The sequence below is a fragment of the Micromonospora sp. CA-249363 genome, assembly GCF_050950185.1.
In the GTDB taxonomy this organism is placed as follows: domain Bacteria; phylum Actinomycetota; class Actinomycetes; order Mycobacteriales; family Micromonosporaceae; genus Micromonospora.
This window is the reverse complement of record NZ_CP192020.1, coordinates 6769729-6825380: the sequence shown is the minus strand read 5'-3', so window position 1 is coordinate 6825380 and position 55652 is coordinate 6769729. Positions and strand designations below refer to the sequence as shown.

The window sequence follows — 55652 nt, the reverse complement described above, 5'->3', positions numbered from 1 at the left end:
GGCGCTCCGGCAGGACCGACTGCAACGACACCAGCTCCGGCGAGCGGCCGTCCGCCCGGCGCAGCAGCAGCCACCACGGGTACTCCCAGTCGTCGTTCCGCTCGACCAGCCCGATCCGGCGCGCGCCGCTGTCGCGGACCGCCGCCGCGGCCCACCGGAACTCGTCGGCCCACTCGGGACGGCGCAGGAACCGGGTGTCCCAGTCCGAGGTCGTGAAGACCGAGCCCGAGCCGACGAGCCGACGCGGAAAGCCGTACGAGAGTGCGAGCACCCCGGCCAACGCCGAGGTGGCCAGCACGACGACGACCGCCACGGCGGCCACCGAGCGTCGCCCCCGACCCGGTCCGGCGGGGTTCGTCGCCTGGTCGTCGCCACGACGCAGGACCGCGTCCAGCCACCGGCCGGCGAGCGGGACGGCGAGCACCAGGGCGTAGAGGATCAGCCGGTTGCCCCACGGCTGCCACTTGATCATCGAGGTGTGCAGCAGCACGGCGGCCAGCACCACCACGGCGTACGCCCGCAGCGGCCCGGCCTGCGCCGGATCGATCCGGCGAGGGCGGACGAGGGCGACCAGCGCGCCGAGCAACGCCAGCGACCCGGCGATCGGGAACGCCACCCGATCCTCGTCCGGGTACCAGGCCGGCACCGGGAACACCTCCCGGCCGAAGGTGATGGCCCGGTCCTGTGGGTCGACGCCGATCGCCTCCGCGCCGCCGATGATCGCGTCCGCGCCGGCGGTCCGCAGCGGCGCGATCGGAGTGTCGAACGCCGTGTGCCCGATGCGCAGCGCGTTGACCAGGATCGAGGCCGGGTCGTGCCGTTCCATCGGGATCGACTCGCGCAGCCGGGGCGGGCCCAACGGGTGCCCGAACTCGGCCGTCACCCGGGCCAGGAACGGGCCGACGACCAGCGCCGCCACCGCCAGGATCAGCACCGAGCCGGTGACGACCCGGAACACCGGCCGCACCCGAGAGGCCGACGCCCCGACGCTCGGTGCCCGACCCGCCGGTCCGATATTCGCCGCCCGACCCGCCGGTTCAGCCGCTGATGACCGAGCTGTCAGGGCCAGCCGGAGCTGGGCCAGACCCCAGAGCACCAGCAGCGGACCCACCGCGATCAGGCCACTGGTCTTGGTCACGGCGGTCAACCCGGTGGCGGCTCCCAGGCCGAGCACGGTTCCCCAGCCGGTCCGCCGGCGCAGACCGTCAAACGCGAGGGTCGCCGCGCACGCCACCCACGCCGCGCAGACCAGGTCGGTCTGCGTGCTGGTCGCCTGTAGCGCGACCATCGGGGTGCTGGCCAGCACGAACGCGGTGATCAACTGGGCTCGGCGGCCGCCGCCGAGCTGCGCGGTGATCCGGGCGGCCACCAGTAGGCAGAGCACCCCGGCGGCCCACTGCACCAGGTTGTGCAGCGCGTCGCCGCCGGTCAGCAGGCGCAGGTGCAGCAGCAGGTACTCGGCGCCGGGCGGGATGGTCACCTGCCGGTGGATGGCCGTGGGCCAGAAGTCGAGGTCACCCTGGGCCACCCAGTGCTCGACCTTTGGCAGGTGGTACGTCTGCGAGTCGAAGTTGTTCGGCTCGGCCAGCAGTGCGATCAGCAGTTCCAGCAGCACCAGGCCGCCGATGCCGCCGGCGAGCAGCCGCTCGCCCCGACCCGCCGTACGCCAACTCTCGGTCGCCCGGGCGAGCAGTCTGGCGCGTACTCCATCTGGCTGGACCGGTGCGGCCGCGCGCCCGCCCACCGGGCCGTCCCCGACGGCCGGGGTGGGTGTGTCCGAGGTTGTGCCGGCGGTCACCGCCGCGCCCACCGGCACCGGCCTCGGCGTGGCGGTGGTCGGGCGGGCGGCCGGGGCGTCGCGCCGCCGGCGCAGAGCGACCGCCGTCGCGGCGGCGAGGAGAAAGAGCAGCCAGGCGACGGCGAACGCCGGCCGGGTCAGCGCGTGCAACGCGCCGAGCACTTCGACGACGAGCACCGCGTACGCGCCGGTGAGCAGCGCGGCGCGTACCGCGGCGAGCCGGGACGGGGCCAGCGCGGCCGTCCCGTGCGGCTTCGACGCGATCGTGAGCAGGAGCACCGAGGCGGCGGGGAGCACCGCGAGCAGGGAGCCGGCAGCCGACATGGCGGGAAGTAAACACCATTGGGCTGAAACCGCCACGCCGGCTGTCCGACGGTGGCGGCCACCGTTGGGCTGACCAGCCAGGCTAGGCTATGCCCGACGTGTTGTCGCCACCGTGGAGATTCCCGTGAAGCTCTCGATCCTCATGCCGGTCTACAACGAGGAAGAACGCATCGCGGATGCCCTCAAGCAGGCATTGGCGGTGGACTACCCCTGCGAGATCGAGCTGGTCGTGGTCGACGACGGCAGCCGTGACGGCACCGGCGAGGTCCTCGGTCGCGCCGACGACGCGCGCCTGCGGGTGATCACCCATCAGCGCAACGCGGGCAAGGGCGCGGCCATCAAGACGGCGGTGGACAGCGCCGAGGGCGACTACATGGTCATCCTGGACGCCGATCTGGAGTACGACCCGCAGGACATCCCAAAGCTGCTCGACCCGGTGCTCGACGGGCGGGCGACGGTCGTCTACGGCAATCGCACGTTCGGCAGCCACAGCGCGTACAGCTTCTGGTACGTGATGGGCAACAAGGGCGTCACGATGGCGGCGAATGTCCTCTTCAACTCGTACATCGGTGACCTGGAGACCTGCTTCAAGCTGATGCCGGTGGAGCTCTACCGGTCGTTGGAGGTGCGCTCGCGGGGCTTCGGCATGGAGGCCGAGGTGACCGGCAAGCTGCTGCGCCGCCGGATCCGCCCGTACGAGGTGCCGATCAGCTACCGGGCCCGTGGCCGCGAAGAGGGCAAGAAGATCACCTGGAAGGACGGCGTCGAGGCGATCTGGATCCTCGGTCGTGAGCGCGCCCGTCGCCGGCCGGCGGTCTCGTCCGCGCGCTGATCGCCGGTAACCTTGAGTTGAAGTCCACTTCAACTCAAGGATGCGGTGATGCAGGACGCGTTGACGATCGGTGAGCTGTCCGTACGCTCCGGCGTGGCGCCGTCCGCGCTGCGCTACTACGAGCGCCTCGGCCTGATCCGCGCCGACCGCACCGGCGGCAACCAGCGCCGCTACGCCCGCGCCGAACTCCGGCGGGTCGCCTTCATCCGGATCTCCCAGCAGGTCGGCGTCTCCCTCGACGAGATCCGCGAGGCGCTGGAATCGCTGCCCGGAGGCCGGACCCCCAGCCCGCAGGACTGGGAACGTCTCTCCGCGAGCTGGCGCGGCCGGCTGGACGAGAAGATCCGACTGCTCACCAAGCTCCGCGACGACCTCGACGGCTGCATCGGCTGCGGCTGCCTGTCGATGCAACGCTGCATGCTCTACAACCCGGGCGACACCCTCGCCGCACAGGGCCCCGGCGCCCGCCTCATGCTGCCGCCCGCCTCACCCGAGGGTGAGTAGTACCTTCCCGACGTGGTCGCTCGCCTCGACCAGCCGGTGCGCCTCGGCCGCCTCGGCCATCGGCAGCCGCCGGTCCACCACCGGGCGGACCGCGCCGGCCGCGACCAACGGCCACACCTCATCGCGTACGCCCCGGACGATCGCCGCCTTCTCCGCCAGCGGCCGGGAGCGCAGCGCGGTAGCCGACACGCTGGCCCGCTTGGCCAGCAACGCCCCGAGATCCAACTCGGCCTTGCGGCCACCCTGCATCCCGATCACCACGAGCCGGCCGCCGGTGGCGAGCGCTGCCACGTTCCGCCCCAGATAGGACGCGCCGATGATGTCGAGGATGACGTCCGCGCCGTGACCGTCGGTGGCCTTGTCGACCTCCTCGACGAAGTCCTGCTCCCCGTAGTCGATCGTGTGCGCAGCGCCCAACTCGCGCAGCCGGGCGTGCTTCGTCGTGCGGGCGGTCGCCAGGACCGTGGCGCCGAGCGCCGCCCCGAACTGGATTGCGAACGTGCCGATCCCACTGCCCCCGCCGTGCACCAGCAGCGTGTCGCCCGCTACGAGCCGGCCCACGCCCACCACGTTCGACCAGACCGTGCAGGCCACCTCGGGCAGCGCCGCGGCGTCGACCAGGTCGACGCCGGCCGGTACGGGCAGCAGCTGACCGGCGGGCACCGCGACGCGCTCCGCGTACCCGCCGCCCGCCAGCAGAGCACAGACCTCCTGGCCGACGGACCACCCGGTCACCTCCGGGCCGACCTCGTCGATCACCCCGGAACACTCCAGACCGAGGTACGGGGGCGCGCCCGGCGGCGGCGGATAGTGCCCCTGCCGTTGCAGCAGGTCGGCACGGTTGATCCCGCTGGCCCGCACCCGGACGATCACCTCGCCCGGGCCGGGCTCGGGATCGGGGACCTCGGCCCAGACCAGCGCGTCGGGTCCACCGGGCTGCGGAACGGTGATGGCTCGCATGCCCCCAGTCTCACCCGCCGCGCCCCGCGCCGCAGGCGCACCCCTCGCGGCGTGCGGTCTTGGTCAGGCCGTGGCCGGCTTGATCAACTCGGCTTCCAGCATCCCGGGCGGTCCGCGGGCGTGGTCAACTCGACTTCCGCGAAACCGGGGCATCCCGACGCGCGCGATGCCCCGGTTTCAGGGAAGCCGAGTCGATCAGCGCCACAGTGGACGCTCGGGCTGCCGCCTGGCCGGCGCTTTTCGGGGAGGGACGGCGAGCCCGCCGCCGGGAGCCGTGGCAGACTGTTCACGGCCGCGCACCCTCGGGTGCCGGTCCGGGAGGGTTCGCCTAGTGGCCGATGGCGCTGGTCTTGAAAACCGGTAAGGCAGCGATGTCTTCGTGGGTTCGAATCCCACACCCTCCGCAAGATGCCTTGCCGCCGTCAGGTCGCTGGCAGGTAACTGGCGATCCAGTCCCTCAGCCGCTTCAGCACCAACGGATGCACGTCAACCATCTCGATCCGCTCGGCGACCACTGCTGGATCGACGAGCCCGGCCCGGATCAGCGCATCGGCGAAGGCGTGGTCCTTATCCCTGCCGGCTACGAGCTTGGACACGACACAGTCGTGAGGTTCGAGCGTGTAGCCCCGCCCCGGGTGGGTGCTCTGAGACTCCACCAGGACCAGCCGATCCCGCCAGCCATCGGGCAGCCTCGCCGTCGACACGCTCACGCCCTGGGCGTAGTAGCCGTTCGTCTCGTGGAACAGCGACAGCTCGCCGATGGCACCGTCGACCTGGTCAGCCTTCCGGTCGTCGGGGTCGTCGAAGAATGCCACGTCGACCTCCATCGAGGCGGTGGCCTCGAGGGGGAGTCTGCTCTCCGGGATTGCCCCCAGCACCGACTGGCTGCCGATGACGAGAACGTCCCGGTCTCCGACGATCTGGCACGCGGACCGCAGGACATGCTCCAGTTGCTCGCGTCTCACGCCACTCGCCCCCAGCCGCTGCGCGTGAAGGAGTTGAGAACCTTCGCGCGCTGTGGCTGCGACAGGACCCCGGCGAAGGGCGAGTTCTGTCGCAGTTCCACAGCTTCCGGATCGTCGGAGGTCAGCGTCTTGAGGACGGCACCCACACCTTCGTTGATTTTGTCCTGCCAGCGCTTGAGCCAGACTTCGGCCATGGTCCCCCGGTGCTGCCGCAGGAGTCGATCGAGATTCTCCCTGGCTTTGTTCATCACCGCGTCCGGGTCGGTGACCAAACTCCCCGCTATCGCCTGGTGCAGCCACAGCGACTTGAGCTGATCACGAGTCAGTTCCGGCTTGGGGCGCAGCAGCGCCTCAACATGTTCTCGCCTGATCCTCCGATGCGCGCCGACCTTCACGAACGGTAGTTCGCCACGCTCGCACAGGTTGACCACCTGCTGGCGCGATGTTCCCAGCAGCTTGGCCACCTGACCTGTGGTCAGGAGGTCGTCACCCGTCGTCGCCATGTGTGGAGCATGCGCCACAAGCGCTAAAAACACAAATCATTTGATCGCATTCCGCTGGTCACGCCGGCTCGTTCGGCTGGTCCACGCCTCGTAGCCGAGTAGGGCGGCGAGGAACGCGGTCAGCAGGCCGAGGGCGGCCAGAGCCGGCAGGTGTCGGCCGACGGGGAGCAACAGCAGCGTGACGCCGGGCGCGAGGAACTGCTCGGGTCGTACGCACCGGATGCTGAGGGCGAGGAAGGTCGCCCGGCCCCCGAGGTACAGGGCGGTTCCACCGAACAGCGCGGTGGCCGGGATCCATCCCAGCGTGCCGTGCCCCAGCTCGGCCAGCACCTCTTCGACCCCCAGCGCCACGTAGATGGTCCCGGCGAGCAGGGGCAGGTGGGCGACGCTGTACGCGTTGCCGGCCACGAACCCGCGCCGCAGCCCGGACCGCGTCGTGAGTGCTCGGCCGGCGTTCCCGGCGCTCGCGAAGTACAGCCAGTACAGGCAGCCCGTCACGCTGAGGGTGAGCAGCCCGGCCAGGAGCGTCCGCCCCTGGATCATCTGGGTCCCGACTCCCGCGCCGACCGAGATGAGGGACTCGCCGAGCGCGATGATCAGGACCAGTCCGTGCCGCTCCACGAAGTGGCCGGGGCTACGGACCGGCCACCCGCTCAGCCGCAGGGCGAGCACTCCACCGCCCATGTCGACGACGAGCGCCGCCGCCCAGAGCAGGATCTGCGGAGTGCCCCCGAACAGCGCGCCGAGGACGAGCGGGATCCAGGACAGCGCGGTGGTGAGGGAGTAGAGCCGGACGGTCCGCAGCATCCGGGGATCGTCCGAGGCCACCCAGTGGAAGAGGATGAACTGGGTCGTCCGCACCACGATGTACGCCAGCACCAGGATCAGCCGCGGCATCGCCGTACCCGGGCCGGTCTCCCAGACCTCCGGGATGACCAGCGCGATGAGGAAGATGGCCCCCATCGCCGCGGTCACGCCGGCGCAGATCGGCCCGACGTCGATGCGGACGGAGTTGCCCAGCCAGGCGTAGACCAACCAGGAGTTCCACAGCAGCATGAGGACGAGCAGTCCCTGCACCAGGGTCACCGGCGCGGGCCGTTCGCTCATGAACGTGGTGACCCGGATGAGCCCGAACACGAGTACCAGGTCGAAGAAGACCTCGAACAAGGTCGGTCGGTGCGTCTCCGCCGTGACCACTGGCCGCGCCATCAGGTCATCTTCACGGCCCGCGCCAGCGGCGGTCCCGCGCCTGGCCCTCCGGTCACCCCCGCGGGTCTGCGGCTACGTGCCCTCGGGCTCGTCCCGCCGGGCCTCGCGGATCGTCGTGTCGGCGAGCCGTTCGACGGCACGTCGACGCTCCTCGGCGAGCGCCTGCTCGTCCGGTTTGCGCAGGACGCCGACGACGGCGACCACAAAGTCCCGCCAGATGCTGAGCAAGAAATTCCCCCCGTGGAACGCTTCAGGGGCCTCACCCTAGCCCGCGTCCGTGATCCGGCACACCCCTACCAATCGGTCGTTCCACGCCGTGGAAAGGGGTATGAAGAGGCAGGTATCTGCCCACTCCGGAAGGACGCGTCCCGATGACCCTGGAACGACCGATCGCCCCGGACCCGTACGAGCTACTGCCGACCGTCCCTTCGTTCACGCTGACCAGTGACGACGTGCAGAACGGCGAGCCGATGGACGTCCGGCACGCGCACGGCAGCACCGGCGGTGAGAACGTCTCGCCGCAGCTCACCTGGTCGGACTTCCCCGCCGAGACCAAGAGCTTCACCGTCACCTGCTACGACCCGGACGCGCCGACCGGCAGCGGCTTCTGGCACTGGCTGCTGGTGAACGTGCCGGTCGACGTCACGCAGCTGCCCACCGGCGCCGGGGGCGCGGCGGGCACCGATCTCGGCGGCGCGTTCTCCGTCCGCAACGACTACGGCGAGCAGGGGTACGGAGGCGCGGCGCCGCCTCCCGGTGACCGCCCCCACCGGTACGTCTTCGCAGTACACGCCCTGGACGTAGACCGCCTGGAGCTGACCCCTGACGCAAGCCCCGCCTACGTAGGCTTCAACCTGACCTTCCACACCCTGGCACGAGCGGTGATCCGCCCCACGTACCAGATCAAGGAGTAACCCCCGACCCTCCCCGTCCCCCGTCCCCGTCCTCCCCCCTCCGCGTCGATCTTGCACTTTCTGCGCTCACATATCCCCGCACAAGGGACGTGTCGGCAACAGAAAGTGCAAGATCGACGAAAATCAGGCCGGGACTCGGGCTACGGCGAAGACGGACTGGCCGAACGGGGGGTGGACGAGCTGTTCGGCGGCCTTGGTGGCGGGGAGGACCAGGGTGTCGTACACCTTGACCATGGGGCCCTCCTTCGGCATGAGCCGGAAGACCTTGGTGGCCATGAAGTAGCCGATCAACCCGAGCGCGTTCGCGTAGTGGATCTTCTCCACCGTCAGGCCGGCCTCGGTCATCGCCGCACCGAGCGTCTTCTTCGTGTAGCGCCGGACGTGGCCGGTGGCGATGTCGGCCGGGCTCATGGCGAACTGGAACGCCGGCACGATGATGATCACGGCGCCGCCGGGTCGGACCAGGTCGCGCATGCTCTGTAGCGCGCCCACGTGGTCCTCGATGTGCTCCAGCACGTTGTACGAGACCGCGGCGCTGTAGTTTCCCCGATCGTTGTGCGGCAGCAGCATCTGCCGGACGTCGACCCCCGGCTGCTCGGCGAGCCGCTCCTTGAGCTGCACGAGTCGGTCGGGATCGGCCTCCGTCGCGGTGAACCGGGGTAGGCGCTCCGACCATTCCAACGCGTAGTCGCCGAGGCCGCTACCGATCTCGATCGGGTCGTCACCGAGGTACGGCACCGCCAGCTCGACGAACCAGCGACGGTGGTTGACGGCCATCGCCAGGCCCTCAAGCACCTCGGACTGGACGCGCTGGTCCCCAGTGATTTCTGCCATGCGTCGATTCCTCACGATATGAACTCGACCCGTGCCTGGACCGACAGAGTGAATCATCCGCTTGGATGGCAGAGGAATCGGGGGAGCTGTCGGCCGAATTGCGGGGTCGGGGGGTGGGCACGTGATCGGCGGTCGGCGAACCCGGCACATAGTACGGCAGTACCTCGAAACATGTCACGGCACCGTCATAGGCTGACTACCCTATGAATTGTCATGACTACTCCCGAATCGGACGCTCCCGGCGACGGTCCGTCCACCGCCTCGCGGGTGGAGGAGCCCGGCGACGGCGATCGGTTGCGCCGCAACGGGAAGTGGACCGATCTGGCCGCCGTGCTGAGCTTCGTGGTGCTCGGCTTCTGGGTCACCGGGCGTCTGTGGTGGGACTCGGGCAGTGGCGTGCGGGACAACCGCTCGGACCAGTCGCAGTTCGAATGGATGATGGCGCACGGTGCGCGGGTGGTGACGCAATTCGCGTATCCGTTCCACTCGGACCAGATGAACGTGCCCGACGGCGTCAACCTCGTGGCAAATACGTCCGTATTATCCATTTCATTGCCAATGACGCCGATTACCCTGCTGTTTGGCCCACGTGCGTCATTCCTGCTCTTTCTTACTCTCGGAATGATCGCCACCGCCACGGCCTGGTACTTCCTGCTCTCCCGCGTCCTGGTCGGCAGCCGGGGGCCGGCCTGGCTGGGCGCCGCCTTCTGTGCGTTCGCGCCGGCCATGGTGTCGCACGCCAACGGGCACCCGAACATCGTGTCGCAGTTCGTCGTCCCACTGATCATCTGGCGTACGCTGCGACTCGCCGACCCCGGCCGCTGGCTGTGGAACGGTGTGCTGCTCGCCCTGGTGATCGTCTGGCAGGCGTTCCTCAACCTGGAGATCCTGCTGATGACCGCGATCGGGCTCGGCGTGGTCGTCGGCGCGCTGGCCCTCGCTCGCCCCGCCCTGCGGTCACGGACCCGAGGATTTCTAGCCGGCCTGGCGGTCGCCGCCGTGGTCGCCGGTGTGCTGCTCGCGTATCCGCTGTACGTGCAGTTCTTCGGACCGGGCGCCTACTCCGGGCTGTCCAGCCTGATCCGCGGTTACTCCAGTGACCTGGCCTCGTTCGTGGCGTACTCCCGGGAGTCGCTGGCCGGCAGCCCGCGTACCGCCGCCGGCCTGGCCAAGAACCCGACCGAGGAGAACAGCTTCTTCGGTTGGTCGCTGCTCGTGCTGGTGGTCGCTCTCGTCTGGTGGCTGCGGCGGTCGGCGGTGGTGCTCGCGCTGGCCGGGCTCGGGCTGCTCTTCGCGGTGCTCTCGCTCGGGCGGGAGATCCGCTTCAACAATCGTGGCACCGGAGTGCCGGGACCCTGGGCGGCACTGGAGAACCTGCCCATCCTGCATTCGGTGGTGCCGACCCGGTGGGCGCTGGCGATCACCCCCATCATCGGGGTGCTGCTCGCCTACGGCGCCGAGCGCGCCCGCGAGTTGGCCCGCGCGCGTCCGGCCGCCCGACCGCAGATCCGCTTCGCCACCGCGACCGTGCTGACGATGGCCCTGCTGCCGATCCTGCCCACCCCGCTGCCGGTGGTCCAGCTGGATCCGGTCCCCACCTTCGTGACCAGTGGGGCCTGGCGGCCGTACGTGGCCGGTGGGCGCAGTGTGGTCACCCTGCCCCTGCCGGACACCACCTACGCGGAGCCGCTGCGCTGGTCCGCCGTCACCCGGCTCGACATGCCGCTGGCCCGGGGCTACTTCCTCGGACCGGACACCCGCCCGAGCGCGGAGCCGCCGAAGGTCGCCCTGTTCACCGCGCCGCCCCGGCCCACCAGCAGCTTCTTCGCGACCATCCGCCGTACCGGCGCGGTGCCCCCGATCACCCCGCAGAGCCGGGTCAGGGCGGTCGACGACTTGCGCTACTGGCGGGCCGGCGTGGTGATCCTCGGACCGCACGAGCACGAGATGGAGCTGCGCCGCGGTATGACCGAGTTGACCGGTATCCAGCCGACCTTCGCCGGGGGCGTCTGGGTGTGGGACGTCCGACCGCTGACCGATTGAGGGCCCGGACGCGCCCGGATCAGCCCTGGCGGACGCAGCAGCCCTGGCAGACCTTGGGGCTGGGCAGCGTGAAGGCCAGGCAGCAGGTGCGGCGCTGAACTGTCGGCTCGCCGGCCGGGCCGGGGACCAGCTCGACCAGATCGGCCAGGTCGAGCGCGCCGAGCAGGGTGTCGATGCTCTGCACGGTCGAGCCGGGCAGCGCGTCCGCGGCGCGTAGGACGCCGTGCGCGATGCCGGAGGCGACCGAGCCGAGCAGCGTCCGGGTGCCCACCCGCACCTCCGCCTGGATCGCCGCGATCAGCGGCGCCAGGTGGGCGTCGAGCAGGGTGGCCCGAAGCTCGGCGAGCAACTCCGCCTCACCCGCGACGACGCGTACCTCGGGCAGGCCGGACAGCGCCAGCGGATCGCTCGGCAGCACCGCCACGGTGGCGCTGCGGCGCAGGCCCAGCGTGATCAGGGGCCGGTGGTCCTCGAAGTGGATCAGGACGTCGGACGGGTGGAGTAGCGGCACCCGGCGGGCCGAGGCCCAACCGAGTACGACCGGCAGTGCCGCCCAGTAGCTGTACGACTTCCAGGCCAGTGCGGCGCAGGCGTGCGGGGTGCCGCCCCAGCGGACGCTCGCCGCGCGCAGCAGCTCCGGCAGGCGGGTGCCGTCGATCAGGGTCGTGGCGGGCGCCCAGCCGATCTCGTCGTCGACCAGCAGGCCTCGGGCGAGCCCGGGGAGGTCGTCGGTGCCGAACATGGTCCGCAGCGCGACGGTGACGGGGGCGAGCGGCGTGGCGGTCACGTCCCGCCTCGGCATCACCGCAGTCACCTGAGCCGTCCCCCGTCCGAGTGGCCGAGGAGTGCACCCCGGCGGACGACCAGCTGCCGTCCTGAGCTAAGGCTAGCCTAACCAAGCTCACCGGTATACGCGAGCGTCTGTAATCCGAGCGACAGGCGCTGCCGGATCCGGACACCGGGAGAGGCCCCGGACCGCGTACCGCGATCCGGGGCCTCGTAAACGCGACCTAGTCGTTCAAGCCGCAGTCCTTGGCCGGGGTGGGCGTGCAGGGCAGCTTCCGGTAGTCGGCCGGCGGCGAGACGGTCACCTTCGCCAGGTTGTCCTTGCTGCGTGGCAACCACTCGTAGTCACTGGTGGTGGTGCCGGTGAACAACTTGTTGACCACCCGGACCGGCAGGTAGGACTCCGCGTCGACCCAGATCTGCATGGACTCCTCGGCGGTCTTCGCCGCGTCCAGGGCGCTGTCCGGGCCGCCCAGCCACTGCAGGTGCACGGTCTGCCTGCCGTTCAGCCGCTCCTTCCCGACGAGCGTCACCTTCCCGCTGTCCACCGCGCGCTTGAGGTCCCCGGGGTTGAGCGACGGCGGTAGGTGTTGGACCTGGTCGGTGTTGGCGGGCGCGAGCGAGGTGACCGGGTAGGTCCACCACTTCTTCTTGTCATGGTTCAACTCGACGACGGTGGAGCCGTCCAGCGCGAGGGTGTACGAGCGGACGTCGCCGTAGAAGATCTTGTTGTCCTGCCGCTCACGCTTGGTCGTGGGGTCGGCCCAGAGCTCGATCATGCTCGCCGGCTTGCCGTCGCGGCCCACGTGCTTGGCGGTCTCGTGCTGGACGTACCCGGGGAGTCCGCTCAGGGCGGTGGCCGTTCGCTCGGCGACGTAGCCGACGGTGAGCATCTCCGGCGTCTCCGCCGTGGCGCCACCGCCTCCGGTGCCTCCGGGAGCGAACGCCAGCGAGGCGCCCACGGCCACGGCGACGATCACCGGCAGGACGGCGGCGAAGCCCAACGCCCGGGTACGACTGCGGTTCCTACGGTGCAGGGTCTCGGTGAGATCCGCTGGTGCGGTCATCGTGTGCATCTCCTCGTGGAGCCGGTCGCCCAGCAGGCGGCCCAGCTGTTCGTCGTTCAGAGCGGTCATCGCAGGGTCCTTGCCTCTTCGGTTTCGTGAAGGTCGCCGAGTAGTTCGCGCAGCCGCGCCAGCGCGCGGGAGGTGTACGACTTGACCGTTCCGATCGAGCAGCCGATCAGCTCCGCCGTCTGCTCGATGGAGAGGTCTTCGAAGTAGCGGAGCACGATCACCTGTCGCTGCCGCACGGGAAGTTGGGCGAGCGCCCTGGCGACCGTCTGCCGCTCCCCGACGCCGTCGAACCCGGAGTCGGTGGAACGGAACGCGTCGGGGTTGTCCGGCAGCGCCGTCTCACGCGGGCGTCGCAACAGGTCCCTGATCCGGTCCCGGGACAGGTTGACCATGACCTGCCGGACGTACGGCTCGGGCGCCTCGCGGGCCTTCGACCAGCGACGCATCGTGCGCAGCAGCGCCGTCTGCAGCAGATCCTCGGCGTGGCCCCGGTCCCCGGTGAGGAGGTACGCGAGCCGCAGGAGCGCCGCCGACCGCTGTTCGACGAAGCTGTCGAAACTCGGATCAACTCTCACGGGGATAAGGACTCCGACCGTCCGGCGGGGGTTGCCACCGCCGGCCACCGTCACACCCGGTATCCACGGGTTCGCTGTCAAGCGGTGTGTCGGGAACATGCCAGTTGAGTGTGCGCTCAGCCACGGAACGTGAAACTGATATTCCCGGCCGCGAGGAAGCCGATGACGACCTCACCCCTCGAACGGGCTGCCGAGTCCTTCGCGGCCGAGCTTGCCCGCCAGCGCGCCGGGCGGGGCCTCTCCAAGAAACAGCTGGCTGTGCTGATGGGTTTCGACCCGTCCTACGTGAGCCACGTCGAAGGGCGTCGCCACCGCCCCACCGAGGACTTCGCCCGCCGCGCCGAGGCCGTCCTGGAGGCCAGTGGCGCGATCTGGCAGCGTTTCCGGGAGTACGACGACCTCCGGCACGCCCGCTCCAACCAACCGCAGCGCGAACCCCCGCTGTCCGGTCAGTGGCTTCCCCCCGGCACCGGCCTCGTGGTGGAGCGGGAACTGGCCACCCTCACCCACACCGACGACGGCTTCCGGTGCGTCATCCACCGCGAGCTCTACAACGCGGGCACCGAGCCGGTCACCCGCTACCTCGTCCGGGTCGCGGTGGACCGCTACCCGAACGACCCCGGTCGCTCCAACCGGCACCACCGGGAACACCCGCTCACCTTCGCCGAGCTGCAACTCCAGGCCCGACGCGACGACGGCCTCGGCGACCCGGAGCCGATGCACTGGCGGGCGAAACACGACCGGGACGCGTTCAAGGAGATCTGGCTGCTCTTCGAGAACGGAGAACGCCGCTTCCCGCTCTACCCCGGCGACCGGACCAGCATCGAGTACGCGTACAGCGTCGGACACGACAAGTGGGGTCCCTGGTTCCAGCGGGCCGTCCGGCTGCCCACCCGGCACCTCGCCGTACGCCTGGATCTGCCGGCGGCGCTCGACCCGCAGGTCTGGGGCGTGGAGACCTCGCTCTCGGCGGAGGAGGGCCCGCTGCGGACGGCCCCGCAGCGGCGCGACGAGGGCGACCGGGCGATCGTCGACTGGCAGACCGACGAACCGCCGCTGAACGCCCGCTACCGGATGCAGTGGCGCTTCCGGGCCCGGCCGGACACCGAACCGGACCTCGGCACCGGCAGCACCCGGGTCCGGCCCAGCGACCGGATGCGCGGGATCGGCATCGTGCAGCGCGGCGACGACCTGCTGCGTCAGCCGGTGCGACAGTTCGACCTGCCGAGCGAGGAGCCGGCGGCCCGCGACCTCGTGGACCGCCTCACCATGGCGTTGGCCCGGCTCGACGAGCTGCACCCGTTCAGCAAGGGAGTGGGCATCGCCGCCCCGCAGCTCGGCATCGGCCGTGCCGCCGCCGTCGTACGACCCCCCGACCGCTCGGCGGAACCGGTCGTCCTGCTCAACCCCCGCGTGGTCGACGCCGACCCGGAGACCGACGAGCAGTACGAGGGGTGCCTGTCCTTCTTCGACCACCGTGGTCTGGTGCCCCGACCGCTGCGACTCGACGTCGAACACGCCCAGTGGGACGGCAGTCGGATCATCACGTCGTTCGAGTTCGGCATGGCCCGGCTGGTCGCGCACGAGATCGACCATCTTCAGGGCCGGCTCTACGTGGACCGGATGGCGCCCGGCGTACCGCTGGTGCCGGTCGAGGAGTACCGGGAGAGCGGGCGACCCTGGCGTTACTGATGCAGGGAGGGACCGGGGCGCGCGCCCCAGGGGGCAGGGGCACGCGCCCCGGTGTGGGGGGAGGAACGTCTAGAGATCGCCGAACGTGTCGTAGCGGATGTTCGGCGGTGGCACCTCGTCGGCGGCCAGCACCCGCAGCGTCGACCGGACCATCTGCGCCGACCCGGAGACGTAACAGTCGTGCGTGGTCCACGGGCCGTACCGGGCCACCACGTCCGCGATGTCGCCCAGCTCGCCGTCGAAGTCGGGGTCGTCGCTGCACGCCGCGGTGACCGACAACCACGGGTGTGCGGCCACCAGATCCTGCAAGCCGGCCAGTCCGTACAGGTCCGTCGCCTGCCGGGCGCCGTAGAAGACGTGCACCCACCGCGTCCGGTTGTAGGTGGCCAACTCCTCCACCAGCGCCTTGATCGGCGCGAGCCCGACGCCGCCGGCCACGCAGAGGATGTCCCGCTCGGAGGAGCGGTCCAGGGTCATCGACCCCATCGGCGCCGCCAGGCGCAGCAGATGCCCGGGCTGCACCCGGCGGACCAGCGCCCCGGAGACCCACCCCGCGCCGGGGCTGCGGACGTGGAACTCCAGCACGTTGTCGTCGTTCGGGGCGTTCGCCACCGAGTAGTTCCGCCACACCCTCGGGTGGAAGCGGGGCAGCTCCAGGCTGACGTACTGGCCGGCCCGCCACGGCAGCGGGTGTTGCAGGGCCCGGCAGGTCAGTACGGCGATGTCGGGGCCGTGGCGCTCGTGGGTCAGCACCTCGGCGTGCCAGAACGGCGGGTTGTCGTCGTCGGCGGCCCCGGCCACCATCTTCGCGCAGATGGCCGCGTACGCGTCCCGCCACGCCTGGTCGTACTCCAGGTTCCAGCCGTCGCCGGCCGTGCTGCGCAGCGCGTCGAGCAGCGCGACGCCCATCGTGGCGTAGTGCCGTTCGTCGACGTGGTACTTGCGGTGGTCGCGACCCAGCGCGCGCAGGAACTCGTCGAAGCTCTCCGGGTCGTCCACCGTGTGGATCGCCGTGATGATCGCCTCCAGCAGGCGGTCACCCTGGCCGGCCATCTGCACCGGGAAGAGCTGGCGCAGGGCGGGGTCGAGCAGGAACACCCGAGCGTAGAAGTGCCCGGTCAGCCGCTCCCGGTCCTCCTCGACCAGGGTCCAGCTCTCCTTCAGCAACCGTGCGACGTTGTCCACCGGTGCTCCTTCTCCAGACGACAGCGGATCGGGCACCCATAGAATCTCCACGGAGCGTGCACACCGGTCGCACAGAATGTGCGATCGGTTCATGCCGGCCGGTCGGCCCTGCCCGCTGACCTGTCCGTCGGGCAGAGTGGTGCGGTGACCGTTGAGCTGACCCGTCCGGTGTCCCGCCGGCTGCTGGGGACCGAAACGTTGCTGGTCCTGGGCCTGTCCCTCGGCCAGTCCGCCGTCTACGCGGTGGTCTCGATCATCGCGAAGCTGACCGCCGAGGGCCCGCTCTCCAAGCAGACCGCGTCGCTGAACACCTCCGCGTCGGCCCGCCCCTGGCTGGACCTGACGTACCAGCTCCTCGGCATCGTGTTCGCGCTGCTTCCGGTGCTGCTCGCCGTACACCTGCTCAGCCGGGACCCCGGCGACCCGGCGCGGACCCTCGGCCTGGACGCGCGGCGGCCCGGCCAGGATCTGGCCCGGGGCGCCGGCCTGGCCGCGCTGATCGGCCTGCCCGGCCTGGCCCTGTTCTGGGTGGCGGCGCAGCTCGGCCTCAACGCGACGCTGGTGCCGGCGGCCCTACCGCACGTCTGGTGGGCGGTCCCGGTGCTGATCCTCGCCGCCGTGCAGAACGCCGTGCTGGAGGAGGTGATCGTGGTCGGCTACCTGGTCACCCGGCTGCGTCAGCTCCAGTGGCGGCTCGCCGCGATCATCGCGGCCAGCGCGCTGCTGCGCGGCAGCTACCACCTTTACCAGGGCTTCGGCGCGTTCGTCGGCAACGCGGTGATGGGCGTGGTGTTCAGCCTCTTCTACCTGCGTACCCGCCGGGTGATGCCCCTGGTCATCGCCCACACCGTGCTCGACGTGGTCGCCTTCGTCGGCTACGCCTCGCTGCCCCGCGAGTGGTTCGACTGGTTGTGAGGCGGCCGGTAGGCGGCCACCGCCCGGGCCGCCAGCCGATCGGCCGCCGCCGCGTCGCCGAGCGTGGCGGCGACCACCGCCGCCCCCGGCACCAGTCGGGACGCCAACCGCAACGCCACCCATCCGCCGGCCTGCGCGGTGAGCGGCGCCGCCAGCCGCCAGGCGGCCTCCGCCGCCTTGGGCCACGCCCCCTCCACCGGGTCGCCGGCGTCCCGCGCACCGGTCAGTGCCGCCCGCGCGCTCGCCGCGTCCGGATGCACCTGGGTCAACACCAGCAGCTCCTCGGCCCGATCGGGATGCGCCGGGTCCCGGCCGTACGCCGCCGCGAGGTGCAGCACCAGGTTCGCCTGGGTCCACAGCACCGACACCAACTCCGCCAGCGGCGCGAAGAGCCCGGCGAGCGCCGCCGCCGCCCCTCCCGCGCCCGCCGCCCGCACGTACCGCCGGGTCGCCAGCCGCGCCAGACCGTCCGCCGGAGCGTCCGGGTAGCGGTCCCGCAGCCGCCGCGCCCACTCGGCCGCGCCGGGTCCGAGCGTCCGTACCGCCTCCATGGCCAGGAACTCCGGCGCGAAGCCGGGGTGGTCGCGCAGGCGGGCGATCACCGCCGGCAATTCGGGGGTACGGGGTGAGGCCGCCTCGGGGTTGCCCGACAGAACCGCCGCTGCGGCCGGCTCGGGGGTGATCGCGGGAGTCGCCTGTGGCGTGGGTGCCGGTGCGATTGCGGGTGCGCTCGCCTTCGGCATGGTGGTTCTGCTCGGGGTGGCCGTCTCCGGCTCTGCCGTGCGCGGGGACTCTCGCGGCGCGACCGGGTCCGAAATCGCCTTGTCCTGGGCCGTCGAGCGCGAGGTCGCCTTGCCCGGGGTCGCCTTGCTTGGGGCCGCGTTGCTTGGGGTCGCCTTGCTTGGCGTCTTCCTGCTCGGGGGCGTGGCGCGGGTGGGCGCGGCGCGCTTGCGGGGGGTCGGCGTGATCTCGGTCGGCTCGGGTGTGACGGGCGTCGCGTCCGGGAGGGCCGGCGTCGCGTCCGGGAGGGCCGGCGTCGGCGGGGGCGGCGCTGGTGTCGTGACGGCTGCCGTGCTGGTGGCGCTCTTGCGTGGCCGGGGAGCCCGCGCCTTCGGCGGCTGGCCTGTCGGCTCCTCGACCGTGCCAGAAGGCGTCTCGTCCTTGGCGGGCTGAGCTGCCTTCCTGGCGGGCTGAGCAGCCTTCCTGGCGGTCCTCCTGGCGGGGCGGGCCGCATCTTCGGCGGCGGGCCGCTCGGCCGGGGTGCTCTCCGCGTCGGCCGGGGCGGGTGCCGGCTGTCGGGGCAGGGGGCGATCCGGATCCGGCGGTTGAAAGATCACCGGTGCCGCCTTGACTCGGCGGGGACGCGGGCTCGCCGGTGCCGCAGGGGCGGTCTCGGCAGACTGCTCGGTCGCCTGCGGCGGCGTGAACGTGGCCCGCGCCGGGCGCCGACGCGGGCGCTCAGCAGGCTCCTGGCGGGTCGGTTCGCTGGGCGGCTGCTCCTGCATATCGATGGAGCGTAGTCCCGATCACGTCACCGCACAGCGGTGAAATACCGGGGCGGGCCGCCCCGGTCGGCGTACCCCGGAAGTCGCTTTGCCCCCGGTGGGTGCCGACCTGTATCCTCGGGCGCGGTGGTCTGCGGGCCACCAGGGAGACTTCGCCTAGTCTGGTCTATGGCGCCGCACTGCTAATGCGGTTGGGGTCTTAAAGCCCCTCCCGGGTTCGAATCCCGGAGTCTCCGCGCGAAAGCCGGGTGTGTACACTGGCTGAGCACGAGCGCCCGTAGCTCAATGGATAGAGCATCTGACTACGGATCAGAAGGTTAGGGGTTCGAGTCCCTTCGGGCGCACAAACAGCCCCCTAGCAGGCCGTCAAGGCAGCTAGGGGGCTTCTTTGTATCTGGGGCTGTAATTGTGAATGCCTTCCTGCTCTCCGTGGATGCCCGCTTGCAACCCAAGTGGCGGTGCTGAGGAGAAGCTGGAGAAATCCAGGACCGCCCCGTTAGGCGTGCGCCTCTGGGCTTCCGCATTTCAGGGTGGTGCGGGAGGGGTGAAGGGCTAGGGCTTCTCGGCCACGAACGTTCCGCGCCCGGTGAAGGTCACGACGAGCCCTCGCTCCCGCAGCAGCCGTACCGCTGCGCGGACCGTGCCACGAGCTACGCCGTGCTCCTGCTGCAACGTCGCCTCGCTCGGGAGCGGCTGGCGAGGCTTGAGCTTCCCGGATTCGATCTGCTTGGCGAGGAGATCGGCGAGCTGAACGTAAAAGGGGACCGGGCTCATCTCGTCAATCATGATCGACACAGTATGGACGCGCTACACGGGATGGCCATCAGGTACAGGCAGCCCGGGTTAGGCAGGCTGCCCGGGCTGTACAGGCTGTATAGGTTCGGCTGAATGCCCGGGGCGAGGCGGTGGCCCGGCGGGAGCTGTTCGTCCAGCCCGCCGGGCTCCGGAAGCTCTCCACGGCCCGGAAGCCGACCCCCGCGCGTACGCGATCCCTGTAGTCAAGGTCGTCGCAGGTCCGCCCGTGGTCAGCGGGTCGCGGCCCAGGAGCGGAGTTTGTCGGGGTTGAGTACGGCCCAGATGTGGTTGATGCGGTCGTCGCGAACATCGAACGCCATCACCGACACGGTGCTGCCGTCCCGCAGAGCCACAAGACCAGCCTGACCGTTGACCGTGCACTCCTGGAGCGTCACGCCGGCCGCCGCAGTGGGCCGGTCGACGAAGAAGCGGGCAACCTGCTCGGCTCCCTGGACCGGGTGGAGCGCGGCGGTGACGAGCCCGCCGCCGTCACCGGTCGCCGTGGCATCGGGTCCGAGCAGGCCGATGAGCGCCTCGATGTCGCTGGCCTCCCAGGCGCGTTTGAAGGCCCGGACGAGATCGGTACGTCGGCCTGACGCGCCCGCGTCCGGCCGGGGCACGCGGATGCGCCGCCGGGCCGACGCGGCGAGCTGTCGGCATGCCCCGGGGGTACGGCCGACGATCGCGGCCACCTCGGCGAAGGGGTAGCCGAAGACGTCATGCAGGATGAACGCAACCCGTTCGGCAGGAGTCATCGCGTCGAGTACGACGAGGAAGGCCATGCTGACCGACTCGTCGAGGGTGACCCGGTCGGCGGGGTCGGCGTCGCCGCTTGGCTGGCCGCTGATCCATTCGGCCCGGTCGGGCAGCGGTTCGGGGATCCATTCGCCAACGTAACGCTCGCGCCTGACCCGCGCGGAGCGGAGCAGGTCCAGGCAGATGCGGCTGGCAACTGTCGTCAGCCAGCCACCGGGCGCGTTGATGTGTTCCTGCTGGCGGGGGGACATGGCGTACCAGCGGGCGTAGGTCTCCTGCACGACGTCCTCCGCGTCAGCCAGGGAACCCAGCAGTCGGTACGCCAGGTTGGTCAGCTGACGGCGCTCCCTGATGATCGCGCTCAGGTTCGGGTCGGGCCGGCCGTGTAGCGGGTCGGACGGGTGGGCCATGAATTTCACCGGCTCCTTCAGACGATCTGGCTCACCCCTTACGACGAACCGTCGCCGCGAATTGTGCGGTCGCAGGTCGCCTCACATCTTCTCGCGCTGTCTCGTCGTACCGGTCAGAACCGCAGAGGGAGGAAATCGACCGTGGAACCCGTGCAGCTAGCGATCATCTACTACAGCTCCACCGGCACGATCCACACGTTGGCGCGAGCCGCCGTCGAAGGGGCCGAGAAGGCCGGTGCCACCGTGCGACTGCGCAAGGTCTTCGAAACCGCCCCGGCGGCGGCGGTCAGCGCCAGGCCGGAGTGGGACCAGCACCTGAAGGACACCGCGGACATTGCCGAGGCCAGCCACGACGATGTGGATTGGGCCGACGCGGTGCTCTTCGGCACTCCGACCCGCTTCGGCAATCCGGCCAGCCAGCTACGCGCATTCATCGACACGACGGGCCCGCTGTGGTTCCGGGGCAAGCTCGCCGACAAGGTGTATTCGGCCTTCACCTCATCCAATACGCCGCACGGCGGCCAGGAGTCCACTCTCCTGGCGCTGATGAACACCTTCTGCCACTGGGGCGGCATCATCGTGCCTCCCGGCTACACCGACCCCGTTCAGTTCCAGGCCGGCAACCCCTACGGCACCTCCCACGTGGTCGGCGACGGCCCGCCCGGCGAGGTGGTGCTTCAGGCGGCCCGCCATCAGGCCCGTCGGGTCGTCGACATCGCCGCCCGCCTCAAGGCGGGAGGACTCTGCCGGAGCCCTGGAGCAGAACGTCGCAGCTCGTCTCTACGGAATGTTCAGAAGGAATGAAGAACTGGTCGGTAGGTTCGTGGCACATTTTCTGCCGGCTACTTCTTGTTGGAGATGACGTGAAGAAGCGCAAAGCTTTCGCGGCTACGTTCGCTACCACCGCGGCCGTCGTGGCCTCGGTGACGGTCGCCCCGACGGCCGCGCAGGCGGTGTACAGGTGCGCCGAGAAGTACGTGGAGGTCTGCTTCTACGAGAACTTCGGCTGGACGGGTTCGACCATGGCGTTCCGGACCGTCGATGCCGGTGCCAGCTTCGCCGATTTCCGCTGGTACCAGTACACCAACGGAAAAAACCTGAACGATTCAGCGTCCTCCGTGTGGAACGGCAGTAATCACACGATCGGTGTCTTCGAGCACGGCTTCGCCGCCGGCAGTGGCGGCGGCAGGATCACGTTCGTTCCCGCGCACAGTGGAGTGGATTTCAGGGGTGGCGGAGACGAGATCCCGAACGACTCCGCGTCGGCGTTCGTGGTGTTCTACGACTGAGCCTTGTCGTGACGGCTGCTCGTCGGCAGCCCCACATCCACCCGGCGCCCGGGGCGCCGGTCGGGCAGCGGGTGCCTACGTGAAGCTGAGGCCATCGGCCCGGGCGCGTTTGAGTTCGGAGAACGCCTGGCAGCCGGCGAGCAGGCGGACTCCGTCGAAGACGCGCAGGGCGTCTTCTCCGCGTGGGATCGAGGAGAGTACGGGGCCGAAGAAGGCCACGTCGTCGACCACGATCGTCGGGGTGCCGAGGTCCTCACCCACGAGTTGCCGCGCGCGGGCGGTGCTCGCCCGCATCTGGTCGTCGACGTCGTTCCGGCCGGCGGCGTCGGCCAGGTCGGCAGGAAGGTCCACCTCGCCCAGGGCAGCCGGGATGACGGCGTCGAAGTCCTTGTTTCCTTCGTCGTGGATCCGCCGGCCGAGCGCGGGGTAGAGGCGGGCGAGGGCGGCGGAACCGTATCGGGTGCGGGCTGCCGTACACACCCGCGCCGGGCCCCAGGCCCGGTCGTTGAACGCCCGGTACCAGGGCTCCAGGTCGCGATGTTCGTTGACGACGGAGAGGCTCATCACCTCGAACCGCAGGGCGATCGGTCGCAGGTGTGCGACCTCCATGAGCCACCTCGAGGTGATCCAGGCGAACGGACAGGAGGGGTCGACGTAGGCCGTTACCACCGGGGCGAGCGCTTGAGGATTTTTATCTTCCACGGAAGAGGACTTTATCTTCCGTGGAAGCTATAGTGCAAGCGTGAACGAGGACCGGGTTGCCGACATCGTGGGTCAGTGGCGTCGTGAGCGACCTGACCTGGACCCCAGCCCGCTGTTGGTCATCGGTCGGATCCAGCACCTGGCCGAGGTGCTCGACGCTGCCCTGCGGCCGCCGTTCGCCGCCGCGGGTCTCGGCAACGGCGAGTTCGACATGCTCGCCGCCCTACGCCGGGAGGGCGAGCCGTACGCGCTCACGGCGGGTCAGTTGAGTGAACGGATGCTCGTCACCACCGGTGCGGTGACCAAGCGCGTGGACCGGCTGATCGCCCGGGGTCTCGTGGCGCGCTCGGTCTCCGAGGTCGACGCGCGCGGCAGGGTGGTGGGCCTGACCCCGTCCGGAGTGACGTTGACCGACCGACTCATCGAGGAGCACCTGGCGAACGAGGCGGCGATTCTTCGAGGCCTGACCGACGGCGACCGCAGGGCGCTCGAGCGCCTACTGGCGAAGTTGACGCGGACCGCGGGTTCTTGAGCGCGGCACACCGGAGCGCGTTCCCGGTCTCCGTGGTCCGGACGGTTCGGGCGGTGACGCCAAAGGGCGGCGGCGTGTCGTACCGGCCCCGGTGAGCCGCCGAAGGTGGTATCAATTCCCAAAGGTGAAGAATCCGGGCAAGGTCGGGCGGCGGGATGTCGACAGGCGCAGCAACGCTGCTTCGCAAACCGGAGCAGCCGCAGCGGCCGAGCCTCCTGGAACTCTTCTTCGACCTGGTGTTCGTCTTCGCGCTCAACCGGGTCTCCCATCGGCTCGTCGAGGACCTGACCGAGGGGCGCATGGTCGTCGCCGAGGTCGGCGAGACGTTCCTGCTGCTGATGGCCTTCCTGTCGCTCTGGTTCGTCACGGCGTGGGTCACCGATCTCTACGACTCCGAGCTGCCACAGGTCCAGTTCGTGGTCTACACGGCCATGCTCGGCGCCCTGATGATGGCGGTCGCGGTGCCGGAGGCGTTCGGTGCCGGGGGCCTGGTCTTCGCCGCCTCGTACGTGGCTGTGCACATCGTCCGTGGCCTCGTCATCGTGCCGGCGCTGCGCGGTCTGAAGGCGCAGAGTCGGGCGGCGGGGGTGCTCCTGTGGTTCTCGATGTCCGCCGTCCCGTGGATCGTCGGGGCGCTGCTGCCGGATACGGCGCGGACGGTGTTGTGGGCGCTCGCGCTCACCATCGACGGTACGGCGCTGCTGCTCTTCTACCCCGCCCCGTGGAACCTCTCCAGCCGACCGGGCTGGCCGGTGTCGGCGGAGTACATCTCCGAGCGGTACCGACAGTTCTTCATCATCGCGCTCGGTGAGCTGATCCTGACCACCGGATCGGCCTACAGCGATACGTCGTTCCAGGAGGGCGGCGCCGCCGCGGCGTTCGCCGTCTCGTTCGCCACGACCGTGCTGTTGTTCCGGGTGTACCTGTTCAAGGCGGGCCAGTTGCTACCCGGGGCGCTCACCGCGACCCGTCGACCGGCGCACCTCATCCGGGAGGCGTTCATCGCCCACATGCTCATGGTCGTCGGCACCGTCGTGATCGCCGTCGGCTACGAGATCGTGATCACCCATCCGTTCGGGCCCACCGATGCCTCCTGGATCGTCGCCATCCTCGGCGGACCGGTGCTGTTCCTGGCTGGACGAATGCTTGTCGAACACGCGGTGTTCGCGCGGGTGTCCCGCTCCCGGCTGATCGGCGCTCTCCTGCTGGTCGCCGTCGCGCCGGCGATGATCCTCGTCCCGCCGCTGGCTGTGGCCGGCACCGCCGTCGCCGTACTGGCCGGCATCGCCATCTCGGACGCGATACGCGCGATGGGCAAACCCCCCGAGCAGCCCTCTCCACCCGGCGTCGGCCGTTGACGGGAAGCGGTCGAGCCTTCCCCCACTATGATCCCATCTATGGCTTTTTGTCCGTTCGACTGGGCAGGCTGATGGCCAGGCGTTGGCGCTTCCGGCGGCGGACACGACCGGGGGATGAGGCTGCGCTGCAGGGCAGCGCTCTCCGGAACCCGAGCCGGACCGTGTCCTTCAGCGATGGCGTCTTCGCCATCTCCATCACGCTTCTGGTGCTGGAGATCCACCCGCCCGAGGACACCTCCCACCTCGGTCGGGGTCTGGTCGAACTGTGGCCCTCGTTCCTGGCGTACGTCTTGAGCTTCTTCCTGATCGCTTCGATCTGGACCAACCACCATGTCATTTTCGACCAGGTCGTCGCCGCTGATCGAGGGGTGCTCCTGCTCAACACCATGCTGCTGATGGCCGTGGCGTTCCTGCCGTTTGCGGCCTCCGTACTCGCGGCGGCCTTTCGCAACGGGGCGGGTGAGCCGCTGGCCGTGTTGTTCTTCGGGGGCTCGGCCGCCCTGGGCGCGATCTTCTTCAATGCCCTCTGGTGGTACGCGCTGCGGGCACCGAAGCTGTTGAATCCGCGGGTCAGTCCGCACGCGGGCAGGCTCGTGGGTAGACGCTTTCTGGCGGGACCGGTCCTGACTCTCCTCGGTGCGGCGGTCGGTACGGTCTCCCCCGCCGCCGGGCTGGTCATCTACGCCCTGATGATCCCCACCTTCTGGCTGCCCCTGCCCGCGCTCGAACCGGTTCTGCTCGACGACGAGGAGGATCGCTGACGGCGCCGGCAGGCATGAGGGCGCTGACCGGGCAACTGAACGATCCGCGCGACGGTCGTCAGCCGACCTGCCGACGACCGCCGCGCGGCTGTTCATGGGCTGGTGCAGGTTGGCGACGGGTTGGTCGGAGTACCCGAGCCGAGGAAGCCGAACGTCGTCGTGCCGCCCGGGGCGAGCGAGCCGTTGTAGGTGGCGTTGCGGACGGTCGCGGTCGAGCCGCTGGTGCTCAGGGTGCCGTTCCAGACCTGGCTGATGCTCTGTCCGTTGCCGAGGGTCCAGCGGACGGTCCACCCGTCGACGGCCGCGGTACCGGCGGTCACGGTCACCTCACCCTGGAAGCCCCCGGACCACGAGTTGACCGTGCGATACGTCGCGGTGCAGGCGGCATCGGAGGGCGGCGGGGTGGTCGGTGGCGGCGGCGTCGTTGGAGGCGGGGTGGTGGGCGGCGGCGTCGTCGGTGGTGGAGTCGTCGGCGTACCCGTGGTGGGTGACGGCGTTGGTTCACCCGGCGGCACCAGCGGGCAGGTGGCGCTGTACCGCGAGACGCCCCGGCTGTCCGCCAGCGGGCACAGGAACTGGGTGTAGCGCGTGTCGTTGTCGAGGAACGTCTTCAGCCAGGGGATCAGGAGGCGCATCTCGGTCGGGTTCGACCTGGTGAAGGAGAGGTGGTCGTTGCCGGCCAGCTCGGCCCAGGCATGTTCCACCGTGGCCGGCAGGCTGTTGTAGATGCCCTGGACGTACGAGGGCGTGACCGTCCCGTCGTTCTGGCCGGACAGGAGCAGGGTGGGCACCTGCGTGCTGGACATGTTGAGGTTGTTTCCGGGCGTGCCGGGCGCGAGACCGACCGCCGTCTTCAGGGTGGGTCGCCGCAGCGAGGCGAGCAGGGTTCCCGCGCCACCCGCCGAGTGGCCCATGACGCCCAGCCGGTTCGGGTCGACCCGGTTGCGGACCGGGCTCGTCCGGGTGAGGTAGTCCAGCGCGGCGAGCAGTTGGGTGGCCCGGGCGTCGGCGCCGTCGGTACGGCTGTTGGTCTCGATGCCGATCACCACGAAGCCGAAGGACGCCAGCCAGGGGCCCATCCAGGCCTCCTCGTTGGCGAACAGGGCGGAGTAACCGGGGACGATCGCGACCGCGCCCCAGGTGCCCAGGCTGGTGTCGGTGGGGTAGTAGACGTACCCGCCGTTGAAGCCGTTTCCGGCCGGCACGGTCGCCTGCGTCGTGGCGAACGGACCTCGGGTGGCGGCCACGCTGGCCAGGGTGGGGTCCGGGCCTCGCTGGTACGGGCTGTCCGCGACCGCCGCGTCCCGGGTCGCCGTGGCCAGCGCCAGGCCGAGGACCACCGCGAGTCCGGCCGTCAGCCACCGTGTCGGCTGCCTCATCGACGGCTCCACTGCTGGTTGGTCTGGCCGGTGCACGTCCAGAGGACGAGCTTGGTGCCGTTGCCGGTGCCCTGGTTGTAGGGGTCGAGGCAGAGGCCGGACTGTACGCCGGTGATGGTGCCGTTGGCGTTGACGTTCCACTGCTGGTTCGTTCCGCCGTGGCAGTCGTAGATGGTGACCTGGGTGCCCGGCGAGGTGCCGTAGCCGGCGGCGTCGAGGCACTTGTTGCCGTACGCCGTCAGGGTCTTGGTGGACGTGTAGGTCCACTGCTGGTTGGTGCGGCCGTGACAGTCCCACAACTGCACCTGGGTGCCGTTGGTGGTGGATGAGCCGGGGACGTCGACGCACCGGCCGGACAGCGTGCCCACGACGGTGGTGGTGGTCTGGCCGCCGCCGCTGCTCGGGTCGCCGATGCTGCCGGGGACCGACTGCAACGCGCTGTACCAGCGGGCGGCCATCTTGTCGTACCCGCCGGAGGTGGGGTGGATGCCGTCGATCAGGTCGGCGGTGGTGAGGGCGCTGTGCATGTCGACGAGGTGCACGCGCTTACCGGCGCTGACCTTGCTCTGAACGATGCCGGGGATGGCCGCGTTGAAGGTACGGACGGCGTTCTCCTGGTTGCTGTTGGAGAGCGGGATGAGCTGCGCGACGAACACCTCGGCGGTGGGCACGGTGGTGGTGATCCGGTCGATCAGCGTGGAGAGCCGGTTCGGCGCGGTGCTGACGTTGTAGTTCTGGAGGATGTCGTTGGTGCCGATGTGCAGCAGGACGGTCGCCGGTCGCTGGGTGTTCAGCCAGTTGACGATGTTCGCGTCGATCTGGTCGATCCGCCAGCCGGGATGCCCCTGGTGGTCGTGGTCGCCCAGGCTGGCTGGCCCGTTGAACTGCGATCCGACGAAGTCCACCGTGTACCGGCCGGTGACGAGCCGCTGCCAGAGTCCGATGCGGTACCCGCCGGGCACCTGCGTGCCCTCGGTGATGGAGTCACCGAGCGGCATCACCCGTACCCCACCGTTGGACTCTGCGCTGGCCGGACTGGTGGGCGCCACCACCCCGGCGATCACGACACCGAGCGCGGCGAGTGTCGCGAGCCATCGTGCCCTCGTTCGCATGGATCTCTCCCCTGGGTTGGTCGAGCTGGCCGAGGGCGTTGGCCGATCGGTAGGGCCGCCACGGGCAGCCGGCAACCTCGGGGGCCGGCGGACCGAGCAGCCGCCGGCTGCCGGGCGTGGCCCGGCTCGCGCCGATCGTCGGATCGGCACGGCGTTGCTGCCTCAGCACTGGGACGAGTGTGAGCGTTAACAGAGATGAGTGTAGATTCATTGGCCCGATCTGGTCTACCTCGACGGCACCGCGCCCTAGCTCGCCAGGGCGCGGGCGCGGAGCCGCCAGGTGTCGCTGAGCGTGATGCCGACCAGGACGCCCGCCGCGACAACCGTGACGAGGACGGGGTCGAGCATCACCAGCACGGGCGTCGCGCCCACCAGCAGCGCCAGCCAGGCCAGGCGCGACTTCGGTAGCTGGCCTAGGAGTACGTACTCGGAGTTCATCCGTCCGATCACGAACAGGACCGGTCCACCGACGATGAGGACCACCCAGCTCGCCGGAGTGCTCCGCAGGGGCTCGTGGAGTACCAGATCCACCCCCGCTGACGTGGCGATGACCCCGGTCACCACCACGGCGTAGACGTACGGCGCCAGGTACACCGATGCCCGTGGACGCGAGTGGGCCGACCGGTCGACGAGCTTGTTGCTCTGCAGCACGTAGATCTGCCAGAACAGCAGCGCCGTGAGGATCGCGGCGGCGAACGCGACGGCTCGGGCCGGGGTGTACGGAGTGCCGCCGAACGTCAGTGTGGTCATCAACGTCAGCTCGCCGAGCGCCAGGATCGCGATCTGCTGATAGCGCTCGCCGAAATGGACGCTCAACTGGCTGTACTGCTCCAGCGGTATCCGTCCGCGCAGTGGCGTCGGGTAGCGCAGTGCCGCCGCCAGGTAGTCGATCGCGAGCGCGACGACCCAGAGGCCGGTGCGCCAGCCCGGCGAGGCGATCCCGCCGGCGATCCAGAAAACGCCGGACACGACGAACCAGAAGAGGAAGCGCTCCTCCCGTGCGTGTGCCCGGCGTGGACGCAGCGCGACGATCAGCATGACTCCCCGGGCCAGGTGGAGGCCGACGTACGCGACGGCGAAGAGGAGGCCCCGCCCGCCGTAGGCGCCCGGTAGGGCGACCGCGATCAGGGAGACACCGACCACCGTGCCGACGACCACACCCTGGACCGCCCGGAGCTGCGGATCGTAGAACTCGGTGGTGTTCACCGTCACCGACCAGGTCCACCAGGCGGCCAACAGCAGGACGAGCCTCTGCCCCAGACCTCCCCAGGTGGGCTCACTGGCCAACTGCATCGACAACTGCGCGAACACGGCCACGTAGAAGACGTCGAAGAACAATTCCAGAAGGGTGGCCCGAGCCGACGAGCTGGGCTTTCGCCGTGGCCCGGTCGGGTCCGCCCTCGTCATGGGTACGCCGCTCCCGCCGTCTTCGTCCTCCACCACTACCGCGACGACGCCCGACGTCCGAACCCGGTGGCGTGCGGCACACGGCTACCAACGAGCGAGTCGGCGGAGAGATACCTGGAGGACATCAGCGCCGCACCGGTGCGGTGGTCCTGGTCACTGACCTGCGTGCCGGTCTGTGGCAGCGTGCAGGGCGACCGTCGCCGTACCGAGAGAAGGCCATGCTCCCCAGGACCGCTGAGTCGCACCCGCCGTCTCCCGTCGTCGAACTGGGCGACGTGACCTTCCGACGGAACGGCAAGCAGATCCTGCACGGCATCGACCTGACCGTGCGCGAGGGTGAGCACTGGGCGCTGCTCGGCCCGAACGGCGCGGGCAAGAGCACGCTGCTGGGATTCTGCGGCGCGCTGACCCACCCGACCTCGGGGACGGTACAGATCCTCGGTCAACGACTCGGCCGCGTCGACCTGCAACAGCTCCGCCGGTCGATCGGTCACGTGAACCCCCGTCATCCGCTGCGGTCTCCCCTGACGATCCGGGAGGTCGTCCTGACCGGGCTGGTCGGGTCGGTCGACCTGCCGCCGCGCTGGCAGCCGACCCCTGACGACCGAGACCGGGCGGATTTCCTGCTGGGCATGTTCGGGCTGGTCGACAGGGCCGACGAGCGCTGGCCCACCCTCTCCCAGGGCGAGCGGGGTCGTGCCCTGATCGTCCGGGCACTCATCAGTCAGCCGCGACTGCTGCTGCTGGACGAGCCCTCGACCGGTCTCGACGTCGCGGCCCGCGAACAGTTGCTCGAGACCATCGACCTGCTCCGCGAGACCCATCCCCGCCTCGCCTCGATCATGGTCACCCACCACCTCGAGGAACTTCCGGCGACGACCACCCACGCGATGTTGATCAGTGGCGGCAGCGTGGTCGCCGCCGGCCCGGCCGACGAGACGGTCACGACCGCGCAGGTCTCGGCGGCCTTCGCGCACCCCATCGAGGTACGGCACGAGGACGGGCGCTGGGCGGCCCGCGCCGGGTCCGTCCGGCGGGCGGCGGTCACCACCGGCTGAAAACCCATCTCCGGTACGCCTTCGGGGGTGAACGGTCGATCAGATGTGGCGGGATTTTGATCGCCGTACGGGCTTCGATCGTAAGGATGCGTGGGGGCGGATTCGCCCACCCCGAATCGGAGGAGTCCCATGCACAAGACCTCTCGATCCCGCTTCCGAGGACTCCTGGTCATCGGTGTGGCCGGTGCCCTCGCGGCGGCCGGTGCGGTGACCCATCAGGCGTCCGCCGCCGAGGCGCCCGCCCCGGCCGCGGTGGGCGCCGACGCCCGCCGGGTCGACATTCCGCGTATCGCCAAGGCGATCAAACCGCCGGCGGGCTCCCGGCCGGTCGGCGCGTACGTCGTCACCCAGGGGACGCAGACCTACACCTGCACCGGTGGCGTGTTCACCGGGGCCTCCGTGCCGGAGGCCCAGCTCGTCGGGACCGGCGGCGGGATCCACCACTTCAAGGGGCCGAGCTGGCAGTCCCTGCGCGACAACTCCCTGATCACCGCCAAGAAGACGGCGGAGAGCCCGCGAGCGGGAACCATTCCGGAGCTGCTGCTGACGGTGGACAGCCACAGCGGCACCGGCATTCTCAGCAATGTGGCGTACATCAGTCGGCTCCTGACCTCGGGCGGCGCCGCCCCGGCGGGCGCCTGCACGGACGGTGCCACGACGTCCGTGCCGTACGGCGCGGTCTACGTCTTCTGGGCGGCGAAGCGGTAACCCCCGGCGACGATCCCCCCAGCGCGACAACCGCTGGTACAGCAGGCTGTACTTTCCGCCGCGGACGCTGCCGAGGGTGCCCACTGTGACCTATGTTGACGCGGGAGGTGGGTGGCGATGGCGTACGTGCGAGGCCGGTTCCGCGCCGCCGTCGACGCCCTCGAACACCTCGTCGGTGGGCTCGGCACCGCCCTGCTCGCGTTGGGCGCGCTGCTGTGGGCGGTGGTCGTGGCGCTGATCTGCCTGACCGGGCTGGGGCGGCGGTTGGTGCCGGGCGCCTTGCGGACGGTGCGCTCGGTGGCCGATCGGGAGCGTGCCCGACTGTCCCGCTGGGGTACGCCGATCCCCGCGCCGGGGCCGGTGCAGGAAGGGCTGCGGGAGGCGGTACGCGATCCGTTCGTCCGCCGGGAGGTCGGCTGGGCGACGCTCCACTCGGTCATCGGACTGCTGACGGGGCTGGTCGGCCTCGCCCTGCCGCTCAACGCCCTCCAGGAAACGACCTTCCCGCTGTGGTACCGGCTGGTCGCACCCGAGGACGGCGCTCCGGGGTTCGTATGGTGGCGTATCGACGGGTTGTCCGAGGCGCTCCTGGTGGGCCTGCTCGGGGTGGGCTCGCTGGTCGCCGCGATCGGGCTCGGTCCGGCGCTGGCCCGTGTCCAGGCATGGCCGGGTCGGTTGCTGCTGCCCCCGCCACCGGGGATCGACCTGTCGCTGCGGGTTGCCGCGCTGACCGCCACCCGGGCCGCCGCGCTGGACGCCCACGCGCTGGAACTGCGCCGCATCGAGCGGTCGCTGCACGACGGAACGCAGAATCGGCTGGTCGCGGTCAACGTGTTGCTGGGGGCGGCGCGGCGGGCCGTGCGGCGCGACCCCGACCGCGCCGACGAGATCCTCGGGCAGGCGCAGGACGCGGCGGAACAGGCCCTCGGCGAACTTCGTACGGTGGTGCGGGGGATCCTGCCGCCCGTGCTGGACGACCGGGGCCTCGCCGGCGCGCTGGCGGGCCTGGCCGCCAGTTGCGCGGTGCCCTGCCGGCTCACGGTCGACGTGGCCGTCCGCTGCGCGGCATCGGTCGAGGCCACCGCGTACTTCGTGGTGGCCGAGGCGCTGACCAACGTCGTCCGGCACAGCGGTGCGAGTCAGGTGGACGTCGCCGTACGTCGTGAGCAGGGTCTGCTCCTGGTGACCGTCGAGGACGACGGGCGCGGCGGCGCCGACGAGGCATCCGGCTCCGGGCTCACCGGCATCCGCCGGCGGGTCGAGGCGTACGACGGGCGAATGACACTGACCAGCCCATCGGGAGGACCGACGAGGATGCAGGTGGAGCTGCCGTGCGGATCGTGATCGCGGAGGACGACCCGCTGCTGCGTGAGGGGTTGGCGCTGCTGCTGCGGGCGGAGGAGTTGGACGTGGTGGCCACAGCGGGTACGCCGGGCGAGCTCCTGGTCGCCGTCGACGAGCACGCGCCGGACGTGGCGATCGTGGACGTACGGATGCCGCCGACCCACACGGACGAGGGCATCGTGGCCGCGGTGGAGGCCCGGCGGCGTCGCCCCGGCCTCGCGGTGCTGGTCCTCTCGGCGTACGTGGAGCAGGCATTCGCCACCGAACTGTTCTCGGTGGGCGCCGTCGGGCTCGGCTATCTGTTGAAGGAGCGGGTGGGTCGGGTGGAGGAGTTCCTCACCGCGCTGCGCCGTGTCGCGGACGGCGGCAGCGTGATCGACCCCGAGGTGGTGGCCCAACTGCTGGCCCGCAACCGTCGGACGGACACGGCGCTGGCCGAGCTGTCGCCCCGCGAGCGCGAGGTGCTGGGGCTGATGGCCGAAGGGCTCGGCAACACCGCCATCGCCGAGCGGCTGTTCGTCACCGACGGCGCGGTGCACAAACACATCCGGAGCATCTTCGCCAAACTCCAACTACCGCCGGACGATCGCGCCGACCGCCGGGTCACCGCGGTACTGCGTTACCTGGACGGCGGGCAGCGGTAGCCCTCGCGCCGCCTGCCCGGGGCCCCGCGATCAGGGCACCGGGCAGGCGGCGGCGATCAGAGGGAGATCCGGTCGAACTTCTCCCAGGTGCTGATCGACGTCCGGTTGGCGATGAGAGGCTTGGTGCCCTTGCTCTCCGCCACCACGTACCTACCGTTGGCCGCGGCGCGCAGGCTGATCGTGCCGTCCGAGTTGTTGACGATGGTGAACTTCTCCCACGTGCTGACCTTGGTCCGGTTGGCGATGAGAGGTTTGGTCCCCTTGCTCTCCGCGCTCACGTAGCGGCCGTTGGACCGTGAGCGGAGCGCGACGTACCCGCCGCCGGCGCTGATCACGTCGAACTGCTCCCACCGGGCAACGGTGGTGCGGTTGGCGATCAGCGGCTTGGTGCCGGCGCTCTCGGCCACCACGTAGCGCTTGTTCGACCGCGAGCGGAGGGCGACGGGAGGCGCGGCCACCGGCGTGCTGGTGAGCTTGGTGAGAGCCGCGTACGTGCCGTTGAAGACGTTCTGGCTGTAGTTGCCGGGCTGGCTCGGGTTACCGGCGGCGTACTGCCAGATGGTCTCCGTGGTCCAACCCGCCGGCAGCGGCGGGCGAGCCGTGGTGTAGCCGGCGATGTCCAACGGGTTGGCACCGAACGACGCGTTCTTGCCGGTGCAGGGATTCCAGTAGTTGGTGTTCGTGTAGATCATCGGGGGCCGGCCGATGCGTGCCTTGACCTGGTCGGTGAAGGACTTGATCCAGCTCGACATCTCGGTCGGGGTGAGCCCGTAACAGGTGGGCGCCCCGCTCCAGTACGGCCACTCGATGTCGACCATCGGCACGAGGGTCTGACCGTCCTTGGCGAACTTGGCATTGTCGACGAAGAAGTTGGCCTCGTTGATCGGGTCGCGCTTGTCCGGCCGGGTGAAGTGGTACGCGCCGACGAGAAGTCCGGCGTCCTTGGCGGCCGCGTAGTCCTCGGCGAAATACGGATTGAGGTACGTCCTACCCTCCGTCGCCTTGACGTAGGCGAACTTGACGCCGCTGGCCGCGACGGCCGGCCAGTTGATCGGGCCGAGGTTGTGGTCGTGGCTGGAGACGTCGATGCCCCGGACCGTGTAACCCGCCGGGATGGCGGCGCTCTTGGACAGCGCGGAGCTGCGTGCGCCCGGGGCGATGCCGGCGTTCGCCCGGCCACCACCGTCGACGGACGGGTCGGCGGCCTGCGCCGGTTGCGATACGCCGAGGGCCGTACCGACCGCGAGACCGGCGGACATCAGCACGCAGAGCAGTCTTCTAGGCATGGTGAGGTGAGGTTCTCCTTGCTCGCGAGGTCGAATGACCGTCAGCGTGGGCCCGCAGAGTATCGCTTGTCGACAGTACGTCGCGCTGTCCGTTGAGCCGAAAACTGATTATCTTCCGTTTCCACTTTTCTGCCTTCGGTCCGCCGGTGATCGACCTGTTCGCGGTACGGGTGCGACAAGGGACAGGCATGCTCGTCATTACCGCGAAGGCACACCAGGGGGAACTCTTGACGGAGAACACGGCTGACGGGGAGCACAACCCCGGGGAGCTCCGGACGGTGCTGACCGTCGTGGCCGTCGGGATCGCGCTGGCCGTGGCCTTCGTGGCCTCGTACACCCTGGCATTGGACCGGCCACCGCCGAACCGCATCCCGACGGCGCTCGTCGGGGACGCGACTGCCGACGCGGCGATCGCGCAGGAGCTGCGCGCGCGCATGCGCGGCGCGCTGATGTACCAGAGCTTTCCGAACGCCGGAGAAGCCGAGCGCGCCATCGAGCGACAACAGGTCTACGCCGCGCTGGTGGTGGAACCGGGCAGGTCACGGCTCCTGGTCGCCAGCGCCGCCGGCAACACACTCGCCCAGATGCTGCGCAACGCCGCTCTACAGCTCAACGAGCAGGGCGGTCGAGAGCTGGTCGTGACGGACGTCCGGCCGCTGCCCGACACCGACCGTTCGGGTCTGGCCGCGTTCTACGTGATGATCGCCGCGACCCTGCTCGGCTTCCTGACCGCCCTGCAACTGCGGATCAACGTCGGTCGGCTGCCCCTGCGGACCTGGCTCGCCATCCTGGCCGGCCTCGCCGTCGTGGGAGGGATCGCGCTGGCGGTCACCGTGGGCCCGATCCTCGGGGCGCTCCCCGCGCCCCTGCCGGCCCTCTGGGGCACGTTGGCCGCCCAGATCGCCGTCACCGGCCTGTTCAGCACGCTGATGGTGATCCTCATCGGCCGGTGGGCGGTGGTCCCCACGTGGTTGATCTTCATCGCGATCGGTAACGCGGCCTAAGGCGGTGCCGTGGCGACCGCTCTGCTCCCGCAGCCGTACCGGACCATCAGTGTCATCCACCCGAACGGGCGTGTGATCGCCCTGTTGCAGACCACCTCGTACTTTCCCGAGGCGGTGTCCGTACGGCCCGCGCTCGTCGAGGGCGCGTGGCTCGTCGGCCTGCTCGGACTCGTCCTGCTCAGCGCGAGGTTGGTACGCGACGGCCCACGCTGGAGGTAGGGGGTCGCCGGACAGGGGCGCGGCCCCGGGTTTGGCCCCGCCGACCGGTAGGACAGCCGACGACGCAGCGGGCCCGGCAGGTTGCCGGGCCCGCTGTGCGATGTGGGTCAGGTCAGCGTTGCAGGGTGAGCAGGCCGGGTCGGTAGGGCAGGAGGCCGTAGTCGACGCCGTTGGAGGAGGGGGATCGGCCTTGGTAGAGCAGTTGGAGGTTGCAGGGGTCGACGGTGAAGGTCTGGTCGGCGCTGGTGCGGATCAACTCGCCGTGGCTGATGTCGTTGGTCCAGGTGGCGCCGCTGTTGGCTTTGCCGGCGAAGGGGTTGCTCTCGGTGGCGGCCTGGGGGGTCCAGGTGCCGTTGAGGCTGGTGGCGGTGAAGGAGCGGAAGTAGCGGCCCTGGCTGCCGATGGCTTCGACGATCATGAGGTAGCGGTTCTGGCCGCGGAGTTTGTACACCTGGGGTGCTTCGAAGAGGTTGTTGGTGGTGTCGCTCATGATGGTGGTGTAGCTGGAGCCGAAGCTGGCGGGGAAGTTCCCGATGGGCATGCTGGCGCGGTAGATCTTGCCGTTGTCGCCGGCGAAGAAGAGGTACATGTTCTGGTCGTCGGCGATGAGGGTCTGGTCGATGGGGCCGGTGCCGGAGCCGGTGATGCTGCCGGTGAACAGGGTTTGGGCGGCGGACCAGCCGTTGGGGTTGGTGGGGTTGGTGGAGGTGCGGTAGGAGAAGGCGGGGCCGCCCCACTGGTAGGCCAGGACCCAGATGTTCTTGGGTGCGAAGTAGAACAGGGTGGGTGCGACGGTGCCGCTGTTCATGGTGTTCTGGCTGGCCGAGGCCATCTGGGACCAGTTGGTGAACAGGCCGAAGTTCATCGAGCCCCACGACGAACCGAAGTCGTGGGTCGTGGCGTAGACCAGTTGCTGGCCGTTGTAGGGGGCGACGGTGAAGTCCTTGAGTGACACCCAGCCCGACTTCGGCTGCGCCAGCGCCCCGGTCGACGACCACCGGTACGACGACGGCAGGTTGCACGTGGTCGGCGGCGGAGTGGTGGGTGGCGGCGTGGTGGGTGGCGGAGTGGTCGGCGGTGGGGTCGTGGGCGGCGGCGTGGTCGGCGGTGGAGTGGTGGGCGGCGGCGTGGTGGGTGTCGTGCCGCCGTTGCAGGTCACCCCGTTGAGGGCGAAGCTCGTCGGTGCCGGGTTGCTGCCGGTGAAGGAGCCGTTGAACCCGAACGAGGCCGTGCCGTTGGTCGCGATCGAACCGTTGTAGCTCACGTTCCGCGCGGTCACCGCCGCCCCGCTCTGCGTCAGGGTGGTGTTCCACGACTGCGTGATCGTCTGCCCGGCGCTGTACGACCAGGTCAACGTCCAACTGCTCACCGGATCGCCGAGGTTCGTGATCGTCACGTTGGCGCCGAAGCCACCCGGCCACTCGGACGAGACGGCGTAGTTCACCGAGCAACCCGCCGCCGCCGCGCCGGCTGGCAACGCCACGGCAACCGTCGCCGATGCCAGTAATGCGACACCGGCCGAGACGACCCCGAGATTCGTAGGCCTGAATATGGTCATCGAGCACCCTCCTGACGGGACGGCGGCCTCCACATTCGTGGGAGTCATTGTTAGGTGAGCGTTAACAGCCGCGTCCGGTATGTTACGGGAGCGCTCCCAAACCATCAACCTCGATGTCTTGCGGGCTCGTGGGTGGTCCCGCCGACCTGCTGACCAGCGCTTCTTCAGTCAACTTCGGTTTCCGGCCGGGCAGGGGGCGGGCACCGGCCACTGCGGGCCGGGTGGTCGACGGAGCGGGTGATGAGGTGCCGGCGCTGTTATCGATAACATCCGCCGTTACGCCACTTCGTACTCCAGCATGAGGACGCCGGTGCTGGTTGGCGTGCAGCCGGCGAGCCGCAGCGGGCGCGGCCGCTCCGACTCCGGGAACAGACGCTTGCCCGAACCGAGCAGGAGCGGGTGCAGGAACAGGCGGTACCCGTCGACCAGGTCGTTGGCGATGAGCTCCCGTGCGAGCACCCCGCTGCCGAGCACGGCGACGACACCGTCGCCCCGGGACTTCAGGTCCGCGACCGCGGGAGCGAGGTCTCCGTCCAGACGCCGGGCGTTCGACCAGGTGAGGTCGGTCAGGGTACGGGTGGCGACGTACTTCGGCGTCGAGTTGAGGTGTGCGGCCATCGGGTTGACGTCCGGCTGGCTCGGCCAGTAGCCGACCATCTTCTCGTACGTCCTGCGGCCGAAGAGGTATGCCGTGGTGGACCGGAGCCCCTCCACCGCCGCGGTCGCCTGGGTCTCGTCGAAGTATGGCGCTGCCCAGCCACCGTGCTCGAACCCGCCCGCACGGTCCTCGTCGGGAGAGCCCAACCCCTGCATGACCCCGTCGAGCGTCAGGAACTCGACCACCACCAACCTGCGCATGAGCAAACCCTCCGGTGCGGCGGGCGGCCTGTTGCCTGCCCGCTCCCCCTCTACACGAACGAGGGGCGGCCGGATCGACAGCCGAAGCCGGATCGATGCCGCGAGCGTGCGGCCGAGGTGGACCCCGGTCAGTCGCCCGGGCGGTCGGCTTCCCGGAGGTGAGGCGCCCGATCCACCTCAAGTAATTTGCGCACGTCAGATTCCCGGAAGCGGCGATGACCGCCGGGAGTCCGGATGCTCTCGATCCTGCCCACCACCGCCCATCTCGTGACGGTCTTCGGGTCCACCCGCAACAGCGCAGCGACCTCGAAGGGCTTCAGCAGGCGATGTTCGGCGTCCACACGGATCTCCTCACGATGGAGCACCTGGACGCGGAATTGCGGGATCTGGACACGGCACCCTCTAGCAGCCACAGCGTGGTCGACCTGCGTCGTGGTAGGTCGCTGACCTATCGACATCGAGGTTAACGTGGTCGGGCCGCCCGACGGAGATTGCGTTACGACAGGAAACGTCTCGCTCGTGGTCGTGCGGTACGAAAAGCGCAACGTCTCGCGGAGCCCTGGCGTGTCGACGCGCTGGGGTTTTCCGACGGCACGGGGAACGTCACATCCACAGGTTCGCCGAATCGTTTCGCTCGCGCAGCGTAAACGACGGAGCGACTCCAAAGGTTGCTCGGTAGCTGGCGGTGAAGCGGCTGTGATTGGCGAATCCCCATCTGGCGGCAATCTTCGCCACGCTTGTCGTGGCAGGGTCCGCGGAAATCAGTTCGCGGTGCGCGTACTCCAGCCTGACCTTTCTCAGGTATGCCATCGGAGTGGTGTCCAGATGGCGCCGAAAGGCTACCTGTAGGGCGCGGATGTTGATGTGCGCCGCCGACGCGATGTCGCTGGCGTTGATGTCGCGGTGCGCGTTGTTGTCGATGAACGAAACGGCTCGGCGGAGAGAGCGGGAGTGCGCGTCACGACGGTCCTCCGGTGTGGGAGCCCGGAGGGCGTTGTTCGGGAACGCCATCAGGCTCGTGACGACGAGCAGGCGGACCGCCGCGCCGGCGACCAACGGCTCCTGGGCCGACGCCGTGCCGAAGATGCCGTGCCGCACATAGCGGTAGGCGGCGTTCCAGTTGTCCGCGTCCTGCTGGGTGTGCGGCCGCACCGCGGTGAACTGGATCGGATCGGGATGGCGGCCCGGGGGTGAGTCGGCTACCAGGGCGTACAGACCCTTGGGGATGATCGCGAGGTCCACGTCCACGTCGGCGAGAGTCGCGGTGAACGCCTCCGGCAGTGCGGCATGGATTGCGTCGCCCGGCGCGCACCGCGTATCGCTCAGGCGGTCGCGGTAAGCGACCTTTCCACCGATGACCTGGCCGAACGGTAGCGAGGCCATCGGCTCCGCGTCGATGTCCACCCGCATGGTGAACATGCTGCGGTGCAGCTCTATCGGGCCGAGGGTCTCCTGAGTCAGGCGCAGCCTGTGGTGCTCGCCGTTCCTGGTCATTCCTACGGCCCGGTAGGTGCTCTTCAACGTCTCGTAGATCTCGTCGAGATCGGTTGAGTCGAAGGAATGGGTCATCGTTGGCTCCTTCAGCCCGTAAGGCTGACGCCGGTCGAGACTGCTCAGGGGTAGCCATCCGAATTTCCGGGCCACAAGTGGCCGCACGCAACTTCCAGGCAAAACCAACATACAGCAGGCGGGACGGTTTTGGTCAATGCGGAACGCGGCCACCTTAAAAATGAGTAGGTGTCACCTTCCGGCCTGTTGGCGAATCTGCAAATTCGACGCACCGGATCGGTGCGAGGCGTTGCGTTCCGCGAGGCAGCACCCCACGTCGAACAACGCTTTTTGTCCTAGCCGGCGTTCCCGAGGGTTGATCGAATTGGTTCGACCATTGATGTCGCTGCGGGGGCGTCGCGGCCGAGCCGACACCCTCCCCGGTCTCACTGGAGCCGATCAACCGGAATTCAGAGCCAGACCACGATGCCGGTCAGGTCGTTGAGTACGGCGGCCACGCCCGCGCGGATGGCGGCGGCGCAGCGCTCGGCCGTGAACGAGCCCGCGTCGTACGTCGAGGACATGCCGAGCCCTTCGCCGCGGAACGACGCGCCCTCCCAGTCGACGGCGGTGACGTTGTGCGTGGGCTCGGCCAACTCGGCGCCCACGACCAGGAACTTCTCGTCCAGGTGGTTCGGCGTGACCAACGCCAGCGGGTCGATCAGGTCGTTGCCCACGCTGACGATGAGGTCCGCGTTCATGCCGATCGCCTTGCTGATGCCCGGGACGGCCTCGTGCGGGTCGCCGACGGCGACCGTGCGGAGGTCGACGTCCTCGTCGTCGGCCCAACTCCGTACCGCCGACACGAGGGCCCTGGTGGGCGCGTCCGTGCCGGCGGTCAGCAGCACCACCCGGTAGCCCTTCGGCGGGTGTACGTCGGCCCACGATCCGGGCCTCGGCGTGATGGTCGACTCCGGCGCGGGCGTCGTGGCGGTGTCGACGAATCCCGGACCGAGCGTGCCGACGGGGCTCGGCGTGGGGTGCGGCTGGGACCAGTCCTCGCCGGAGTCGCAGCCGGCGAGGAGTGCGGCGGTCGTGGCCAGCAGGGCGACGGCCCGAAGCGGGGGGCGCAAGGTGTTCGTCCTTCTCCGATGACTGAGGCAGGTGGGGTACGACTCGTATTCCTATCCCAGATCCGGCGGCCCACGATCCACGAGCGGCCACTCGGGATATTTGTTCTCCATCGGTTCGTCGGCGGGCGGGTTCTTGTTCACCCGCGACGTGCAGCGTGCACTGGCCAACCGAGGGGAACCGCATGCTGGGGCACATCCGCCGTACCGTTGTCGTCGCCGTTGTCGCATTCGCGGCGACGGTGCTTCCGTTTCTCAGCGGGGGTGTGGCGTTCGCGCACGGCTTTTCGTCGACCGTCTACGCGAAAATCTCCGCCGGAGACGAGGGTCACATCCGAACCGAGCTAGGGCTCGAATACGACCTCCTGGTGGTGTCGGCCGCCGACTCCGGTGACGATGATCCGCTCTTTCGGGTCGGAACCGCCGCCTTCGAAGCGGGTGACCCGGACGCCCAGGCCGCCGCACTGAAGGAGCACGCTCCGACGGTCCTGCGCTACGTCGCCGACCGGCTCACGGTGAGCGTCCGTGGCGCGGCCTGCCGGCCCACCCAGGTGGGCGACGCCACCGTCAGCGGCCGTGACGGTGTGCCGTACGCGAACCTGCTGCTCGACTGGACCTGCCCCGAGCGGGTCGCCGAGCACGAGGTGCGCAGCGCTCTCTTCCCGGACGACGAGGCGTACGTCAAGGACACCAAGACGATCGTCACCTACCAGATCGACGGCCGGTCGGGCAGCGCCGCGCTCGACGCCGCCAACCCGTCCTTCTCGACCGCCCAGACCGCCTACCAGCGGTTCGGTGAGTTCTTCCTGCTGGGAGCCGAGCACCTGCTGTCCGGCATCGATCACATCCTGTTCCTGCTGGCGCTGATCGCCGGGTCGCGGCGTCTACGGGAGATCGTGCTCGCGGCCACCAGCTTCACCCTGGCGCACTCGGTGACGTTCCTGCTCGCCGCCCTCGGCCTGGTCGACGTGCCGGGCCGGATCGTCGAGCCGGTCATCGCGCTGTCGATCGCCGTCGTGGCCGGCTGGCACCTGTGGGGGATCTGGCGGCGCGGCGACCACGCGACGGACCTGGAGACGACCGGGCGCGGCCACCTCAGTCTGGATCGCCGGGGGTGGATCCGCCTCGGCGTCGTCTTCTGCTTCGGCCTTGTGCACGGGTTGGGCTTCGCGGGCGCGCTCGGCATCGACGAGGCGTGGTCCTGGACGTTGCTGTGGTCGCTGCTGGTGTTCAACGTGGGTATCGAAGTCGTCCAGTTGGCGATTGTCGCCGCCGTCTTCCCGCTGTTGTTCGTGCTGCGCCGCCGTGCGCCGAAAGCGGGTCTGTGGGCGACCGGTGCGGTTTCCGCAGGGGTGTCCATCATGGGCCTGATCTGGTTTGTTCAACGCGTCACCGGTTCCTGAGTACGGCTAACCAGTTCGTGAAGTGCAGCCGCTCGCAAGATCACGTTAATGATCGGTTCACCGGCCGGCGAAAGCTTGGATTCGCTTCCCCCTTCCCGGGGGAGAACAATCCATTTCTCTATTCGAAAAGGGAACAATGTCGATGACATTGAGCACCTCGACACGGGCCGCCGGGCTCGTGCGGCGGCGCGTTGTCGCCGGGGTCGTGGCCGGATTCCTGGGAGTGGGCGCGGCCCTCGGTAGCGGTGTGCTGACCGCCGCCAGCGCCGCGGACCCCACCACGGTGTCCGGCATCGTCCTCGGCGTCGGCGCCAACGAGACCCAGCGCATCGTGTCCTGGTACTCCTCGGCCGACACCGCCCAGAAGATCCAGCTCGCCCCGACCGCCGAGATCGTCAACGGCGAGTTCCCGGCCAGCGCGATCAGCTTCGACGCGGTCGGCGCCGCGAACACCTCCACGACCGGCTACAACCGGCACGCCACGATCAGCAACCTGCGTGAGAACACGGCGTACTCGTACCGGGTCGGTGCCGAGGGCAGCTGGTCGCCCACGTATGCCTTCAAGACGCGGGACTTCGAGGGCGACTTCGACTTCCTGTTCTTCGGCGACCCGCAGATCGGCGCCTCCGGCGACGTCGCACGGGACCGGGCCGGCTGGGCGGAGACCCTGAAGGTCGCCACCGCGGCGAACCCGAACACCGAGCTGCTGGTCTCCGGCGGTGACCACGTCGAGTCCGCGAACGACGAGGCCCAGTGGGACGCGTACCTCTCCCCGGATCAGCTCCGGCAGTACCCGACGGCCGCGACCATCGGTAACCACGATGTCGGCGGCAAGTCCTGGGAGCAGCACCACTTCACCCCGAACACGGACCGCTCGGCCCAGTACTACAACGGGGACCAGGCGACCCGCTCCGGCGGTGACTTCTGGTACATCTACAAGGACGTGCTGTTCATCGACCTGAACAGCAACAGCTACGTCAACCCGACCGACGGTTCCCTCGGCGGCGACGCGGCACACGTCGCGTACGTCTCGGACATCGTCAAGAAGCACGGCTCCGAGGCGAAGTGGAAGGTGCTGGTCTACCACCACTCCATCTACTCGGCGGCGAGCCACTCCACCGACGCGGACAACAAGAACCGCCGCAAGGACTTCACGACCGCCTTCTCCGATCTCGGCATCGACATGGTGCTGCAGGGTCACGACCACGTGTACACCCGCAGCTACTCGATCAAGAACGGCCAGAAGGAGAACCCGGCCGAGAAGCCGGGCGCTGCCGACGTCTTCCCCGGCCCGGGCGGCGTCATCTACGTGACGGCCAACTCGGCCTCCGGCTCGAAGTACTACGACATCAAGAAGCCGGACGGCTCCGGCACCGGCGTCGAGGGCCTCGGCCCGGACCCGCTGAACCCGAGCAACTACTGGTTCAACTCGGTGGAGAACCAGGAGCACGTCCGCAGCTACGTCAAGGTGCAGGTCAAGGCCGACAAGCTGGTGCTCCAGAACGTCCGCAGCGGCACCTGCGCGGCCCCGAACGCGGCCGTCGAGAAGGGGCTGTCCTGCAGCAACACCGCCGAGGGGCAGCCGGTCGGCTCGATCGTCGACAACACCACGATCCACCCGTACCACGGTGACGGTCAGGCCATCCAGGTCAACGTGCCCAACCCGGCGCCGGGTGAGTTCGGCTGGACCATCGACGGCTACAACGGCCTCGTCGACCTGGGCACCGCGCAGGAGCGCAACGGCACCTACTTCGAGGCGACCGGCAAGATCAACCCGATCCTCGTGTCGGACAGCCGTCGCTCGCTCGCCCCGTGGTCGATCTCGGCCAGCGTCGGCGACTTCTCCGACGCCGACAAGACCTTCTCCGGCTCGTACCTGGGCTGGACCCCGTACGTCCTCGACGCCGGCGCGGGCGCGGCGGCCGGCGCTCCGGTCCTGTCGTCCCTCGACGACCAGGGCAAGGGCCTCTCGGTCTCCAGCGGTCTGGGCGCGGCCGAGCAGGGCCACCCGCGCGGCGGGGCCAAGCTCGGTGCTGACCTGGACCTGAAGATCCCGGACAGCATCGCGAAGGGCAGCTACCGCACCACCCTCACGATCACTGCCCTGAGCAGCTGATCGAGCCTGTTCCACCGGGCGGGGCAGGCATCTTTCGGGGCCTGCCCCGCCACCGGTTCACCCACCACCAAGATCACTTCGAGGACCTGAGATGCGACCGTCCGTAACGCCCTGGAAGACACTCCTTCGTACGACCGTGCTGTCCCTGCTCGCCGCCGGCGCGGCAGCCGGCGTCGGCGGCGGCCCCGCCCTGGCAGCCGACGGCAACGTCGCCTGGACGGTCCGTACGGCGTCCAACAGCTACGGCGAAGCCCGGTCCAGCTACAGCTACAACGTCAATCCCGGCGGAACCGTCGAGGACGCCATGGTGGTCGCCAACCGTGGCCCGGCTCCCCTGACGCTCGCCGTGTACGCCGCCGACGGCTTCACCACCGACGCGGGGCAGCTCGACCTGCTCACCCGGGACCGGAAGTCCGTGGCGGTCGGCGCCTGGGTCCGGCCGAGCGCCGGCAGCGTCGTGATCCAGCCTGGGAAGACCGCGCAGGTGCCCTTCACGATCGCCGTTCCGGCCAACGCCACGCCCGGTGACCACGTCGGCGGGATCCTGACCGCGCTGACCCAGACCGACCAGGCCGAGGGCATCAACGTGGACCGCCGCCTCGGCATCCGGATCACGTTGCGGGTGGGCGGCGAGCTGAAGCCGACCCTCGGGATCGAGAACCTCCACGTCACGTACGACGGATCGTCCAACCCGGTCGGCAGGGGCGACGCGGCCGTCTCGTACACGATCCACAACACCGGTAACGCCGCCCTCTCCGGGAAGCAGTCGGTGTCGGTGTCGGGCCCGTTCGGCGTCCTGCGCGCGCGGGCCGGTGACATCGCCGCGCCGCCGCAGTTGCTCCCGGGCGAGAGCTGGGACGTGACGGTGCCGGTCCACGGTGTCGCGCCCACCGTCCGGCTCGCCGCGACCGTCACCGTCACTCCGCTGCTCACCGACGCGTCGGGCTCCATCACCCCGCTCACGCCCATCGAGGCGACGGCGCACGGCTGGGCCCTGCCGTGGACGCTGGTGTTGGTGCTCGTCGTGCTGATCGCCGCCGTCGTCGGCGCGTACCTGTACCGCCGCCGCGCCCGGACAGTGCGCAGGACGCGCGAGGACGCCCGGGTGCGCGACGCCGTCGAGCAGGCGCTCCGGAACCCCCGGCCGCAGACGTCCTGACCATCCGGGCCGGGCGGCAACCCACCGGTAGCGCGGCCGGTCGCCCTTGTGGGTGAACGGCACTCGGCACCGGCTCCGACTCGTCTGCGAGCCGGCATGCTGCGACGGTGACGCCGGCCCGGAGAGGAAGCCCCCATGGTTGACGCGGACGTGCCAGAGCGGATGCAGGCCGCGGCCTTCGACGAGTTCGGCGGGCCGGAGGTGATCACGCTGCGGAAGCTCCCCGTGCCCGAGGTCGCCGCCGACGAGGTGCTCATCAAGGTCCTGAGCGCCGGCGTCGGGGTGTGGGACGCGTACGAACGGCAGGGTCTGTTCGTGCCGGAGGGCTCGTCCCTCCCGACCGTCCCGGGCTCCGACGGCGCGGGGACCGTCATCGCGACCGGCGACCAGGTGACCGGCCTCGCGGTCGGCGACCAGGTCTACGTCTCCGCCACCACCCGACCCAAGGGCGGCTTCTACGCCGAGTACGCGGTCGTCAAAGCCGAGTACGTCGCGAAGCTGCCCGACGGCGTACCCGCCGAGCACGCCGGTGCCATGTCCACCGACGCGTTGACCGCGCTGGCCGGATTGGACACCCTCACCCTGCCGGCCGGCGCCTGGCTCCTGATCTTCGGTGCGAGCGGTGGTCAGGGACACCTGGCCGTGCAGCTGGCCAAGCGGCAGGGCCTCAAGGTGATCGCGGTGGCCTCCGGTGCGGACGGCGTGGCGCTGGTGACCCGGCTCGGCGCCGACGTGTCCCTGGACGGCCACGGCGATCTCACCGAGGTGCTCACGGCGATCCGGGACGCGGCTCCGCAGGGAGTGGCCGGCATCCTGGCGATGGCCGGCGGCGAGACGCTGGACCGACTCACCGAGACGCTGTCCGACGGCGGAGTTGTGGCGTACGCCCACGGGGTGCGGCCGGAGCCGAGCGAGCGCCCCGGGATGACGGTTCGCGCGTACGACGGCGTGTCCAACCCCGGCCAGTTGCGTCGTCTCAACGAACTCGTCGAGGCGGGCCCGTTCGTGGTGCACGTCGCGGAGAAGTTCCCGCTGGGCAAGGTGCGGGAGGCGCACCAGCGCCTGACGACGTCGTACGCCGGAAAACTCCTGCTGACGGTGGCCTGAGGGTCAGGCGGTGCGCTGCTGCGGCACGCGTACCGACGCCATGCCGGCCGCCGTCGCGGCCTGGATGCCCAGGTCGGTGTCCTCGAAGACCAGGCAGGACTCCGGGGGTACGCCGAGCTGCCGGGCCGCGAGCAGGAACGCCTCCGGGTCGGGCTTGGCCCGCGTGTAGTCCTCGGCGCACACCAGAACGTCGAACCGGTCCAGCAGGTCGAGCGCCTCCAGGGAGGCGGTGACCGCCGCCCGGGTGCTGCCGGAGACGACGGCGAACGGCACCCGCCGGTGCGCCTCGTGGATGTGCGCGACCACCTCGGGCACGGCGGCCACCTGCGGCAGCAGCTCCTGGTAGATGCGCTCGCGGTTCTCCGCGACGGTCGCCACCGGCATCGCCAGACCATGGCGCTCGTTCAACGCCACGATGATGTCGGCGGTCGGCCGACCACCCCAGGCGTAGAACAGGTCCTCCGGGAACTCGCAGCCCCACTCGTCGAGGGCCCGCTGCCAGGCCACGTAGTGCAGCGGCATCGAGTCGACGATGGTGCCGTCGCAGTCGAACAGGTACGCGGCGAACTCACCGGGCGGCAGAGGCAGGGTCACCGGGGAAGGGTAACGGTCAGGGGCGCGTCGCCCGAGCCGGGTCGACCGGCTCGTCACGCCGGTCGAACCGCCGCTCGTTGCAGGTCACCGCGATCAGCAGGACGGTCAGCAGGGCCAGCGCGGCCAACGGCGCGAGGGACCGACCGACCGGCAGCAGGGCCAGCGGCAGCAGCGCCGCGACGACCTGCGCCGGATGGACGACGCGCACGGTCAGCCGGCGGAGAACCAGCCTGCTGAGCAGGTAGACGGCCACACCCGCGTAGAGAGCGCCCGCCGCCTCCCAGCCCAGCGGGCCGGTGTCGGTCGACTCCTCGGAGAGCCGACCGATCACCTCCTCGATGCCGAGCGCGAAGTAGATGGCACCGACGATCAGCGGAGAGTGCCCGATGCCGTACGCGTCGCCGGCCACGTCGGCCCGTCGGTCGTCCGGCACGCCGCTGACGGCCGCCCGCGCGGCGGGCGCCAGCCGATCGAAGTAGAGCCACCACAGGCAGACCGTGCTGACGAGGCCGAGCAGCGCGGCCGCCACCGCCGAACCGACCGGGGCCATCGTCCGGGGCCCCGCGCCGGCGGAGATCAGTGACTCGCCGAGGGCGATGATGAGCACCAACCCGTACCGCTCGGTGAAGTGGTCCACGCTGCGCAGTTGCCAGGGGTGGAAGGCGGACGCGAGGCGCGCGCCACCGATGTCCACCAGCAGCGCCGCCGTCCAGAGCACCGTCTGGGCGGTCCCGCCGAGCAGCGCCCCGCCGACCAGCGGAAACCACGCCAGCACCACGGGCACGCTGAAATAGCGCAGCGTCGAGCGCAGCGACGGAATCGTCACGCTCACCCAGGCGAGGATCACGAGCTGCACCGCCCGGACGACCACGTACGCGAGCGCGAGGGTCAGCGGCGCGTCGAGGCCCGGACCCTGCCGCCACGCGTCCGGCAACACCAGGGCGGCCACGAAGATCGCCGCCATCGCGACCAGGGTCGCTCCGCGGACCAGGCCGAGGTCCGCGCGGACGAGGTTGCCCACCCAGGTGTACGGCCCCCACGAGTAGAGCAGCAGCAGGAGCAGGAGCAGCCCCTGGGCCAGCGTGAGCAGCCCGGTCGGCGGCTGCGCCATGAACGCGATGACCCGGGTGAGCGCGAAGACGAAGACCAGGTCGAAGAAGATCTCGAACATCGTCGTCCGATGCGTGGCACCCGCCACGACCGGACGAATTCCCCTCATCCTGGCATTCTGCGCCCTCGGTGGGCCGCCTCGGGCCTCCCCGTTCCAACGGGAAGGCCCAGGACGCCCGCGTCAGGCCGGCGCGTCCGTCCGGCGCCGGGTCCGCTCGGCCCGCCGGCGCACCTGTTGGTACGTCCCGGTCAGCCCCATCGCCCGGCGTACCTCCGTCAGGGTCTGACGTACCTCCTGCCGGGTCCGCTCGGTGCCCTGGACGATCAGCCGGTCGACGAGCCCCCGGTCGGCCTCGATCGCCGCCCGGCGTTCCCGGATCGGTGTCAGGAACGTCTCCAGCGCCTCGATCAGCCGCTCCTTGACCTCCACGTCACCGACCTGCCCGGCCCGGTAACGCCGGGCCAGGTCGGCCACCTCCGCACGGTCCGGATTGAACACCTCGTGGTACGCGAAGACCGGGTTGCCCTCCACCGTTCCCGGCACGTCGGCCCGTACCCGGTTCGGGTCGGTGTACATCCCGCGCACCTTGCGGCGCACCGCGGCAGTGTCGTCGGACAGCGCGATGGTGTTACCCCGGCTCTTGCTCATCTTGGCGACGCCGTCGGTGCCCACCAGGCTGGGGTTGTCGGCCATGATCAGCTCGGGTACCGGGAAGACCGGCCCGTACAGGTGGTTGAACCGGCGGGCGATCTCCCGGGTCACCTCCACGTGCGCGGCGTTGTCCCGGCCGACCGGCACCACCTCGCCCTTGACGCAGAGGATGTCCGCCGCCTGGAGCACCGGGTAACCCAGCAACCCGTACGGCATCTCCTCCTTGCCGGCGTCGCGGGCCATGTCCTTGAGCGACGGCACCCGTTCCAGGCGGGGCACGGTCACCAGGTTCTGCAGGAGGGTGTTCAGGTCGCCGACCTCGGGAATCGCCGACTGGAGGTAGAACGTGGCCCGCGCCGGGTCGACACCGGCGGCGAGGATGTCGGTCACCATCTCGCGGGCGTTGCCCGAGACCTGGTCGATGTCCTCCCGGCGGTTGCGGGTGGTGAGCATGTGCAGGTCCGCGATGATGAAGAAACTCTCGTAGCGCTGGTGCAGCCGCACCCGGTTGGCGATGCTGCCGACGTAGTGGCCGAGGTGCAGGCGGCCGGTGGGCCGGTCGCCGGTGAGCATGCGTGCGACGGACATGGCGGTGTGCCTTTCGTGCGGGTAGGTGGGTCACGCGTTGGGCGCGCGCCGAGCGGGGCGAACTCGCCCCCTCGGCCGGCGGAGAACAGGGCTCAGCGAGCCGTCCGCCATCGCGCGCCGGCGCGGTACCGCAGACCACCGGCACGAAGCAGGTCAAGAAGTTGCTCACGGCCGTCGCCGGAGCCGGTCAGGGACGCGGGCACGCCACCGCGCGGGAGGCCGTCGACCACATCGACCGCCTCCGGTACGCAGCTGCCCGTCCGGACCACCAGCTCAGATTACCCGCGGCGCCTCTCCCGGCGGTGGCACGTGACGGTCCGCGTAGTACCTGCCGACGTGGTCCCGGTACTCCGGGTCGAACGAGCCCGGTTCGAACGGCGGCGCGTCCTTGATCTCCTGACGGGTCCGGTCGACGTGTACGACTCGGTCCAGGTGGTCCACCCGCTCCACCGTCCCCGCCGGCACCAGCACCTTCTGACCCAGGATCCACGGTCCGGTGTCCACCACCAGGTGGCCGGCATCCGCCTCGTCGCTCGCCTCGTCGATCGTGCCGATACGTCCGTCGCGGGCCTGCACGTGGTAGCCGACGAGGTCGACCGGGGTACCCGGACCGGGTGCGTCCGGGCCGTCGTGTCCGCCGTCCGGGTCCTCGGACGGGCCGGTCGAGGGGGTGGTCTGCGTGTATCCGCCGGCCAGGGCGGATGGATCACGCCAGGCCCAGGGATTGAAGATCGAGGGTTGCACGGGGTCACCTCCGGGGGACGGCATCGCCTGTCCCCTGACTCAGTGCCCAACCCGCCGGTACGGGAAACGAGAGGGTCGGCCCCTCCGGGAGGGCGATCGGCGTCCCGATCGGCCGTGGGCAGGTCCGCTGACATACTCGGCAGTCATGGTGCTGTCGCGCGGGTGGTCCGCCTTCCTGGTCGGGGTCGGGGTCTGGACCTGGGTGATCTGGCCGAGATTCGCGGTCGCCATCTGGCAGGACCCGCGGTCGTGGGCGTCCGCCACGGTGGGTGAGGGCTCGCCGACCGATTTCCTGTGGGTACACGCGCTCCTGATCGCCGCGTCGCTGGCCATCGGTACGACCGTCGGAGTGCTCGGTATCCGCGGTTGGCTGGCCGCTCGCCGAAGCGGAACGTCCTGAGCTGGGCAAAATGCGCGCGGGACGCGAGTGTGACGCGGGACGCTACCCCCCGATTTGACGATCAAACCCACGGACGCGTAACTTTCTCTCTGCCAGCGCGGAACGGGGCAAACAGGGCGAAAGTCCTGGAGCCAGGAACCGGGCCGGCGACCGGGCCAGGCAGGAGTTCGCTCCTGGAGGCGCGGTTCGGGCGGTGCCCACCTGATCTGCCGGGAGGCCGATTTGGTGCGGCGAAACCGACCGGGTAAGGTTTACGACCGGCAGGGCACCGGGCGCGACTGTGGGAGACCGCAGCGGCCGGCCTGCCAAATCCGACGACCTGACGCAGCGGTTCGCTGCTGCGTGAGTGCGCCGGGACCAACCCGCACGAAGCACGACAGACCGGGACACACCGGTTTGACACGGCCGAGACGGTGAGGTAACGTAGTAAAAGTGCCCGGCGCGAGAGCGACGGGGATACGGAACGAAAAAGCCCCGGGATGCGGGTCCACGGGATGTGGAGCTTCTGATCGGTGTGTGGTTGTTCTTTGAGAACTCAACAGGGTGCTTGTAAAGCCAGTGCCAATTATGATTTATACCCCGGACTGGCAGCCTGCTTTTGGGTGGGTTGTTGGTTGGGATTCCTTTGGCAACATTTTGTTGCCGGGATAGCTGTTCGACAAAGTTTTTGTTGGAGAGTTTGATCCTGGCTCAGGACGAACGCTGGCGGCGTGCTTAACACATGCAAGTCGAGCGGAAAGGCCCTTCGGGGTACTCGAGCGGCGAACGGGTGAGTAACACGTGAGCAACCTGCCCCAAGCTTTGGGATAACCCTCGGAAACGGGGGCTAATACCGAATATTACTTCTGGCCGCATGGCTGGGGGTGGAAAGTTTTTCGGCTTGGGATGGGCTCGCGGCCTATCAGCTTGTTGGTGGGGTGATGGCCTACCAAGGCGACGACGGGTAGCCGGCCTGAGAGGGCGACCGGCCACACTGGGACTGAGACACGGCCCAGACTCCTACGGGAGGCAGCAGTGGGGAATATTGCACAATGGGCGGAAGCCTGATGCAGCGACGCCGCGTGAGGGATGACGGCCTTCGGGTTGTAAACCTCTTTCAGCAGGGACGAAGCGTAAGTGACGGTACCTGCAGAAGAAGCGCCGGCCAACTACGTGCCAGCAGCCGCGGTAAGACGTAGGGCGCGAGCGTTGTCCGGATTTATTGGGCGTAAAGAGCTCGTAGGCGGCTTGTCGCGTCGACCGTGAAAACTTGGGGCTCAACCCCAAGCCTGCGGTCGATACGGGCAGGCTAGAGTTCGGTAGGGGAGACTGGAATTCCTGGTGTAGCGGTGAAATGCGCAGATATCAGGAGGAACACCGGTGGCGAAGGCGGGTCTCTGGGCCGATACTGACGCTGAGGAGCGAAAGCGTGGGGAGCGAACAGGATTAGATACCCTGGTAGTCCACGCTGTAAACGTTGGGCGCTAGGTGTGGGGGGCCTCTCCGGTTCCCTGTGCCGCAGCTAACGCATTAAGCGCCCCGCCTGGGGAGTACGGCCGCAAGGCTAAAACTCAAAGGAATTGACGGGGGCCCGCACAAGCGGCGGAGCATGCGGATTAATTCGATGCAACGCGAAGAACCTTACCTGGGTTTGACATGGCCGCAAAACCTCCAGAGATGGGGGGTCCTTCGGGGGCGGTCACAGGTGGTGCATGGCTGTCGTCAGCTCGTGTCGTGAGATGTTGGGTTAAGTCCCGCAACGAGCGCAACCCTCGTTCGATGTTGCCAGCGCGTTATGGCGGGGACTCATCGAAGACTGCCGGGGTCAACTCGGAGGAAGGTGGGGATGACGTCAAGTCATCATGCCCCTTATGTCCAGGGCTTCACGCATGCTACAATGGCCGGTACAATGGGCTGCGATACCGTGAGGTGGAGCGAATCCCAAAAAGCCGGTCTCAGTTCGGATCGGGGTCTGCAACTCGACCCCGTGAAGTCGGAGTCGCTAGTAATCGCAGATCAGCAACGCTGCGGTGAATACGTTCCCGGGCCTTGTACACACCGCCCGTCACGTCACGAAAGTCGGCAACACCCGAAGCCGGTGGCCCAACCCTTGTGGAGGGAGCCGTCGAAGGTGGGGCTGGCGATTGGGACGAAGTCGTAACAAGGTAGCCGTACCGGAAGGTGCGGCTGGATCACCTCCTTTCTAAGGAGCACCATCCGGCGAAAGCTGGTATGGAGCCCGCGACCTGCGAATGTCGGGTCGGGGTGCTCAATGGCGGAGACACTGGCAAGTCTGTCCCTGGCAACGGCCGGGATCACCTAGTACAGCCACTTCGGTGGTGGGAACGGATTGGTCTTGGTGCGGCTGGGGGAGGATGTAGGCACCCTGTTGGGTCCTGAAAGAACAACCCATGGTTGTCTTTCAGAGACTGGTCCGACCCCGTGTGGGGTTGGGAGTCTGCCAGGCATGGCCTGGCCCCGCATACCGGTCACGGTGGTGATGTTGGTGTGGGGCATGTCGGGTTGTGGGTTGGTTGTTTGTTGAGAATTGCACAGTGGACGCGAGCATCTTTGTGGTCAAGTTGTCAAGGGCGAACGGTGGATGCCTTGGCACCAGGAGCCGATGAAGGACGTGGGAGGCCGCGATAGGCCTGGGGGAGCTGTCAACCGAGCTGTGATCCCAGGGTGTCCGAATGGGGAAACCTGGCACCAGTCATGTGGTGTCACCCACACCTGAACACATAGGGTGTGTGGAGGGAACGCGGGGAAGTGAAACATCTCAGTACCCGTAGGAAGAGAAAACAAATAGTGATTCCGTGAGTAGTGGCGAGCGAAAGCGGATTGAGGCTAAACCGGCTGCGTGTGATACCTGTCAGGGGTTGCGTGGTCGGGGTTGTGGGACCCTGCTCAACAGACTGACATCTGTTGGAGAAGTTACAAAGCCAGTTGCTAGCCGAATGGTGTGGAAAAGCCAACCGTAGGCGGTGATAGTCCGGTAGGTGAAAGCTGCTGGTCTTCTGTGGGTGTTCCCGAGTAGCGGCGGACCCCTGAAATCTGCCGTGAATCTGCCAGGACCACCTGGTAAGCCTAAATACTTCCTGGTGACCGATAGCGGACGAGTACCGTGAGGGAATGGTGAAAAGTACCCCGGGAGGGGAGTGAAATAGTACCTGAAACCGTTCGCCTACAATCCGTCGGAGCCTTGCGGGGTGACGGCGTGCCTTTTGAAGAATGAGCCTGCGAGTTAGTGGCATGTGGCGAGGTTAACCCGTGTGGGGGAGCCGTAGCGAAAGCGAGTCTGAATAGGGCGTCTTTAGTCGCATGCTCTAGACCCGAAGCGGAGTGATCTAGCCATGGGCAGGCTGAAGCGCGGGTAAGACCGCGTGGAGGGCCGAACCCACCAACGTTGAAAAGTTGGGGGATGACCTGTGGTTAGGGGTGAAAGGCCAATCAAACTCCGTGATAGCTGGTTCTCCCCGAAATGCATTTAGGTGCAGCGTCGCGTGTTTCTTGCCGGAGGTAGAGCACTGGATGGTCTAGGGGGCCCACAAGCTTACCGAAATCAGCCAAACTCCGAATGCCGGTAAGTGAGAGCGCGGCAGTGAGACTGCGGGGGATAAGCTTCGTAGTCGAGAGGGAAACAGCCCAGATCACCAGCTAAGGCCCCTAAGCGTGTGCTAAGTGGAAAAGGATGTGGGGTCGCATAGACAACCAGGAGGTTGGCTTAGAAGCAGCCACCCTTTAAAGAGTGCGTAATAGCTCACTGGTCAAGTGGTTCCGCGCCGACAATGTAGCGGGGCTCAAGCACACCGCCGAAGCTGTGGCATTCACATTTTAACCCCGCGGGGACTTGATTCTCCGTGCAGGTGTGTGGATGGGTAGGGGAGCGTCGTGCCGGGGGTGAAGCAGCGGGGTGACCCAGTTGTGGACGCGGCACGAGTGAGAATGCAGGCATGAGTAGCGAAAGAAGGGTGAGAAACCCTTCCGCCGGATGACCAAGGGTTCCAGGGCCAGGCTAATCCGCCCTGGGTGAGTCGGGACCTAAGGCGAGGCCGAGAGGCGTAGTCGATGGACAACGGGTTGATATTCCCGTACCCGCGAAAGAGCGTCCCTGATGAACCTCGTTGTGCTAACCACCCGAGCTTGGTGAGGTCTTCGGACTGATCTGAGGGAGCGTGGGAACCTGGCGGGTAGTAGTCAAGCGATGGGGTGACGCAGGAAGGTAGCTGAGCCCGGCCGGTGGTTGTGCCGGGGTAAGCGTGTAGGCCGGTGTGTAGGCAAATCCGCACACCATGAGGCTGAGACGTGATGCCGAGCCGATTCAGGTGAAGTCAGTGATCCTATGCTGCCGAGAAAAGCCTCTAGCGAGTTCTTAGCGGCCCGTACCCCAAACCGACACAGGTGGTCAGGTAGAGAATACCGAGGCGATCGGGCGAACTGTGGTTAAGGAACTCGGCAAATTGCCCCCGTAACTTAGGGAGAAGGGGGGCCGGAGACGTGAAGCCCCGCGCGGGTGGAGCGTTGTATGGCCGCAGAGAGCAGGGGGAAGCGACTGTTTACTAAAAACACAGGTCCATGCGAAGAAGTAATTCGATGTATATGGACTGACGCCTGCCCGGTGCTGGAACGTTAAGGGGACCTGTTAGCTCTTCGGGGCGAAGCGGAGAACTTAAGCGCCAGTAAACGGCGGTGGTAACTATAACCATCCTAAGGTAGCGAAATTCCTTGTCGGGTAAGTTCCGACCTGCACGAATGGCGTAACGACTTCCCCACTGTCTCAACCACAGGCCCGGCGAAATTGCAGTACGAGTAAAGATGCTCGTTACGCGCGGCAGGACGGAAAGACCCCGGGACCTTTACTATAGCTTGACATTGGTACTTGAGTTAGCTTGTGTAGGATAGGTGGGAGCCGGTGAAGCTCATACGCCAGTATGGGTGGAGGCAATCTTGAAATACCACTCTGGTTGATTTGGGTATCTAACTTCGGACCGTTATCCGGTTCAGGGACAGTGTCTGGTGGGTAGTTTAACTGGGGCGGTTGCCTCCTAAAGGGTAACGGAGGCGCCCAAAGGTTCCCTCAGCCTGGTTGGCAATCAGGTGTTGAGTGCAAGTACACAAGGGAGCTTGACTGTGAGACTGACAGGTCGAGCAGGGACGAAAGTCGGGACTAGTGATCCGGCACTTGCGAGTGGAAGCGGTGTCGCTCAACGGATAAAAGGTACCCCGGGGATAACAGGCTGATCTTCCCCAAGAGTCCATATCGACGGGATGGTTTGGCACCTCGATGTCGGCTCGTCGCATCCTGGGGCTGTAGCAGGTCCCAAGGGTTGGGCTGTTCGCCCATTAAAGCGGTACGCGAGCTGGGTTTAGAACGTCGTGAGA

General features: G+C 68.9%; 51 protein-coding genes, 3 tRNA genes and 2 rRNA genes (2 of these 56 only partly in view). 28 read left to right on the top strand and 28 right to left on the bottom strand.

The features are described 5' to 3' along the window. Nucleotides 1-2122 carry the 5' portion of a hypothetical protein gene (locus ACQPZK_RS30730; RefSeq protein WP_433536210.1) on the bottom strand. Its footprint begins 134 nt before the window's first position, so the window shows 2122 of its 2256 coding nt (coding positions 1-2122); it begins with the start codon at nt 2120-2122; its stop codon lies beyond the left edge, outside the window. Between the two features lie 124 nt (nt 2123-2246). Here ACQPZK_RS30730 and ACQPZK_RS30725 point away from each other — a divergent pair, with 124 nt between their 5' ends. Further along, nucleotides 2247-2954 carry a glycosyltransferase family 2 protein gene (locus ACQPZK_RS30725; protein ID WP_433536209.1) on the top strand — a complete coding sequence of 236 codons (708 nt, stop codon included), beginning with the start codon at nt 2247-2249 and terminating at the stop codon, nt 2952-2954. 48 nt (nt 2955-3002) lie between these two features. Then, nucleotides 3003-3458: a redox-sensitive transcriptional activator SoxR gene (gene soxR / locus ACQPZK_RS30720; protein WP_433536208.1), complete on the top strand. Its 456-nt coding sequence runs from the start codon at nt 3003-3005 to the stop codon at nt 3456-3458. On the opposite strand, the gene ACQPZK_RS30715 is transcribed toward soxR, so the two are convergent. After that, the gene (locus ACQPZK_RS30715) at nt 3441-4418 is read right to left on the bottom strand and encodes an NAD(P)H-quinone oxidoreductase (RefSeq protein ID WP_433536207.1); all 978 of its coding nucleotides are present in this window, start codon (nt 4416-4418) and stop codon (nt 3441-3443) included. The two genes, soxR and ACQPZK_RS30715, sit on opposite strands and share 18 nt — an antisense overlap. Before the next feature lie 317 nt (nt 4419-4735). On the opposite strand from ACQPZK_RS30715, the gene ACQPZK_RS30710 reads away from it, so the two are divergent. Continuing rightward, nucleotides 4736-4822 (top strand) — tRNA-Ser (locus ACQPZK_RS30710). Between the two features lie 18 nt (nt 4823-4840). Here the strand turns inward: ACQPZK_RS30710 and ACQPZK_RS30705 are convergent. The 4 genes from ACQPZK_RS30705 to ACQPZK_RS30690 all read right to left on the bottom strand — a co-directional run bounded on the left by ACQPZK_RS30705 (nt 4841) and on the right by ACQPZK_RS30690 (nt 7323). Continuing rightward, nucleotides 4841-5383: a DUF6036 family nucleotidyltransferase gene (locus tag ACQPZK_RS30705; protein WP_433536206.1), complete on the bottom strand. Its 543-nt coding sequence runs from the start codon at nt 5381-5383 to the stop codon at nt 4841-4843. Further along, entirely contained in the window at nt 5380-5886 is a 507-nt protein-coding gene (locus tag ACQPZK_RS30700) for a helix-turn-helix domain-containing protein (RefSeq protein WP_433536205.1), read from the bottom strand. The genes ACQPZK_RS30705 and ACQPZK_RS30700 overlap by 4 nt, the downstream gene beginning before the upstream one ends. A gap of 36 nt (nt 5887-5922) precedes the next feature. Next, the gene (locus ACQPZK_RS30695) at nt 5923-7095 is read right to left on the bottom strand and encodes a low temperature requirement protein A (protein WP_433536204.1); all 1173 of its coding nucleotides are present in this window, start codon (nt 7093-7095) and stop codon (nt 5923-5925) included. 72 nt (nt 7096-7167) lie between these two features. After that, complete coding sequence (locus tag ACQPZK_RS30690; protein ID WP_433536203.1) at nt 7168-7323, bottom strand: hypothetical protein; 156 nt, start codon at nt 7321-7323, stop codon at nt 7168-7170. Between the two features lie 143 nt (nt 7324-7466). Here ACQPZK_RS30690 and ACQPZK_RS30685 point away from each other — a divergent pair, with 143 nt between their 5' ends. Continuing rightward, complete coding sequence (locus tag ACQPZK_RS30685; protein WP_433536202.1) at nt 7467-8009, top strand: YbhB/YbcL family Raf kinase inhibitor-like protein; 543 nt, start codon at nt 7467-7469, stop codon at nt 8007-8009. Nucleotides 8010-8132: 123 nt separating this feature from the next. On the opposite strand, the gene ACQPZK_RS30680 is transcribed toward ACQPZK_RS30685, so the two are convergent. Then, on the bottom strand, nt 8133-8843 hold the full coding sequence (locus ACQPZK_RS30680) for a class I SAM-dependent methyltransferase (protein WP_433536201.1): 711 nt from the start codon (nt 8841-8843) through the stop codon (nt 8133-8135). Between the two features lie 213 nt (nt 8844-9056). Here ACQPZK_RS30680 and ACQPZK_RS30675 point away from each other — a divergent pair, with 213 nt between their 5' ends. Next, complete coding sequence (locus ACQPZK_RS30675; RefSeq protein ID WP_433536200.1) at nt 9057-10886, top strand: hypothetical protein; 1830 nt, start codon at nt 9057-9059, stop codon at nt 10884-10886. Nucleotides 10887-10905: 19 nt separating this feature from the next. Here ACQPZK_RS30675 and ACQPZK_RS30670 read toward each other — a convergent pair whose 3' ends face one another. The 3 genes from ACQPZK_RS30670 to ACQPZK_RS30660 all read right to left on the bottom strand — a co-directional run bounded on the left by ACQPZK_RS30670 (nt 10906) and on the right by ACQPZK_RS30660 (nt 13323). Further along, a complete protein-coding gene (locus ACQPZK_RS30670; protein ID WP_433536199.1) occupies nt 10906-11688 on the bottom strand; it encodes an IucA/IucC family C-terminal-domain containing protein in 783 nt (260 codons plus the stop codon). A gap of 208 nt (nt 11689-11896) precedes the next feature. Continuing rightward, nucleotides 11897-12808, bottom strand: coding sequence for a hypothetical protein (locus tag ACQPZK_RS30665; RefSeq protein ID WP_433536198.1), 912 nt, complete (start codon nt 12806-12808; stop codon nt 11897-11899). After that, on the bottom strand, nt 12805-13323 hold the full coding sequence (locus tag ACQPZK_RS30660; protein WP_433536197.1) for a SigE family RNA polymerase sigma factor: 519 nt from the start codon (nt 13321-13323) through the stop codon (nt 12805-12807). Before ACQPZK_RS30660 ends, ACQPZK_RS30665 begins: the two co-directional genes overlap by 4 nt. Before the next feature lie 162 nt (nt 13324-13485). Here ACQPZK_RS30660 and ACQPZK_RS30655 point away from each other — a divergent pair, with 162 nt between their 5' ends. Continuing rightward, nucleotides 13486-15015 carry a peptide deformylase gene (locus ACQPZK_RS30655; RefSeq protein ID WP_433536196.1) on the top strand — a complete coding sequence of 510 codons (1530 nt, stop codon included), beginning with the start codon at nt 13486-13488 and terminating at the stop codon, nt 15013-15015. A gap of 69 nt (nt 15016-15084) precedes the next feature. Here the strand turns inward: ACQPZK_RS30655 and ACQPZK_RS30650 are convergent, their stop codons facing one another. Beyond that, complete coding sequence (locus tag ACQPZK_RS30650; protein WP_433536195.1) at nt 15085-16200, bottom strand: globin domain-containing protein; 1116 nt, start codon at nt 16198-16200, stop codon at nt 15085-15087. 144 nt (nt 16201-16344) lie between these two features. Here ACQPZK_RS30650 and ACQPZK_RS30645 point away from each other — a divergent pair, with 144 nt between their 5' ends. Beyond that, nucleotides 16345-17115, top strand: coding sequence for a CPBP family intramembrane glutamic endopeptidase (locus tag ACQPZK_RS30645; RefSeq protein ID WP_433536194.1), 771 nt, complete (start codon nt 16345-16347; stop codon nt 17113-17115). On the opposite strand, the gene ACQPZK_RS30640 is transcribed toward ACQPZK_RS30645, so the two are convergent. Further along, the gene (locus tag ACQPZK_RS30640) at nt 17076-17858 is read right to left on the bottom strand and encodes a hypothetical protein (protein WP_433536193.1); all 783 of its coding nucleotides are present in this window, start codon (nt 17856-17858) and stop codon (nt 17076-17078) included. The genes ACQPZK_RS30645 and ACQPZK_RS30640 overlap by 40 nt on opposite strands. Between ACQPZK_RS30640 and ACQPZK_RS30635 the strand changes: the two genes are divergently transcribed. The 3 genes from ACQPZK_RS30635 (at nt 17857) to ACQPZK_RS30625 (ending at nt 18964) form a co-directional block, all read left to right on the top strand. Then, nucleotides 17857-18288 (top strand): hypothetical protein, encoded by a 432-nt coding sequence (locus ACQPZK_RS30635; protein WP_433536192.1) that lies wholly within the window; start codon nt 17857-17859, stop codon nt 18286-18288. The two genes, ACQPZK_RS30640 and ACQPZK_RS30635, sit on opposite strands and share 2 nt — an antisense overlap. Before the next feature lie 477 nt (nt 18289-18765). After that, nucleotides 18766-18856: transfer RNA gene (locus ACQPZK_RS30630), tRNA-Ser, on the top strand. A gap of 35 nt (nt 18857-18891) precedes the next feature. After that, a tRNA-Arg gene (locus tag ACQPZK_RS30625) sits at nt 18892-18964 on the top strand. Nucleotides 18965-19172: 208 nt separating this feature from the next. Here the strand turns inward: ACQPZK_RS30625 and ACQPZK_RS30620 are convergent. Next, nucleotides 19173-19406: a GntR family transcriptional regulator gene (locus ACQPZK_RS30620; RefSeq protein WP_396803339.1), complete on the bottom strand. Its 234-nt coding sequence runs from the start codon at nt 19404-19406 to the stop codon at nt 19173-19175. A 239-nt stretch (nt 19407-19645) separates the two neighbouring features. Next, nucleotides 19646-20581, bottom strand: a complete 936-nt coding sequence (gene sigJ, locus ACQPZK_RS30615; RefSeq protein WP_433539369.1) for an RNA polymerase sigma factor SigJ — start codon at nt 20579-20581, stop codon at nt 19646-19648. A gap of 141 nt (nt 20582-20722) precedes the next feature. Here sigJ and wrbA point away from each other — a divergent pair, with 141 nt between their 5' ends. Further along, nucleotides 20723-21385: an NAD(P)H:quinone oxidoreductase gene (wrbA, locus tag ACQPZK_RS30610; protein ID WP_433536191.1), complete on the top strand. Its 663-nt coding sequence runs from the start codon at nt 20723-20725 to the stop codon at nt 21383-21385. Between the two features lie 59 nt (nt 21386-21444). After that, nucleotides 21445-21870 carry a peptidase inhibitor family I36 protein gene (locus ACQPZK_RS30605; RefSeq protein ID WP_433536190.1) on the top strand — a complete coding sequence of 142 codons (426 nt, stop codon included), beginning with the start codon at nt 21445-21447 and terminating at the stop codon, nt 21868-21870. 75 nt (nt 21871-21945) lie between these two features. Here the strand turns inward: ACQPZK_RS30605 and ACQPZK_RS30600 are convergent, their stop codons facing one another. Continuing rightward, complete coding sequence (locus ACQPZK_RS30600) at nt 21946-22479, bottom strand: mycothiol-dependent nitroreductase Rv2466c family protein (protein WP_433536189.1); 534 nt, start codon at nt 22477-22479, stop codon at nt 21946-21948. A gap of 133 nt (nt 22480-22612) precedes the next feature. On the opposite strand from ACQPZK_RS30600, the gene ACQPZK_RS30595 reads away from it, so the two are divergent. The 3 genes from ACQPZK_RS30595 to ACQPZK_RS30585 all read left to right on the top strand — a co-directional run bounded on the left by ACQPZK_RS30595 (nt 22613) and on the right by ACQPZK_RS30585 (nt 25223). Continuing rightward, nucleotides 22613-23104, top strand: coding sequence for a MarR family winged helix-turn-helix transcriptional regulator (locus ACQPZK_RS30595; protein ID WP_433536188.1), 492 nt, complete (start codon nt 22613-22615; stop codon nt 23102-23104). Between the two features lie 155 nt (nt 23105-23259). Continuing rightward, nucleotides 23260-24462 carry a low temperature requirement protein A gene (locus ACQPZK_RS30590; protein ID WP_433536187.1) on the top strand — a complete coding sequence of 401 codons (1203 nt, stop codon included), beginning with the start codon at nt 23260-23262 and terminating at the stop codon, nt 24460-24462. 161 nt (nt 24463-24623) lie between these two features. Then, complete coding sequence (locus tag ACQPZK_RS30585) at nt 24624-25223, top strand: TMEM175 family protein (RefSeq protein WP_433536186.1); 600 nt, start codon at nt 24624-24626, stop codon at nt 25221-25223. A 92-nt stretch (nt 25224-25315) separates the two neighbouring features. Here ACQPZK_RS30585 and ACQPZK_RS30580 read toward each other — a convergent pair whose 3' ends face one another. From ACQPZK_RS30580 to ACQPZK_RS30570, 3 genes are all read right to left on the bottom strand, one after another. Next, nucleotides 25316-26602 carry a cellulose binding domain-containing protein gene (locus tag ACQPZK_RS30580; RefSeq protein ID WP_433536185.1) on the bottom strand — a complete coding sequence of 429 codons (1287 nt, stop codon included), beginning with the start codon at nt 26600-26602 and terminating at the stop codon, nt 25316-25318. Then, entirely contained in the window at nt 26599-27714 is a 1116-nt protein-coding gene (locus ACQPZK_RS30575) for a ricin-type beta-trefoil lectin domain protein (RefSeq protein WP_433536184.1), read from the bottom strand. The genes ACQPZK_RS30580 and ACQPZK_RS30575 overlap by 4 nt, the downstream gene beginning before the upstream one ends. 246 nt (nt 27715-27960) lie before the next feature. Further along, nucleotides 27961-29121, bottom strand: coding sequence for a low temperature requirement protein A (locus ACQPZK_RS30570; protein ID WP_433536183.1), 1161 nt, complete (start codon nt 29119-29121; stop codon nt 27961-27963). Nucleotides 29122-29396: 275 nt separating this feature from the next. Between ACQPZK_RS30570 and ACQPZK_RS30565 the strand changes: the two genes are divergently transcribed. The 4 genes from ACQPZK_RS30565 to ACQPZK_RS30550 all read left to right on the top strand — a co-directional run bounded on the left by ACQPZK_RS30565 (nt 29397) and on the right by ACQPZK_RS30550 (nt 32875). Next, on the top strand, nt 29397-30179 hold the full coding sequence (locus tag ACQPZK_RS30565) for an ABC transporter ATP-binding protein (RefSeq protein WP_433536182.1): 783 nt from the start codon (nt 29397-29399) through the stop codon (nt 30177-30179). 129 nt (nt 30180-30308) lie between these two features. Further along, nucleotides 30309-30887 (top strand): DUF3455 domain-containing protein, encoded by a 579-nt coding sequence (locus ACQPZK_RS30560; RefSeq protein WP_433536181.1) that lies wholly within the window; start codon nt 30309-30311, stop codon nt 30885-30887. A gap of 117 nt (nt 30888-31004) precedes the next feature. Then, nucleotides 31005-32231, top strand: coding sequence for a sensor histidine kinase (locus tag ACQPZK_RS30555; RefSeq protein WP_433536180.1), 1227 nt, complete (start codon nt 31005-31007; stop codon nt 32229-32231). After that, entirely contained in the window at nt 32219-32875 is a 657-nt protein-coding gene (locus ACQPZK_RS30550) for a response regulator (protein ID WP_433536179.1), read from the top strand. The genes ACQPZK_RS30555 and ACQPZK_RS30550 overlap by 13 nt, the downstream gene beginning before the upstream one ends. A gap of 56 nt (nt 32876-32931) precedes the next feature. On the opposite strand, the gene ACQPZK_RS30545 is transcribed toward ACQPZK_RS30550, so the two are convergent. Next, on the bottom strand, nt 32932-34161 hold the full coding sequence (locus ACQPZK_RS30545) for a GH25 family lysozyme (protein WP_433536178.1): 1230 nt from the start codon (nt 34159-34161) through the stop codon (nt 32932-32934). A gap of 227 nt (nt 34162-34388) precedes the next feature. Here ACQPZK_RS30545 and ACQPZK_RS30540 point away from each other — a divergent pair, with 227 nt between their 5' ends. Beyond that, complete coding sequence (locus ACQPZK_RS30540; protein ID WP_433536177.1) at nt 34389-35165, top strand: hypothetical protein; 777 nt, start codon at nt 34389-34391, stop codon at nt 35163-35165. Nucleotides 35166-35174: 9 nt separating this feature from the next. Then, nucleotides 35175-35384, top strand: coding sequence for a hypothetical protein (locus ACQPZK_RS30535; protein WP_433536176.1), 210 nt, complete (start codon nt 35175-35177; stop codon nt 35382-35384). A 112-nt stretch (nt 35385-35496) separates the two neighbouring features. On the opposite strand, the gene ACQPZK_RS30530 is transcribed toward ACQPZK_RS30535, so the two are convergent. From ACQPZK_RS30530 to ACQPZK_RS30510, 5 genes are all read right to left on the bottom strand, one after another. Continuing rightward, complete coding sequence (locus tag ACQPZK_RS30530; RefSeq protein WP_433536175.1) at nt 35497-36942, bottom strand: non-reducing end alpha-L-arabinofuranosidase family hydrolase; 1446 nt, start codon at nt 36940-36942, stop codon at nt 35497-35499. Nucleotides 36943-37218: 276 nt separating this feature from the next. After that, nucleotides 37219-37800 (bottom strand): dihydrofolate reductase family protein, encoded by a 582-nt coding sequence (locus ACQPZK_RS30525; protein WP_433536174.1) that lies wholly within the window; start codon nt 37798-37800, stop codon nt 37219-37221. Between the two features lie 128 nt (nt 37801-37928). Then, nucleotides 37929-38141, bottom strand: coding sequence for a BldC family transcriptional regulator (locus ACQPZK_RS30520; RefSeq protein WP_433536173.1), 213 nt, complete (start codon nt 38139-38141; stop codon nt 37929-37931). Nucleotides 38142-38403: 262 nt separating this feature from the next. Further along, on the bottom strand, nt 38404-39369 hold the full coding sequence (locus ACQPZK_RS30515) for a helix-turn-helix transcriptional regulator (protein WP_433536172.1): 966 nt from the start codon (nt 39367-39369) through the stop codon (nt 38404-38406). Nucleotides 39370-39758: 389 nt separating this feature from the next. After that, on the bottom strand, nt 39759-40421 hold the full coding sequence (locus tag ACQPZK_RS30510; protein ID WP_433536171.1) for a hypothetical protein: 663 nt from the start codon (nt 40419-40421) through the stop codon (nt 39759-39761). A gap of 182 nt (nt 40422-40603) precedes the next feature. Here ACQPZK_RS30510 and ACQPZK_RS30505 point away from each other — a divergent pair, with 182 nt between their 5' ends. From ACQPZK_RS30505 to ACQPZK_RS30490, 4 genes are all read left to right on the top strand, one after another. Then, nucleotides 40604-41821, top strand: coding sequence for a HupE/UreJ family protein (locus ACQPZK_RS30505; RefSeq protein WP_433536170.1), 1218 nt, complete (start codon nt 40604-40606; stop codon nt 41819-41821). 142 nt (nt 41822-41963) lie between these two features. Next, nucleotides 41964-43937, top strand: a complete 1974-nt coding sequence (locus ACQPZK_RS30500) for a fibronectin type III domain-containing protein (protein ID WP_433536169.1) — start codon at nt 41964-41966, stop codon at nt 43935-43937. A gap of 91 nt (nt 43938-44028) precedes the next feature. Then, on the top strand, nt 44029-45096 hold the full coding sequence (locus ACQPZK_RS30495) for a WxL protein peptidoglycan domain-containing protein (RefSeq protein WP_433536168.1): 1068 nt from the start codon (nt 44029-44031) through the stop codon (nt 45094-45096). A 135-nt stretch (nt 45097-45231) separates the two neighbouring features. Then, the gene (locus ACQPZK_RS30490) at nt 45232-46203 is read left to right on the top strand and encodes a quinone oxidoreductase family protein (protein ID WP_433536167.1); all 972 of its coding nucleotides are present in this window, start codon (nt 45232-45234) and stop codon (nt 46201-46203) included. Between the two features lie 3 nt (nt 46204-46206). Here ACQPZK_RS30490 and ACQPZK_RS30485 read toward each other — a convergent pair whose 3' ends face one another. The 4 genes from ACQPZK_RS30485 to ACQPZK_RS30470 all read right to left on the bottom strand — a co-directional run bounded on the left by ACQPZK_RS30485 (nt 46207) and on the right by ACQPZK_RS30470 (nt 49891). After that, complete coding sequence (locus ACQPZK_RS30485; protein ID WP_433536166.1) at nt 46207-46797, bottom strand: HAD family hydrolase; 591 nt, start codon at nt 46795-46797, stop codon at nt 46207-46209. Between the two features lie 16 nt (nt 46798-46813). Beyond that, nucleotides 46814-48016 (bottom strand): low temperature requirement protein A, encoded by a 1203-nt coding sequence (locus ACQPZK_RS30480; protein WP_433536165.1) that lies wholly within the window; start codon nt 48014-48016, stop codon nt 46814-46816. A gap of 72 nt (nt 48017-48088) precedes the next feature. Next, nucleotides 48089-49147 carry a tryptophan--tRNA ligase gene (trpS, locus tag ACQPZK_RS30475; RefSeq protein WP_433536164.1) on the bottom strand — a complete coding sequence of 353 codons (1059 nt, stop codon included), beginning with the start codon at nt 49145-49147 and terminating at the stop codon, nt 48089-48091. Nucleotides 49148-49420: 273 nt separating this feature from the next. Next, nucleotides 49421-49891 (bottom strand): PRC-barrel domain containing protein, encoded by a 471-nt coding sequence (locus ACQPZK_RS30470; RefSeq protein WP_433536163.1) that lies wholly within the window; start codon nt 49889-49891, stop codon nt 49421-49423. A gap of 145 nt (nt 49892-50036) precedes the next feature. On the opposite strand from ACQPZK_RS30470, the gene ACQPZK_RS30465 reads away from it, so the two are divergent. The 3 genes from ACQPZK_RS30465 to ACQPZK_RS30455 form a co-directional block, all read left to right on the top strand. Continuing rightward, nucleotides 50037-50291, top strand: coding sequence for an SCO4848 family membrane protein (locus tag ACQPZK_RS30465; RefSeq protein WP_433536162.1), 255 nt, complete (start codon nt 50037-50039; stop codon nt 50289-50291). 667 nt (nt 50292-50958) lie between these two features. Further along, nucleotides 50959-52473, top strand: a 16S ribosomal RNA gene (locus ACQPZK_RS30460). A gap of 372 nt (nt 52474-52845) precedes the next feature. Continuing rightward, nucleotides 52846-55652: ribosomal RNA gene (locus tag ACQPZK_RS30455) — 23S ribosomal RNA — on the top strand (it continues 303 nt past the right edge of the window). Together the 16S and 23S rRNA genes form the textbook arrangement of a ribosomal RNA operon.

Bases quoted from the DNA above. Each gene is read 5' to 3' on its own strand.
- ACQPZK_RS30480 (WP_433536165.1), bottom strand. From the start codon at position 48,016: ATGAGGGGAATTCGTCCGGTCGTGGCGGGTGCCACGCATCGGACGACG.
- ACQPZK_RS30525 (WP_433536174.1), bottom strand. From the start codon at position 37,800: ATGCGCAGGTTGGTGGTGGTCGAGTTCCTGACGCTCGACGGGGTCATG.
- ACQPZK_RS30570 (WP_433536183.1), bottom strand. From the start codon at position 29,121: ATGACGAGGGCGGACCCGACCGGGCCACGGCGAAAGCCCAGCTCGTCG.
- trpS (WP_433536164.1), bottom strand. From the start codon at position 49,147: ATGTCCGTCGCACGCATGCTCACCGGCGACCGGCCCACCGGCCGCCTG.
- ACQPZK_RS30560 (WP_433536181.1), top strand. From the start codon at position 30,309: ATGCACAAGACCTCTCGATCCCGCTTCCGAGGACTCCTGGTCATCGGT.
- ACQPZK_RS30670 (WP_433536199.1), bottom strand. From the start codon at position 11,688: ATGCCGAGGCGGGACGTGACCGCCACGCCGCTCGCCCCCGTCACCGTC.
- ACQPZK_RS30695 (WP_433536204.1), bottom strand. From the start codon at position 7,095: ATGGCGCGGCCAGTGGTCACGGCGGAGACGCACCGACCGACCTTGTTC.
- ACQPZK_RS30500 (WP_433536169.1), top strand. From the start codon at position 41,964: ATGACATTGAGCACCTCGACACGGGCCGCCGGGCTCGTGCGGCGGCGC.
- ACQPZK_RS30600 (WP_433536189.1), bottom strand. From the start codon at position 22,479: ATGGAGGTCGCACACCTGCGACCGATCGCCCTGCGGTTCGAGGTGATG.
- ACQPZK_RS30715 (WP_433536207.1), bottom strand. From the start codon at position 4,418: ATGCGAGCCATCACCGTTCCGCAGCCCGGTGGACCCGACGCGCTGGTC.
- ACQPZK_RS30545 (WP_433536178.1), bottom strand. From the start codon at position 34,161: ATGCCTAGAAGACTGCTCTGCGTGCTGATGTCCGCCGGTCTCGCGGTC.
- ACQPZK_RS30635 (WP_433536192.1), top strand. From the start codon at position 17,857: ATGGTGGTTCTGCTCGGGGTGGCCGTCTCCGGCTCTGCCGTGCGCGGG.
- ACQPZK_RS30640 (WP_433536193.1), bottom strand. From the start codon at position 17,858: ATGCCGAAGGCGAGCGCACCCGCAATCGCACCGGCACCCACGCCACAG.
- ACQPZK_RS30490 (WP_433536167.1), top strand. From the start codon at position 45,232: ATGGTTGACGCGGACGTGCCAGAGCGGATGCAGGCCGCGGCCTTCGAC.
- ACQPZK_RS30465 (WP_433536162.1), top strand. From the start codon at position 50,037: ATGGTGCTGTCGCGCGGGTGGTCCGCCTTCCTGGTCGGGGTCGGGGTC.
- ACQPZK_RS30620 (WP_396803339.1), bottom strand. From the start codon at position 19,406: ATGATTGACGAGATGAGCCCGGTCCCCTTTTACGTTCAGCTCGCCGAT.
- ACQPZK_RS30665 (WP_433536198.1), bottom strand. From the start codon at position 12,808: ATGACCGCTCTGAACGACGAACAGCTGGGCCGCCTGCTGGGCGACCGG.
- ACQPZK_RS30580 (WP_433536185.1), bottom strand. From the start codon at position 26,602: ATGAGGCAGCCGACACGGTGGCTGACGGCCGGACTCGCGGTGGTCCTC.
- ACQPZK_RS30515 (WP_433536172.1), bottom strand. From the start codon at position 39,369: ATGACCCATTCCTTCGACTCAACCGATCTCGACGAGATCTACGAGACG.
- ACQPZK_RS30655 (WP_433536196.1), top strand. From the start codon at position 13,486: ATGACGACCTCACCCCTCGAACGGGCTGCCGAGTCCTTCGCGGCCGAG.
- sigJ (WP_433539369.1), bottom strand. From the start codon at position 20,581: ATGGCCCACCCGTCCGACCCGCTACACGGCCGGCCCGACCCGAACCTG.
- ACQPZK_RS30590 (WP_433536187.1), top strand. From the start codon at position 23,260: ATGTCGACAGGCGCAGCAACGCTGCTTCGCAAACCGGAGCAGCCGCAG.
- ACQPZK_RS30700 (WP_433536205.1), bottom strand. From the start codon at position 5,886: ATGGCGACGACGGGTGACGACCTCCTGACCACAGGTCAGGTGGCCAAG.
- ACQPZK_RS30680 (WP_433536201.1), bottom strand. From the start codon at position 8,843: ATGGCAGAAATCACTGGGGACCAGCGCGTCCAGTCCGAGGTGCTTGAG.
- ACQPZK_RS30495 (WP_433536168.1), top strand. From the start codon at position 44,029: ATGCGACCGTCCGTAACGCCCTGGAAGACACTCCTTCGTACGACCGTG.
- ACQPZK_RS30555 (WP_433536180.1), top strand. From the start codon at position 31,005: ATGGCGTACGTGCGAGGCCGGTTCCGCGCCGCCGTCGACGCCCTCGAA.
- ACQPZK_RS30575 (WP_433536184.1), bottom strand. From the start codon at position 27,714: ATGCGAACGAGGGCACGATGGCTCGCGACACTCGCCGCGCTCGGTGTC.
- ACQPZK_RS30675 (WP_433536200.1), top strand. From the start codon at position 9,057: ATGACTACTCCCGAATCGGACGCTCCCGGCGACGGTCCGTCCACCGCC.
- soxR (WP_433536208.1), top strand. From the start codon at position 3,003: ATGCAGGACGCGTTGACGATCGGTGAGCTGTCCGTACGCTCCGGCGTG.
- ACQPZK_RS30505 (WP_433536170.1), top strand. From the start codon at position 40,604: ATGCTGGGGCACATCCGCCGTACCGTTGTCGTCGCCGTTGTCGCATTC.
- ACQPZK_RS30530 (WP_433536175.1), bottom strand. From the start codon at position 36,942: ATGACCATATTCAGGCCTACGAATCTCGGGGTCGTCTCGGCCGGTGTC.
- ACQPZK_RS30685 (WP_433536202.1), top strand. From the start codon at position 7,467: ATGACCCTGGAACGACCGATCGCCCCGGACCCGTACGAGCTACTGCCG.